Source organism: Streptomyces sp. NPDC051219, assembly GCF_040682335.1.
Classification (GTDB): Bacteria; Actinomycetota; Actinomycetes; order Streptomycetales; family Streptomycetaceae; genus Streptomyces.
In genome coordinates, this window is sequence record NZ_JBFBAS010000017.1 from 115,344 (window position 1) to 161,965 (window position 46,622).

At 69.9% G+C, this 46,622-nt stretch carries 44 protein-coding genes, 5 tRNA genes and 1 pseudogene (1 of these 50 only partly in view); 15 read left to right on the plus strand and 35 right to left on the minus strand.

All coding sequences use genetic code 11. The annotated features are described in order from the left end of the window. On the minus strand, positions 1 to 599 hold the 5' end (the start) of the coding sequence (locus tag AB0M62_RS20680) for an ammonium transporter (protein ID WP_366075706.1). It extends 769 nt beyond the left edge of the window; the window shows 599 of its 1,368 coding nt (coding positions 1-599); it begins with the start codon at positions 597 to 599; its stop codon lies off the left edge, out of view. Between the two features lie 342 nt (positions 600 to 941). After that, the gene (locus tag AB0M62_RS20685) at positions 942 to 2,417 is read right to left on the minus strand and encodes a hypothetical protein (protein ID WP_366075707.1); all 1,476 of its coding nucleotides are present in this window, start codon (positions 2,415 to 2,417) and stop codon (positions 942 to 944) included. A 423-nt stretch (positions 2,418 to 2,840) separates the two neighbouring features. Between AB0M62_RS20685 and AB0M62_RS20690 the strand changes: the two genes are divergently transcribed. Continuing rightward, the gene (locus AB0M62_RS20690; protein ID WP_366075708.1) at positions 2,841 to 3,494 is read left to right on the plus strand and encodes a bifunctional DNA primase/polymerase; all 654 of its coding nucleotides are present in this window, start codon (positions 2,841 to 2,843) and stop codon (positions 3,492 to 3,494) included. 106 nt (positions 3,495 to 3,600) lie between these two features. Here AB0M62_RS20690 and ftsY read toward each other — a convergent pair whose 3' ends face one another. Then, positions 3,601 to 4,824 carry a signal recognition particle-docking protein FtsY gene (ftsY, locus tag AB0M62_RS20695; protein WP_366075709.1) on the minus strand — a complete coding sequence of 408 codons (1,224 nt, stop codon included), beginning with the start codon at positions 4,822 to 4,824 and terminating at the stop codon, positions 3,601 to 3,603. Between the two features lie 139 nt (positions 4,825 to 4,963). On the opposite strand from ftsY, the gene AB0M62_RS20700 reads away from it, so the two are divergent. Both AB0M62_RS20700 and AB0M62_RS20705 read left to right on the plus strand, forming a co-directional pair. Further along, complete coding sequence (locus AB0M62_RS20700) at positions 4,964 to 6,409, plus strand: cytosine permease (protein WP_366075710.1); 1,446 nt, start codon at positions 4,964 to 4,966, stop codon at positions 6,407 to 6,409. Between the two features lie 75 nt (positions 6,410 to 6,484). After that, on the plus strand, positions 6,485 to 7,471 hold the full coding sequence (locus AB0M62_RS20705; protein WP_366075711.1) for an LLM class flavin-dependent oxidoreductase: 987 nt from the start codon (positions 6,485 to 6,487) through the stop codon (positions 7,469 to 7,471). A gap of 41 nt (positions 7,472 to 7,512) precedes the next feature. Here AB0M62_RS20705 and AB0M62_RS20710 read toward each other — a convergent pair whose 3' ends face one another. The 4 genes from AB0M62_RS20710 to AB0M62_RS20725 form a co-directional block, all read right to left on the minus strand. Further along, entirely contained in the window at positions 7,513 to 8,931 is a 1,419-nt protein-coding gene (locus tag AB0M62_RS20710) for a sugar porter family MFS transporter (protein ID WP_366075712.1), read from the minus strand. Positions 8,932 to 9,134: 203 nt separating this feature from the next. Further along, positions 9,135 to 12,719 (minus strand): chromosome segregation protein SMC, encoded by a 3,585-nt coding sequence (smc, locus tag AB0M62_RS20715; RefSeq protein WP_366075713.1) that lies wholly within the window; start codon positions 12,717 to 12,719, stop codon positions 9,135 to 9,137. A gap of 218 nt (positions 12,720 to 12,937) precedes the next feature. Continuing rightward, positions 12,938 to 13,150, minus strand: a complete 213-nt coding sequence (locus AB0M62_RS20720; protein ID WP_366075714.1) for a hypothetical protein — start codon at positions 13,148 to 13,150, stop codon at positions 12,938 to 12,940. Between the two features lie 372 nt (positions 13,151 to 13,522). Beyond that, a complete protein-coding gene (locus AB0M62_RS20725; RefSeq protein WP_366075715.1) occupies positions 13,523 to 13,804 on the minus strand; it encodes an acylphosphatase in 282 nt (93 codons plus the stop codon). A 132-nt stretch (positions 13,805 to 13,936) separates the two neighbouring features. On the opposite strand from AB0M62_RS20725, the gene AB0M62_RS20730 reads away from it, so the two are divergent. Then, positions 13,937 to 14,824, plus strand: a complete 888-nt coding sequence (locus tag AB0M62_RS20730; protein ID WP_366075716.1) for a CAP domain-containing protein — start codon at positions 13,937 to 13,939, stop codon at positions 14,822 to 14,824. Between the two features lie 554 nt (positions 14,825 to 15,378). On the opposite strand, the gene mutM is transcribed toward AB0M62_RS20730, so the two are convergent. The 9 genes from mutM to AB0M62_RS20775 all read right to left on the minus strand — a co-directional run bounded on the left by mutM (position 15,379) and on the right by AB0M62_RS20775 (position 24,453). Continuing rightward, positions 15,379 to 16,239: a bifunctional DNA-formamidopyrimidine glycosylase/DNA-(apurinic or apyrimidinic site) lyase gene (gene mutM / locus AB0M62_RS20735; protein WP_366075717.1), complete on the minus strand. Its 861-nt coding sequence runs from the start codon at positions 16,237 to 16,239 to the stop codon at positions 15,379 to 15,381. Positions 16,240 to 16,380: 141 nt separating this feature from the next. Then, positions 16,381 to 17,208, minus strand: coding sequence for a ribonuclease III (rnc, locus tag AB0M62_RS20740; RefSeq protein WP_366075718.1), 828 nt, complete (start codon positions 17,206 to 17,208; stop codon positions 16,381 to 16,383). A gap of 19 nt (positions 17,209 to 17,227) precedes the next feature. Further along, positions 17,228 to 17,401, minus strand: coding sequence for a 50S ribosomal protein L32 (rpmF, locus tag AB0M62_RS20745; RefSeq protein ID WP_026165248.1), 174 nt, complete (start codon positions 17,399 to 17,401; stop codon positions 17,228 to 17,230). A 2-nt stretch (positions 17,402 to 17,403) separates the two neighbouring features. Beyond that, on the minus strand, positions 17,404 to 18,042 hold the full coding sequence (locus AB0M62_RS20750) for a DUF177 domain-containing protein (protein WP_366075755.1): 639 nt from the start codon (positions 18,040 to 18,042) through the stop codon (positions 17,404 to 17,406). A gap of 153 nt (positions 18,043 to 18,195) precedes the next feature. Continuing rightward, a complete protein-coding gene (locus AB0M62_RS20755) occupies positions 18,196 to 19,245 on the minus strand; it encodes an ATP synthase F0 subunit B (RefSeq protein WP_366075719.1) in 1,050 nt (349 codons plus the stop codon). Between the two features lie 96 nt (positions 19,246 to 19,341). Then, positions 19,342 to 19,821 (minus strand): pantetheine-phosphate adenylyltransferase, encoded by a 480-nt coding sequence (gene coaD, locus AB0M62_RS20760; protein ID WP_366075756.1) that lies wholly within the window; start codon positions 19,819 to 19,821, stop codon positions 19,342 to 19,344. A 26-nt stretch (positions 19,822 to 19,847) separates the two neighbouring features. Further along, positions 19,848 to 20,432 carry a 16S rRNA (guanine(966)-N(2))-methyltransferase RsmD gene (gene rsmD / locus AB0M62_RS20765; protein ID WP_366075720.1) on the minus strand — a complete coding sequence of 195 codons (585 nt, stop codon included), beginning with the start codon at positions 20,430 to 20,432 and terminating at the stop codon, positions 19,848 to 19,850. Positions 20,433 to 20,593: 161 nt separating this feature from the next. Continuing rightward, positions 20,594 to 22,783, minus strand: coding sequence for an ATP-dependent DNA helicase RecG (recG, locus tag AB0M62_RS20770; RefSeq protein WP_366075721.1), 2,190 nt, complete (start codon positions 22,781 to 22,783; stop codon positions 20,594 to 20,596). 62 nt (positions 22,784 to 22,845) lie between these two features. Continuing rightward, complete coding sequence (locus tag AB0M62_RS20775; RefSeq protein ID WP_366075722.1) at positions 22,846 to 24,453, minus strand: DAK2 domain-containing protein; 1,608 nt, start codon at positions 24,451 to 24,453, stop codon at positions 22,846 to 22,848. 235 nt (positions 24,454 to 24,688) lie between these two features. Between AB0M62_RS20775 and rpmB the strand changes: the two genes are divergently transcribed. Then, positions 24,689 to 24,874: a 50S ribosomal protein L28 gene (gene rpmB / locus AB0M62_RS20780; RefSeq protein ID WP_003951095.1), complete on the plus strand. Its 186-nt coding sequence runs from the start codon at positions 24,689 to 24,691 to the stop codon at positions 24,872 to 24,874. An 83-nt stretch (positions 24,875 to 24,957) separates the two neighbouring features. On the opposite strand, the gene thiD is transcribed toward rpmB, so the two are convergent. Further along, positions 24,958 to 25,752 carry a bifunctional hydroxymethylpyrimidine kinase/phosphomethylpyrimidine kinase gene (gene thiD / locus AB0M62_RS20785; protein ID WP_366075723.1) on the minus strand — a complete coding sequence of 265 codons (795 nt, stop codon included), beginning with the start codon at positions 25,750 to 25,752 and terminating at the stop codon, positions 24,958 to 24,960. 9 nt (positions 25,753 to 25,761) lie between these two features. Beyond that, complete coding sequence (locus tag AB0M62_RS20790; RefSeq protein ID WP_366075725.1) at positions 25,762 to 26,733, minus strand: thiamine-phosphate kinase; 972 nt, start codon at positions 26,731 to 26,733, stop codon at positions 25,762 to 25,764. Between the two features lie 203 nt (positions 26,734 to 26,936). Between AB0M62_RS20790 and AB0M62_RS20795 the strand changes: the two genes are divergently transcribed. Both AB0M62_RS20795 and AB0M62_RS20800 read left to right on the plus strand, forming a co-directional pair. Further along, on the plus strand, positions 26,937 to 27,170 hold the full coding sequence (locus tag AB0M62_RS20795; RefSeq protein WP_254369568.1) for an Lrp/AsnC ligand binding domain-containing protein: 234 nt from the start codon (positions 26,937 to 26,939) through the stop codon (positions 27,168 to 27,170). A 20-nt stretch (positions 27,171 to 27,190) separates the two neighbouring features. Continuing rightward, complete coding sequence (locus tag AB0M62_RS20800; protein WP_366075726.1) at positions 27,191 to 27,679, plus strand: DUF3515 domain-containing protein; 489 nt, start codon at positions 27,191 to 27,193, stop codon at positions 27,677 to 27,679. A 184-nt stretch (positions 27,680 to 27,863) separates the two neighbouring features. On the opposite strand, the gene AB0M62_RS20805 is transcribed toward AB0M62_RS20800, so the two are convergent. Genes AB0M62_RS20805 through AB0M62_RS20815 form a run of 3 tightly spaced genes read right to left on the minus strand, consistent with a single transcriptional unit; the run spans position 27,864 to position 30,815 of the window. Further along, positions 27,864 to 29,018: a D-alanine--D-alanine ligase family protein gene (locus AB0M62_RS20805; RefSeq protein WP_366075727.1), complete on the minus strand. Its 1,155-nt coding sequence runs from the start codon at positions 29,016 to 29,018 to the stop codon at positions 27,864 to 27,866. A gap of 34 nt (positions 29,019 to 29,052) precedes the next feature. Then, complete coding sequence (locus AB0M62_RS20810; protein ID WP_366075728.1) at positions 29,053 to 30,063, minus strand: NAD(P)H-dependent glycerol-3-phosphate dehydrogenase; 1,011 nt, start codon at positions 30,061 to 30,063, stop codon at positions 29,053 to 29,055. Beyond that, entirely contained in the window at positions 30,063 to 30,815 is a 753-nt protein-coding gene (locus tag AB0M62_RS20815) for a lysophospholipid acyltransferase family protein (RefSeq protein ID WP_366075729.1), read from the minus strand. The genes AB0M62_RS20810 and AB0M62_RS20815 overlap by 1 nt, the downstream gene beginning before the upstream one ends. A gap of 146 nt (positions 30,816 to 30,961) precedes the next feature. Between AB0M62_RS20815 and cofC the strand changes: the two genes are divergently transcribed. Together cofC and AB0M62_RS20825 are read left to right on the plus strand one after the other, a co-directional pair. Further along, positions 30,962 to 31,669, plus strand: a complete 708-nt coding sequence (gene cofC / locus AB0M62_RS20820; protein ID WP_366075730.1) for a 2-phospho-L-lactate guanylyltransferase — start codon at positions 30,962 to 30,964, stop codon at positions 31,667 to 31,669. Positions 31,670 to 31,698: 29 nt separating this feature from the next. Further along, complete coding sequence (locus AB0M62_RS20825) at positions 31,699 to 31,902, plus strand: hypothetical protein (RefSeq protein ID WP_366075731.1); 204 nt, start codon at positions 31,699 to 31,701, stop codon at positions 31,900 to 31,902. A 72-nt stretch (positions 31,903 to 31,974) separates the two neighbouring features. Here AB0M62_RS20825 and AB0M62_RS20830 read toward each other — a convergent pair whose 3' ends face one another. The 4 genes from AB0M62_RS20830 to leuC form a co-directional block, all read right to left on the minus strand. Continuing rightward, positions 31,975 to 32,607 carry an HU family DNA-binding protein gene (locus AB0M62_RS20830; protein ID WP_366075733.1) on the minus strand — a complete coding sequence of 211 codons (633 nt, stop codon included), beginning with the start codon at positions 32,605 to 32,607 and terminating at the stop codon, positions 31,975 to 31,977. Between the two features lie 143 nt (positions 32,608 to 32,750). Further along, positions 32,751 to 32,978, minus strand: coding sequence for a hypothetical protein (locus tag AB0M62_RS20835; protein ID WP_366075735.1), 228 nt, complete (start codon positions 32,976 to 32,978; stop codon positions 32,751 to 32,753). Between the two features lie 115 nt (positions 32,979 to 33,093). Beyond that, positions 33,094 to 33,687 carry a 3-isopropylmalate dehydratase small subunit gene (gene leuD, locus AB0M62_RS20840; protein WP_366075737.1) on the minus strand — a complete coding sequence of 198 codons (594 nt, stop codon included), beginning with the start codon at positions 33,685 to 33,687 and terminating at the stop codon, positions 33,094 to 33,096. Positions 33,688 to 33,690: 3 nt separating this feature from the next. Further along, the gene (gene leuC, locus AB0M62_RS20845; protein WP_366075739.1) at positions 33,691 to 35,124 is read right to left on the minus strand and encodes a 3-isopropylmalate dehydratase large subunit; all 1,434 of its coding nucleotides are present in this window, start codon (positions 35,122 to 35,124) and stop codon (positions 33,691 to 33,693) included. A gap of 182 nt (positions 35,125 to 35,306) precedes the next feature. Here leuC and ndgR point away from each other — a divergent pair, with 182 nt between their 5' ends. Next, positions 35,307 to 36,023 carry an IclR family transcriptional regulator NdgR gene (ndgR, locus tag AB0M62_RS20850; protein ID WP_037837458.1) on the plus strand — a complete coding sequence of 239 codons (717 nt, stop codon included), beginning with the start codon at positions 35,307 to 35,309 and terminating at the stop codon, positions 36,021 to 36,023. 108 nt (positions 36,024 to 36,131) lie between these two features. Here ndgR and AB0M62_RS20855 read toward each other — a convergent pair whose 3' ends face one another. Then, positions 36,132 to 36,614, minus strand: coding sequence for a DUF4188 domain-containing protein (locus AB0M62_RS20855; protein ID WP_366075740.1), 483 nt, complete (start codon positions 36,612 to 36,614; stop codon positions 36,132 to 36,134). Positions 36,615 to 36,696: 82 nt separating this feature from the next. Between AB0M62_RS20855 and AB0M62_RS20860 the strand changes: the two genes are divergently transcribed. Continuing rightward, entirely contained in the window at positions 36,697 to 37,344 is a 648-nt protein-coding gene (locus tag AB0M62_RS20860) for a MerR family transcriptional regulator (protein ID WP_366075741.1), read from the plus strand. Positions 37,345 to 37,387: 43 nt separating this feature from the next. On the opposite strand, the gene AB0M62_RS20865 is transcribed toward AB0M62_RS20860, so the two are convergent. The 9 genes from AB0M62_RS20865 to AB0M62_RS20905 form a co-directional block, all read right to left on the minus strand. Continuing rightward, positions 37,388 to 37,460, minus strand: a tRNA-Glu gene (locus AB0M62_RS20865). Between the two features lie 34 nt (positions 37,461 to 37,494). Further along, a tRNA-Gln gene (locus AB0M62_RS20870) sits at positions 37,495 to 37,566 on the minus strand. A gap of 16 nt (positions 37,567 to 37,582) precedes the next feature. Continuing rightward, positions 37,583 to 37,655, minus strand: a tRNA-Glu gene (locus tag AB0M62_RS20875). A gap of 62 nt (positions 37,656 to 37,717) precedes the next feature. Then, positions 37,718 to 37,790 (minus strand) — tRNA-Glu (locus AB0M62_RS20880). A 31-nt stretch (positions 37,791 to 37,821) separates the two neighbouring features. Further along, a tRNA-Gln gene (locus tag AB0M62_RS20885) sits at positions 37,822 to 37,893 on the minus strand. A gap of 87 nt (positions 37,894 to 37,980) precedes the next feature. Continuing rightward, positions 37,981 to 38,709: an HAD family hydrolase gene (locus AB0M62_RS20890; RefSeq protein ID WP_366075742.1), complete on the minus strand. Its 729-nt coding sequence runs from the start codon at positions 38,707 to 38,709 to the stop codon at positions 37,981 to 37,983. A gap of 217 nt (positions 38,710 to 38,926) precedes the next feature. After that, the gene (gene gltX, locus AB0M62_RS20895) at positions 38,927 to 40,405 is read right to left on the minus strand and encodes a glutamate--tRNA ligase (protein ID WP_366075743.1); all 1,479 of its coding nucleotides are present in this window, start codon (positions 40,403 to 40,405) and stop codon (positions 38,927 to 38,929) included. Then, positions 40,398 to 41,174, minus strand: coding sequence for a fumarylacetoacetate hydrolase family protein (locus AB0M62_RS20900; RefSeq protein WP_366075744.1), 777 nt, complete (start codon positions 41,172 to 41,174; stop codon positions 40,398 to 40,400). Before AB0M62_RS20900 ends, gltX begins: the two co-directional genes overlap by 8 nt. A 93-nt stretch (positions 41,175 to 41,267) precedes the next feature. Then, the gene (locus tag AB0M62_RS20905; protein ID WP_366075745.1) at positions 41,268 to 41,444 is read right to left on the minus strand and encodes a hypothetical protein; all 177 of its coding nucleotides are present in this window, start codon (positions 41,442 to 41,444) and stop codon (positions 41,268 to 41,270) included. 570 nt (positions 41,445 to 42,014) lie between these two features. On the opposite strand from AB0M62_RS20905, the gene AB0M62_RS20910 reads away from it, so the two are divergent. From AB0M62_RS20910 to AB0M62_RS20925, 4 genes and pseudogenes are all read left to right on the plus strand, one after another. Then, positions 42,015 to 45,599: a nitrate- and nitrite sensing domain-containing protein gene (locus AB0M62_RS20910; protein ID WP_366075746.1), complete on the plus strand. Its 3,585-nt coding sequence runs from the start codon at positions 42,015 to 42,017 to the stop codon at positions 45,597 to 45,599. Positions 45,600 to 45,608: 9 nt separating this feature from the next. Next, a complete protein-coding gene (locus tag AB0M62_RS20915; RefSeq protein WP_366075757.1) occupies positions 45,609 to 46,022 on the plus strand; it encodes a roadblock/LC7 domain-containing protein in 414 nt (137 codons plus the stop codon). 133 nt (positions 46,023 to 46,155) lie between these two features. Further along, positions 46,156 to 46,560 (plus strand): DUF742 domain-containing protein, encoded by a 405-nt coding sequence (locus tag AB0M62_RS20920; RefSeq protein ID WP_366075747.1) that lies wholly within the window; start codon positions 46,156 to 46,158, stop codon positions 46,558 to 46,560. Next, positions 46,541 to 46,622, plus strand: a pseudogene (locus AB0M62_RS20925) (ATP-binding protein); the annotation flags it as partial. The gene AB0M62_RS20920 and the pseudogene AB0M62_RS20925, both read left to right, overlap by 20 nt.

Here is a 46,622-nt window from a genome sequence, read left to right on the forward strand (position 1 = left end):
ACACGCTTGCCGATGACCAGGATCACGCCGAGGGCCGCGGCACCGGCGTTGATGTGGACGGCCGTACCACCGGCGAAGTCGATCACACCCATTTCGAAGAGCCAGCCGCCCGCGCCCCACACCCAGTGGGCGACGGGGAAGTACACGACGGTGACCCAGAGCGTGATGAACAGCGCCCAGGCGGTGAACTTCACGCGGTCGGCCAGGGCGCCGCTGATCAGTGCCGGCGTGATGATGGCGAACATCAGCTGGAACACGGCGAACACGTAGATGGGGATGGTGTAGCCGTCCCAGAGCTGTGTGAGGCCGATACCGCTGAGTCCGACGAAGTCGGAGGACCAGCCGATGAGGCCGGACGAGTCGGTGCCGAAGGCGAGGCTGAACCCGTACAGCACCCACAGGATCGTGACGATCCCGAGGCTGATGAAGCTCATCATGAGCATGTTGAGGCTGCTCTTGACGCGGACCATGCCTCCGTAGAAGAAGGCAAGGCCCGGCGTCATCAGCATGACCAGGGCGGAGCAGATGAGCATGAACCCGGTGTTGGCGGCAGACAGCTCGGGGGCGTCTGCGGCAAGCGTCGTGATGCCTGGAGGCATCGGCGTCTCCTCGTCGTCGGTACGGCCGCGTGCGGGCGGAGCGTGAAGACTTGCGGCTGAAGGGGCGGACCGGTTATGCGCCATGAGGTTGCAGCAGCGCGGTTTCGGTCGATGCCGCACGATGTTTCGCGCCAGTGACGAAGAGGTCGGGCGTGTTACGCCCCTATGAACTGCCGGGTCGCGGGGCGTCGCTTTCGTTATCGTGCCGCAACCGGCATCGGGGGCCGCCCGCCCAAGACGAGACCGGCCGCGGCAGCACCCGGTTGACCTGGCGTGAGGGAGCCGGTCGGGCTTTACGGGGTTACTGTCGCGGCCGGCGCACGAGGGGCCCGGCGACGGGCCTCAGACCGCCTCCGCGGATTCGGGCAGCTGGGCGGCGAGGTGATCGGTCAGCCGGACCACCTCGGCCACGTCCCCGAAGTCCCTGGCGGCCACGTCCACGGTCTTGCGCAGCCTGGTGTTGACCCGCTCGGACCGGACCCGCTTGGCCACGCCGAGGGCCCGTTCCGCCAGGACCGTGCACTGTTCGGGCTCGCGCTGCATGAGGTGCACGGTGGCCATGCCGATCAGGTTGAGCGCGTAGGAACGCTGGTGCACGTCGTCCTTGCCGAACAGCTCGACGGCGCGCTGCATCACCGGTTCGGCGAGGGATGCGTAGGTGGGGCTGCGCCCCGCCACATAGGCCAGGTCACGGTAGGAGTGGGCGTTCTCGCCGTTCAGCTCGGCCTCGGAGAAGAAGCGGATCCAGTCCGGCTCGGGCTCGCCGTCGAGGGCCGAGTCGCTGAAGGTGTCCTCGGCCATCCGGACGGCCCGCTTGCACCGGCTGGGCTGGCCCATGTTGGCGTACGCCCGGGCCTCCATCGCATACAGCATCGCCTGGGTGCGCGGGGTGGCGCAGTCGCGGCTGCCGTACTGCGCGAGATGGATGAGTTCGAGCGCGTCCTCGGGGCGTCCGAGGTGAATCATCTGGCGGCTCATGTTGGAGAGGATGAACGAGCCGAGGGGCTTGTCCTCCGCCTCCTTCGCGGCGTGCAGGGCGAGGACGAAGTACTTCTGGGCGGTGGGCTGGAGGCCTACGTCGTAACTCATCCAGCCGGCCAGTTCGGCGAGTTCGGCGGCGACTTTGAAGAGCCGCTTGGCGGTGTCCGCCGGCTGAGGTTCCTGGAGCAGGTCGGTCACCTCGTGAAGCTGGCCGACAACCGCCTTGCGTCGCAGGCCGCCGCCGCACTGGGCGTCCCACTGCCGGAACATCACCGTGGTGGACTCCAGCAGGTCCAGTTCCGGCTTGGACAGCCGGGAGGGGCGGCGCGCGGCGGCCGCGGTCTCCGGCAGGCCGAGGCCGGTGGCGGGGACGGGCACCAGCCAGCGCTGCATCGGTTCGATGAGGGAGGGGCCGGCGGCCAGGGCGAGCGACGTGCCGAGGAAACCGCGCCGCGCGAGCATCAGGTCACTGCGGGAGTACTCGCTGAGCAGCTGGACGGTCTCCGGACCCGCCCAGGGCAGGTCGACGCCGGACACCGAGGGTGACTGGTGTGCGGTACGCAGGCCGAGGTCCTCGATGGCGACGACGGTCCCGAATCGCTCGGAGAAGAGCTCGGAGAGGATGCGCGGGATCGGCTCGCGGGGCTGCTCGCCGTCGAGCCAGCGGCGTACGCGTGAGGTGTCCGTGCTGATGTGGTGGGCGCCCATCTGGCGGGCCCGGCGGTTCACTTGGCGCGCCAGTTCACCCTTCGACCAGCCACTGCGTACGAACCACGAAGCCAGCTGCTCGTTGGGGCGCTTCTCAGCGTTCGTACCGCTTCCGCCGTTGCCGCCCACTGGACGCCCCCATCCCGCTCTGCCACTTTGTGCGAACCCGTATCAGAATGCCGCGAGTTGCGGCCGCCTGTCCCGTGGAACCACCCACTCGAACAGGAAACCGAGTTGCCTCCGGCATACCCATGCCCGCACACAACTCAGGGTTTTGTGCACTGAAAGTAATCCTACGATCACGCCTTCGGCCATGGCGATTCCAGAAACGCCACCATTCGCCACCCCTTCGAATGAACTCGCGTGCGGCTGGTCGCGATTCACTTGACACAGGACGGTCAGGAGTTGGCGGAACGGTGTACGCCAGGGCGCCCGCCTCGCGCTCGCACTCCCCCCTCGTACCGCTGCACGCCGGCACCGGCGGACGCGACGGTGCGTCACCTGGGGACTCCTGGTCGTAACCACCGGCGCGTTCTACCCGTTGGAGGGGGCATGGGCTTCACGATCGGCGGCATCCGGGAGATGCGGTCCGGCTCACGTCGCCGCGGCCGCACGACAGAGTGCACAGCGGTGGCCGAGTACACCGGACTGTGGGGCTGGGACGCGGTCCCCGGCGCGCGAGCGGCCGCCGGGGTCTGCTCCTGCGGCGACGCGCGGTGCGGGTCGCCCGGCGCCCACCCGCTGGCGTTCGCCGGCGAGGTGCACGCGGGGGCCACCCTCGACGAAGTCTCCAAGGCATGGGGCGAGTTCCCCGGTGCCTCGGTCCTGCTGCCTGTCGGGCGGTCCTTCGACGTCCTCGACGTGGCGGAAGCAGCCGGGCGTCGCGCGCTCGTCCGGCTCGAGCGGATGGGGCTGCCCCTCGGCCCGGTCACGGTCACTCCGGACGGCCGCGCCCAATTCTTCGTCGCCCCCGGCGCCGCCGAGGAACTTCCCCAGCTGCTCTACCGCATGGGCTGGGACGACGCCGACCTCGACCTGCGAGGGCTCGGCCGCGGCACCCATGTGACCGCCCCGCCGTCCGACCACGGCGGCCTGGGGCCGGTCGGCTGGCTGCGCCCGCCGGCCCTGGAGACGGCCGGCCGGCCTCCGCAGGCCCGGCTGCTGCTCGGCACCCTGGCGTACATCTGCCACCGCTCGGCGGCGTGAGGGCGGACGGTTCCGGACGCGGATGGGCCCCACCGCATGTGCCACGCGGTGGGGCCCATCTCCGTACGAATCGATTCCGCGTACGAACGAGTCGGCGTACGAGACGCTAGTCGCCGATCAGCGCGTCCACGAACGCCTCCGGCTCGAACGGCGCCAGGTCGTCCGCGCCCTCCCCCAGGCCCACCAGTTTCACCGGTACGCCGAGCTCGCGCTGGACCGCGATCACGATGCCGCCCTTGGCCGTACCGTCGAGCTTGGTCAGCACGATGCCGGTGATGTCCACGACCTCTGCGAAGACCCGCGCCTGCACCAGGCCGTTCTGGCCCGTCGTGGCGTCCAGCACGAGCAGCACTTCGTCCAGCGGTCCGTGCTTCTCGACGACGCGCTTGACCTTGCCCAGCTCGTCCATCAGTCCGGTCTTGGTGTGCAGCCGGCCGGCGGTGTCGATGAGGACGACGTCGGCGCCCTCCGCGATGCCCTCCTTGACCGCGTCGAAGGCGACCGACGCCGGGTCGCCGCCCTCGGGTCCGCGGATCGTCCGCGCGCCGACCCGGTCGCCCCAGGTCTGCAGCTGATCGGTGGCCGCGGCCCGGAACGTGTCGGCGGCGCCGAGCACCACACTGCGCCCGTCGGCCACCAGGACGCGGGCGAGCTTGCCGGTGGTGGTGGTCTTGCCGGTGCCGTTGACCCCGACGACCATGACGACACCGGGGGTGTCCAGGCCGCTCTCGGTCTTCACCGCGCGGTCGGCATCGGTGCCGATGAGCTTGAGCAGCTCCTCGCGGAGCAGGAGGCGCAGGTCCTCCGGAGTACGTGTGCCGAGCACCTTGACCCGCTCGCGCAGCCGCCCGACCAGCTCCTGGGTGGGAGCGACACCGACGTCTGCCGTGAGCAGGGTGTCCTCGATCTCCTCCCAGGTCTCCTCGTCGAGGTGCTCGCGGGAGAGCAGCGTGAGAAGGCCCTTGCCCAGCGTGTTCTGAGAGCGGGAGAGCCGGGCGCGCAGCCGAACGAGACGGCCGGCGGTGGGCTCGGGCACCTCGATCGCGGGCGCGGGCGGCGCCGCGACCACCGGATCTTCGACGGCGGCGGGTTCGGCGACGGCCGTCGAGGCGTCGGGGAGATCCACCTCCTCGATCGTCCGGCGTGGCTCTTCGACCGTCGGTGCGGCGTCCTCACCGACCTGAGGTTCGGCGGGCGGGGCAGTGATGGTCGGCGTACTCGACGGTGCCGCGGGCGGCAGCTGCTTCTTCTTGCGGCTGCTGACCACGAGCCCGCTGATCGCGCCGACCGCGACCAGGGCGATGACTACAGCAAGGATGAGGATTTCCATAACGGATCCAGTATCGGCCACGACCGTGCCGGACCAAGCGACCTGGAGCTTCCCACAAACACGAATGCCGCAATTTGTGTCTTCCGGGACACATATCGGAAGATGTGGTTTCCCCTCCCCCCTCCCTCACGGAGTATGCATGCCTGCCGAGCCCGACGGCGCGATAGAGACCCGCGGCCTGGAGCCCGTCCCCGACGACGAGCGCACGGGCCGCGTCCGTGAACTCTTCCCCACCTGGGTAGCTGCCAACATCAGCGTGCTGCTGCTCACCATGGGCGCCGGTCTGGTGGTGTTCAACGGGCTCAACATCTGGCAGATCCTCGTCGTGGCCCTCACCGCACCCGTCGTCTCGTACGGGATCGTCGGCCTGATCTCGATCGCGGGCAAGCGCGGCGGCTCACCCGGTATGGCCCTCTCCCGCGCGGTCTTCGGCCAGCGGGGCAACCTGTTCCCCGGCTCGCTGATCTGGGTCGCGCGCTGGGGCTGGGAGACGATCAACGCCGTCACCGGTGCGTACGCGCTGCTGACCGTGCTGGATCTGCTGTTCGGTATCAGGAGCAACACGGGACTCATCGTCGTGACCCTGCTGCTCTTCGTCGGCTGCACCTTCCTCGTCTCGGGGCTCGGCATCAACGCGCTGCGGGTGTGCAGCAAGTGGTCGACCTACCTCTTCGGCGGCTTCAGCGTGCTGGTGCTGGCCTACCTGATCGCGGGCACCGACTGGTCGGCCGTCTTCGGCAAGCCGGCCGGTTCGACCGCGATGATGATCGCCGGCATCGGCACGATCGCCGCGGGCGGCATCAGCTGGGTCCCCTCGGGCCCGGACTTCACCCGCTACCTGCCGCGCAAGGCGTCGTCGAAGGGGATGGTCGGAGCCACGGTGGGCGGAGCGGGCGTGGTCGTCCTGCCGATGGTGCTGATGGGCGCGGTCATGGCCGTCGGCACGCCCGACCTGGCCTCGGCCTCCGACCCCGTCTCGTTCATCGGCGAGCTTCTCCCGACCTGGCTCGCCGTTCCGTACCTGCTGATCGCCCTGGTCGGCATGCTGCTGATCAACTCGATGTCGATGTACTCGGCCGGGTTCACCGCGCAGACGCTGGGCATCAGGGTCCCGCGCGCCTGGGCGGTCAGCGTGAACGCCGTCATCAGCCTGGTCTTCGGCTTCCTGCTGATGGTGGTGGCCACGAGCTTCTTCGGCTCGTTCATCTCCTTCCTGACGCTGCTCGCGGTGGCTTTCTCGGCATGGATCGGCGTCTTCGGCGTGGACATGCTGCGCCGCCGCACGTACGACGGCGCGGCCCTGATGGACACGACCCGCACCAGCGCGTACTGGTACCGGGGCGGCTTCGCCTGGCAGGCCATGGCGGCGTGGGCCCTCGCGCTGTCCGTGGGCCTGCTCTTCACCAAGGTCGACTGGTTCGCCGGCCCGCTGTCCGCCGGATGGATCGGCGAGAACGGCCTGGGCTGGGCGGTCACCGTGCTCGTCGCGGCTCTGCTGTACGCGGTGCTGCCGCGGACGGCCGCCGTGGAGCCCGCCCCCGCCGTCGCGGCGGAGCCGGAGCGTGCCGAAACCCTGTCTATCTGACGCTACGTCAGCTAGCGTCGTTCTTCGCCAGCCTGCCTGCCTGCGTGCCGCGCCCGGCGAAGGGGGACGTTCCTCATGGCCATCACCGTCGTCCGGTTCAACCTCGTGGACCCCGACGCCACCCCCGAATCGCTTTCGGCCCGCTACCGGGCCGCCCTGGAGATGGCCGCGTACGCCGATGACCGGGGCATCGCCACCCTCCAGACGGAGGAGCACCACGGCGTGGCCAATGGCTGGCTGCCCTCTCCCTTCGTGTTCGCGGGCTCGGTCTTCGGCGCCACCCGCCGGATCGCCGTCACCGTCTCCGCGATCATCGGGCCGCTTTACGACCCGCTGAGGCTGGCCGAGGACATCGCCGTACTCGACCTGGTCAGCGGCGGCCGGCTGGTCACGGTCGCGGGCATCGGCTACCGGCCCGAGGAGTACGAGCAGCACGGGGTCGAGTGGAGCCGGCGCGGCAGGCTCCAGGACGAGGTGCTGGAGACGCTGCTGCAGGCGTGGACCGGGGAGTCGTTCCCGTACCGCGGCCGTACGGTACGCGTCACCCCCCGCCCGTACACCCGGCCGCACCCACTGCTGCTGGTCGGCGGCAGTTCACAGGCCGCGGCCCGCCGCGCCGCCCGTCTCGGTCTGCCGTTCTTCCCCAGCGCGCACCTGCCCGAGCTGGAGGGGTACTACCGCGCGCGGCTGGCGGAGTACGACACCGAGGGCTGGATCATGATGCCCGCCCCCGAGACCCCGCTGCTCCACATCGCCGAGGACCCCGACCGGGCCTGGGCCGTATACGGGGAGCACTACCTGCACGAGGCCCGCACGTACTCCTCCTGGCAGTCGAAGGACATCCGCTCGGCGGTGCGCTCGGCCGCCACCACCGTGGAGGAGCTGCGCGCCGAGGGGGTCTACCGGATCCTGACGCCGGACGAGTGCGTCGCGTTCGCGGAGTCGCGCGGCGACGCGGGCAGCCTGGTGCTGCACCCGCTGTGCGGCGGCATGCCGCTGGACGAAGGCTGGCGCAGCCTGCATCTGCTGTGCGAACGGGTACTGCCCCGGCTCAAGGACTGAGCCGGGGCAGTTTCCGTGGCCGAGGAGACGGGCAGCGGGGATTAGCCCATCTCCTCCAACGCCTTGCCCTTGGTCTCCTTGACGTACTTGAGCACGAAGGGGATCGAGAGCACGGCGAAGATCGTGTAGATGATGTATGTACCCGACAGGCTCCAGTCGGACAGGCTCGGGAAGCTCGCGGTGATGGCCCAGTTGGCGATCCACTGCGCGGCGGCGGCGACGCCGAGCGCGGCGGCGCGGATCCGGTTCGGGAACATCTCGCCGAGGAGGACCCAGACCACGACACCCCACGACAGTGCGAAGAACAGCACGAAGACATGGGCCGCGGCCAGCGCGACGACGCCTTGGGTAGGGGGCAGTTTGCCGTCGACGAGGTCCGCGGAGAAGGCCCACGCCTCCAGCGCGAGGGCGATGGCCATACCGGCGGAGCCAATGAGCGCGAGCGGCTTGCGGCCGATCCGGTCTACGAAGATCATCGCGATCACGGTGCCGACGATGTTGATGATCGACGTGGTGAACGACCAGAAGAACGAGTCACTCGGGTTGATCCCCACCGACTGCCAGAGCGTCGCCGAGTAGTAGAAGGCGACGTTGATGCCGACGAGCTGCTGGAAGACCGACAGTCCGATGCCGACCCAGACGATCGGCAAAAAGTAGAAGCGGCCGCCGAGCAGATCCTTGAACACCGGCTTGTGCTCACGGTGCATGGCGTGCTCGATCTCGGCGACGCGGGCGTCGAGATCGACCCCCTTGCCCTCGACGTCGGCCAGGATTTTCTTCGCCCGCTCGATCTTGCCCACGGAGATCAGGAAGCGGGGGGACTCCGGAATGGCGAAGGAGAGCAGCCCGTACAGCGTGGCCGGGATCACCATCACGCCGAGCATGACCTGCCAGGCCTCGATGCCGAGGACCTCGTTGCGGTCGCCGCCGGCCCAGTTGAGGATGCCCCAGTTGACGAGCTGGGAGACGGCGATGCCGACGACGATGGCGGCCTGCTGGAAGGAGCCGAGCCGGCCGCGGTACGCGGGCGGGGAGACCTCGGCGATGTACGCCGGGCCGATCACGGAGGCCATACCGATCGCGATACCGCCGAGCACGCGCCAGAACGCGAGGTCCCAGAGGGTGAATGGCAACGCGGAGCCGATGGCGCTTGCCGCGAAGAGTACGGCGGCGATCTGCATCACGCGGATTCGGCCGATCCGGTCGGCGAGGCGGCCGGCAGTGGCGGCGCCGATGGCGCAGCCGATCAGCGCGATCGCGATGACCTGGCCGAGGGTGCCCGAGCCGATCCCGTACTTCTCACCGATGCCGCCCACCGCACCGTTGATGACGGCACTGTCGTAGCCGAACAGGAAGCCGCCCATGGCGGCCGCGGCGGTGATGAAGACGACATGGCCCAAGTGTTCAGGCCGAGGGGAACTGCCTCCGGAAGGCGACGCCTGAGCGGTGCTGGTCAACATGGTCTCCTCGTGCCCGCCTGGGGCGCGGACATGTGGGGGGCGAACGCTTCTAGTGGCTCACGAGTTCTCGTCAGCCACTACTTGAAGGCAAAACTGGCGCTGCCGAGACTATGCCTTCAAGCTTCGAAGACAATACCCGGCCAACTTGAGCGTTCAGGCAGTTTGCCGCGCGATTCCTTCAAGGCTTGAAGATTTCGTGGAGGTCAGCGCAGGCGCTGGCTGATGACCTTGGACACCCCGTCGCCCTGCATGGAGACGCCGTACAGCGCGTCCGCGACCTCCATCGTCCGCTTCTGGTGGGTGATGACGATCAGCTGGGAGCTCTCCTGAAGCTCCTCCATGATCCGGATCAGCCGCTGCAGGTTCGTGTCGTCGAGCGCGGCCTCGACCTCGTCCATGACATAGAACGGGCTGGGCCTGGCTTTGAAGATGGACACCAGGAGGGCCACGGCGGTCAGCGACCGCTCGCCGCCGGACAGCAGCGAGAGCCGCTTGACCTTCTTGCCGGGCGGGCGCGCCTCGACATCGACACCCGTGGCCAGCATGTTCTCGGGATCCGTGAGGATCAGCCGGCCCTCACCCCCCGGGAAGAGCCGTGAGAAGACGCCCTCGAACTCCCGCGCGGTGTCCCGGTACGCCTCGGTGAAGACCTGCTCGACACGCTCGTCGACCTCCTTGACCACCTGCAGCAGATCGGCCCGGGTCTTCTTCAGGTCTTCAAGCTGCTCGGTGAGGAACTTGTGCCGTTCCTCCAGCGCCGCGAACTCCTCGAGCGCCAGCGGATTCACCTTGCCGAGCTGCTGGTACGCCCGTTCGGCCGCCTTCAGCCGCTTCTCCTGCTGCGCCCGGACGAAGCGAACAGGCTGGTTCCGCGGATGCGCGGGGTCCTCCGGCAGCTCCTCCCCTTCCGCGGGCGGCGAAGGCGGCACCAGTTGGTCGGGCCCGTACTCGGCAACCAGGCCGGCCGGCTCCACCCCCAGTTCCTCCAGAGCCTTCGCCTCGAGCTGCTCGATACGCAGCCGCTTCTCGGCGCCCAGCACCTCGCCACGGTGTACCGAGTCCGTGAGCTTGTCGAGCTCGCCCTTCAGTTCGCGTCCCTGGTTCCGCTCGGCCGTCAGGTCCTGTTCGCGGGCGGCCTTGGCGCTCTCCGCCGCCGTCCGCTCCTCCCCGGCGCGTACGAGCGACACCTCCACGTGCGCCAGTAGCTGGCGGGCACCGGAGGCGACCGCGGACGCCACCTCTGCCTCGTGCCGCAGCCGGGCGCGCCGCTGTTCCGCGCGCGCTCGCGCCTCGCGCTCCGCGCGCGCCCCACGGTCGAGGGCGTCGGCCCGGCCCGCCAGCCCCTTCACGCGCTCCTCGTGCGTACGGACCTGGAGCCGGGCCTCCATCTCGGTCTGCCGGGCGTTGGCGCCGTCCGCGGCCAGCCGGTCGCGCACGGAGGTGTCGGGTTCCTCCTCCACGGGCATCTCCTCGGCGACCAGGAGCCTCTCGGCCAGCTCCTCCGCCTCCGCGGTCGCCCGCTCCAGCGCCTCCTGCGCCTTGGCCGCCGCCGCGGTGCTCCTCTCGGCCTCGCCCGCCGCGCCGCGCGCCTGGCCCGCGAGCCGCCCCAGCTGCTGGGCGACTCCGGACTTCGCCTGCTCGGCGGCCCGGCGCCGCTCGCCCAGCTCCTCGACCAGCGCCGCACAGCCCGCCCGCCGTTCCCCCGCCCGGTGCTGCTCCTGCGCCAGCTCCTCGCACCGTACGGCCAGCTCGGAGAGCTCGGCCGCCGCCTCGTCGACGGACGCCTGCACCTCCAGGAGGCTCGGCGCCCCCGCCGACCCGCCCTGCGCGAAGTGCGCGCCGAGTACATCGCCCTCGGCGGTGACGGCGGTGAGCGCGGGCTGCGCGGCGACGAGATCCTCCGCGTCCTCCAGCGTCCCGACGACCACGACGTCCCGCAGCAACCGCCGCAGTGCGGACATGAGCTCGGCGGGCGCCTGCACGAGATCGGCGGCGAAAGGCGGTGGGGAGCCGGCCCCGTTCAGCGCGCCGGGGCTCGCGGCCCGGCCGGGGACGGCCTCGGGGACCGGGGATCCGCTCAGCAGCATCGCCGCGCGGCCGGCGTCCTGTTTGCGGAGCAGGCGGATAGCCTCGGCCGCCGTCGACGGGCCGGATACGGCGATCGCATCCGCCGCCGCGCCCAGCGCCGCGGCCACCGGGACCTCGAAGCCCGGAGTCACGGTGAGCAGTTCGGCGGCCGGGCCGAGCAGACCGGTCAACCGGTCCTGCGCCTCCAGCAGGGCGCCGGTGCCGTCCCTGCGGCGCAGCCCCATGGCCAGCGCGTCGTGGCGGGCGGAGGTGGCGGCCCGGCGCCTCTCGGCGGCCGTGGCCGCCTCGCGCGCGGAGCCGAGGTCCGACTCCGCCTCCGCCAGCGCCCGCTTGGCGGCGTCGTACTGCTCGGCCAGCGCCGAGTCGTCGGCGTCCAGCCCGTCCACTTCGGCCTGGAGCTGCTCGTACTCCTCCTGCGCTGCTACCGCGCGCTCCCGCGCCGAGTCCCGCGCCTCGGCGAGCCGGTCGATCTCGGCCTGGGCCGAGCCGGCCCGGCTGCGGGCGGCGTTGACCTGCCCGTGCAACCGGGCGAGCCCTTCGCGCCTGTCGGCGATGGACCGGGCCACATCCTTGAGCCGCCGCTCCTCCCGAGTCAGTTCGCGCTCCAGTTCGGAGCGGTGCGTGACCGTGTCCTCCAGTGCCCGCTGGGCCGCCTCCAGAGCAGCCTCCAGCTCCGCCTCCTGCTCGCGGATGCGCGCGGCCTCGCGTTCCATGTCCTCGGGGTCGCGGCCGCGACGCTCGTCGGGCGGGGCGGCGGTCGCGCTTTTGACCCGGGCGTCGGCAAGGCCGATCGTGCCGCGCACCCGTTCGGCGAGCTGCGACAGCTCGTACCAGGTCTGCTGGGCCCGTTGCAGCCGCGGCGCCAGTCGGCGTACCTCGTCCTCCAGCGCGGCCTCCCGCTGGAGCGCCGTCCGCAGTTCGGCCTCGGCAGCCTCCTTGCGTGCCTTGAGTGCGGCCTCGTCGGCGACCTCGGCGTTCAGCGCGTCGCGCAGCGTGACGAGGTCGTCGGCGAGCAGCCGCAGCCGGGCGTCGCGCAGATCGGCCTGGATGACGGCGGCGCGCCGCGCGACCGCGGCCTGCCGGCCCAGCGGCTTGAGCTGCCGCCGCAGCTCGTCGGTCAGGTCCTGTACGCGGGCCAGGTTGGCCTGCATCGCGTCGAGCTTCCGCAGCGCCTTCTCCTTGCGCTTGCGGTGCTTGAGGACGCCGGCGGCCTCTTCGATGAAAGCCCGCCGTCCCATCGGATCGGCGTGCAGTACGGAGTCGAGCTGGCCCTGCCCCACGATGACGTGCATTTCGCGGCCGATACCGGAGTCGGACAGCAACTCCTGGATGTCCAGCAGCCGGCAGGTGTCGCCATTGATCTGATATTCGCTGCCGCCGTTGCGGAACATGATCCGCGTAATGGTGACCTCGGCGTACTCGATGGGGAGCGCACCGTCGGAATTGTCGATGGTGAGGGACACCTCGGCCCGGCCGAGCGGGGGCCGCCCGGTGGTGCCGGCGAAGATCACGTCCTCCATCTTGCCGCCGCGCAGCGACTTGGCCCCCTGTTCACCCATCACCCACGACAGCGCGTCCACGACGTTGGACTTGCCGGAGCCGTTGGGACCGACGACGCAGGTGATGCCGGGCTCGAAGCGCAGCGTCGTCGCGGAGGCGAAGGATTTGAACCCGCGGAGGGTCATGGCCTTGAGGTGCACGCCGCCGGACTCTACCTTTCACGTTCGGTTTCGCCCATGAAGGTGCAGGGCACATTCGACGGTAAAGGGAAGCAGGCGCAAGGCCGGAGCTCGGTGAATCCGGAAAGAGCCGGGTGGATCCGGAAAGAAAGAAGGGACGCCGAAGCGTCCCTTGCACATCTTGCATGTTGTAGGAGTCAGCGGCTGAATGGGCAAGCCCGACCGGCCAGGGGCCGGGGTCAGGTGAGCGCAGGCTCCGACTGGGGTACGTCGATGTCGATGCTGTCCAGCAGCGAGTCTCCGTGCTGAGCGGCGGCGGTCAACGCGTCGTTCTCGGACTGGATCCGCATAAGCTCGGACTCCAGGTCCTGGACGCGCTGCTGAAGCCGTCGCATCTCGGCGAGGAGTCGCGGGTCGGAGCCGCCGACGTAACCGAGAAGCGCCTTTGCCATGATGGATGGTCCTCCACACTGAGTGACCGACCGAAGCGGTGTGGGTCGTGAGGGAAATCGCACCCGCGGTGCTCGGCAGCGCTTGTCATCACTGCGGTTCTACTGCCAAACAGCTAAGGTGCGCGGGGCTTCCAGCGTCTCACCAAAAAGTTTGACGGTCAACACGATCACGCCCCGTATCGGCGGGCGACCCGGGGGCCAGGGGCCGCGTAGACAGCGGCGCCGGCTCTCCGTCGGGGCCCTCGGGGCGTGGAGATCATCCTTACTCCGGCAGCCTTCCATGAGATGCCGTTCTTTGGCAACCACCTGCTGATTTCCGTCCTGAGCGCGGGTCCGGGGACACCACCCCGGCACCCACCGCAGCGGCTCGGGTCAGCGGACGGAGAAGCCGTCGTAGCCACCGCGCGGGACGTCCCAGATCTCCGTGACTCCGTCGACCCTGCCGGGTGTGTCGGCCGAGCGCAGCCAGTCGAGCAAACGGTGGCAATTCTCACGTCGGCCCTCGGCCACCACCTGCACCCGGCCGTCGTCGAGATTGACGGCGAAGCCGCTGAGGCCACCGATCTCCAAAGCGTTTGCCCTGGTGAACCAGCGGAAGCCCACTCCTTGTACACGGCCGCGTACCCAAGCGGTGAGCCGCACGTCTTCGTTCATGCGTGCACGCTAGCCGGAGGAATGCTCAGGGAGCACTTCGCGAATCACCCTCATGGCGTACAGTCCCGGCTCAATGAGTCTCACCCGTATGGCTGAGTCACGTTGACACCGATCGCAAGGAAGGCACGCCAGATGGGACGTCATCGACGCTCCGCCGCCGGGCCCGGCGCCGACGATTACGCGGCCCCCACGGCAGGCAGGCATCGCGGTGCGGTACGCCGCAAGAAGGCCACCCCCATGCGGACCGGGCTGCTCGGCGCCTCCGCGGCCGTGGCGCTGGGCGCCGTGGCGGTCACCTCCGGGCTGCTGCCGGTGGGCGACAACTACACCCTCGGCGGCAGCAGCGACTCCGGCGGTGTGCGCGCCGGGAGCCCGAGCGACCTCGCCTCGCAGCAGGGCGGGTTCCAGGACCTCCCCTCAGAGCGCCCCACGACCTCCACCGGGTCCGGTCGGACTCCTTCGGCGTCGGAGACGCCCAGGCCGAAGCCGACTCCGACCCCGAGCAAGACCTCCGCCACGCCGACGGAGAAGAAGCCGTCGGCCGAGGCGCCCTCCCAGAAGCCCAAGCCGAAGCCGACCCCCGAACAGAGGGCCTCGAAGACGCCCAGCAAGGCTGCCCCGCCCGTCAGAGTTCCCTCGGGCACAAGCGCCGCGGAGGCCGCGGTCCTCACCCTGGTCAACCAGGAGCGGGCCCAGGCGGGCTGCCGTCCGGTGAAGGCGGACGCGGAGCTCGCCGACCTGGCCGGCGACTTCAGCGAGGACATGGCCCAGCGCAGCTTCTTCGACCACACGGACCCGGACGGGGCGACCCCCTGGGACCGCGCGGCGAAGGCCGGCGTCACCGGTCTGGGCGGCGAGAACATCGCGCGCGGCCAGGCCGACGCCGAGGCCGTGATGGAAGCCTGGATGAACAGCCCCGGCCACAGGGCGAACATACTCAACTGCGACTACAAGACCCTTGGTGTCGGTGCACACTTCGCGCCGGGCGGCCCCTGGTGGACGCAGGACTTCGGCTTCTGAGACAGCCGCAGGTCACAGACTTACCGGCCCTTCCGGGCCGCCTCAGGGCCGTCGTCGGCAGCGTCTTCGTTCTTGAAGACGCGATGGACGACGGCCCTCGTGCGTGCCTCACTCGCAGGCCCGGGTGTGCGTCGTTGCGCAACGTGAAGCCCGCGTCATGCCCGGGTCATGATGGCGGACACGGGGGATCGTCCAGGCGGCCGCACCGCGGACCGGGGAGCCCATGAGGGCTGGTCTGCTGAGGCCTTGGTCCACTCAGCCGTGGACCTTTCGCTTCACCTCTTCGCCCGCCTTGTTGTAGGTGATCCACTCACCGGACTTCTTGCCGAGGTTGTACGTCCCCTCGTCCAGCATGTTGCCGACTCGCTTCGGAAGCTGGAAAGCCCAAGCCCTGATTGAGCCTCAGACTCCTCCCGTCGCAGACGCGATCAGCGGCGCCTCCGGGGCCGGAAGGGGTGCCCGGATGCGGCCGGACGAGCGAGGCGGGGCGTCCCCAATGTCAGCCGGCGGTGGCCACGCGGCCCGTGGCCGGCCGTCCTGGAGGCACGCGAGAGCTACGACGAGGCGCGCGGCGGGCGCTGACAGCGCGGGCAGAAGTAGCTGGACCGGTTCATCCACGGCCGGCGGCGCATGGCTGTGCCGCAGCGGCGGCACGGCTCGTCCTCGCGCCCGTACGCGTCGAGCGAGCGGTCGAAGTAGCCCGACTCGCCGTTCACGTTGACGTACAGACTGTCGAAGCTGGTGCCTCCGACGGCGAGAGCCTCGTTCATCACATCCCGCACATGGCCGAGGAGTTCGGCGCTGCGGGGCCGGGTGAGCGACGCGGTCGGGCGCTCGTAGTGCAGCCTGGCGCGCCAGAGCGCTTCGTCCGCGTAGATGTTGCCGACCCCGCTGATCAGCGACTGGTCGAGCAGTGCCCGCTTGATGGTCGTACGGCGCAGCCGCAGAGCGGTGTGGTACGCCGCCTCCTCGAAGGCGGGGTCGAGCGGATCGCGGGCGATGTGCGCGATGACATCCGGGAGGCCGTCAGGGGTGTTCTCGTGGAGGGACAGCCCGCCGAAGGTCCGCTGGTCGACGAAGCGCAGTTCGGTACCCAGGGCATCGGCGAAACGGATCCGGATGCGGAGGTGCTTCTCGTCCGCCGCGTCCTGCGGCTGGACAAGGAGCTGTCCGCTCATGCCGAGGTGACCGAGGACGGAGAAGTCCCGGTCCTCCAACGGCAGCCACAGGTACTTGCCACGCCGGCGCGCGACGCCGAAGCGGTGGCTCTGGAGGCGGTCCACGAAGTCCTCGGCGCCCGCGAGGTGCCGGCGCACGGCGCGCGGGTGCAGTACCTGCACGTCGGCAACGGTGCGCCCGGCGACCCAGCGCTCGAGACCGCGCCGCACCACTTCGACCTCGGGCAGCTCGGGCACGTGCGGTCTCCTGGGGAGGGAATGGCTGAGGGTTACGAGGGCGGGCGCCGGCAGCGTACCGGCCCGGGAGAGGAACCGCCCGCGGGAACGGAACAGCTCCGCCCGCTCCCAAGGGGCGGGCGGAGCCGGTGAAACCGGGCGTCAGGCCGTGGCCGCGTCCGGAGCGGGGGACGAGATGCCCTCCTCCTCCGGGGTTGCCTCGGCGGCAACCTCCGCGGCCCTGGCCTCGGCGGCCAGCCGCTCGTCCGCGGCCGCGCGGATGGCGCGCCACGCGGACTCCGCCGCCTGCTGTTCCGCTTCCTTCTTGCTGCGGCCGGTGCCGGTGCCGTACGAGACACCACCGACGCGGGCAGCAGCAGTGAAGGTCTTCTCGTGGTCCGGGCCCGTCTCGGTGACCAGGTACTCGGGGACCCCGAGGCCCTCGCTCGCGGTGAGTTCCTGGAGGCTGGTCTTCCAGTCCAGGCCTGCACCGAGGTTCGAGGACTTCTCGATCAGCGGGTCGAAGAGCCGGTGCACCAGCTCCGAGGCCGCGTCGAGGCCCTGGTCGAGATAGACCGCGCCGATCACCGCTTCAAGGGTGTCGGCGAGGATGGATGCCTTGTCCCGGCCGCCCGTACCCTCTTCACCCCGGCCGAGCCGGATGAAGGAACCCAGGTCCAGGCCTCGGCCGACCCCCGCCAGCGCACGCGAATTGACCACCGCGGCCCGCAACTTGGCCAGCTGGCCTTCGGGCAGGTCGGGGTGGGTGCGGTACAGCGTGTCCGTGACCACCAGACCGAGCACGGAGTCCCCGAGGAACTCCAGACGCTCGTTGGTCGGCAGACCGCCGTTCTCGTACGCGTACGAACGGTGCGTCAGCGCACGCACCAGAAGGGCGGACTCGAGCTGATACCCGAGCCGCCCTTCCAGAAGCGTGTGGGACGAGGCTGCGTTGATCGTGTCTGTCTGCTTGTCGGCCAGTTCAGACATAGCGCCTCTCACCTGCCGCTCAGACCTCGAGGACCTGGCGCTTGTTGTAGGTGCCGCAGCTGGGGCACGCGATGTGCTGCTGCTTCGGCTCCTGGCAACGCTCGCACGAAACCAGGGTGGGGACCGCAGCCTTCCACTGCGACCGGCGGTGGCGCGTGTTGCTGCGCGACATCTTCCGCTTCGGAACAGCCACGGCTACTTCTCCTGCTTCTCGTCGACGCCCGACTCGGCGCCGCTCATGTTGTCCTTCTCGCCGTCCTGGATGGTCCCGGCGAGTCCCTGCAGTGCCGCCCAACGGATGTCGACGGCGTCGTGGTGGTGGTCCGGATTGTCGTTCAGCCCCACTCCGCATTGGGAGCACAGGCCGAGACAGTCCTCCCGGCACACCGGCTGCAGCGGCAGTGCGAGCACCACCGCGTCACGCAGCACAGGTTCGAGGTCGAACAAGCCGTCCTCGATGAAGAGCCTGTCCTCGTCGTCCTCGGCGTCGGCGACGGGTGCCGCTTTGACACGGCCCCGGTCGTCGGCGTCAGGGTACGAGAACATCTCCTGGAAGTCCGCTTCGAGCTCTTGCTCCAGCGGCTCCAGACACCTTACGCACTCCCCCTTGGCCGACGCACGGACGGTGCCTGTGACAAGCACCCCTTCCATGACCGACTCCAGGCGGAGGTCGAGCTCCATCGGAGCGTCTTCCGGCACTCCGATGACCCCGTCGAGACCGAAGTCCCTGGGGGCCGCGATCTCGCGGGACAGCCGCTGCAGAGCACCAGGACGCCGACCCAGCTCGTGTGTGTCGAACACAAGAGGGTTGCGGTGGTCGAGGTGGGTGTTCAGGACTGTTCCCGCTTTCCGATCGCTGTGGGGGTGGCCGCCACGCGATGAATGACCAGGCGGGCAGCCGAGATCGCGGACGTACTCGCGACCGAAGAGCCAGGATACTGGACGCTTCGCTCAGGGCCCAATCCGGAGCCCGGCGCCCCGGCCGCCCTAGCGTCCCTGCTCGTACTCGCGCAGCTGATCGAGGTTGATCATGCTCGTGTCGAAGAAGCTGGTCTCGTCGAGCGCGGCCTGCTGCTGCGGCTGCTGCTGCGCGTAGCCCTGGTCGTAGCCCTGCTGCTGATAGGCGGCGTAGGCGTCCTGCTGGGGCTGCTGGTACGCGTACGGATCCTGCTGCGCGTACGCCGGCTGCTGCTGGTAGCCGTACGGGTCCTGCTGCGGCTGCTCGGGCTGCTGGTACGGGTAGGGGTCCTGCTGCTGCGCGTACGCGGGCTGCTGCTGGACCGGGATCACCGGCTGCGGTTCCGCCAGGTCCGCGAGGAAGTCCGCGTCGCTGCCGTGCTGCTGCGGCCCGGAGCCGTCCTGGGCGGCCATGTGGGCACCGAGGTCGTCACTGGCCACCCGGCCGTGCAGTTTCTGGCGACCCCGGCCGACCGCGTCGAGGGTCTTGGACAGGACGGCCTCGAAGGCGCCCAGCTTGGTGTCGACGTACTCGTCGGCCCGCTGCCGCAGCGTCTCGGGGTCCTGGCTGCGCTCCGGGGCATCCTCGTAGTCCGGGTCGGAGTAGTCGGGGTAGCCCTGCCCGTCCGGGCCGGGCGCGCGGCCGAGGAGCTTCTCGCGGCCGCGGTCCACCGAGCCGATCGTCTTGGTGAGGACGACCTCGAAGTTCGCCAGCTTGCTGTCGACGTAGTCGTCGGCCTCGGCGCGGATCTCCTCGGCCTCCCGGCGGGCGTCGGCGAGGATCCGGTCGGCCTCGTCCCGCGACTGCCGCGCGACCTCGGTGTCGGAAATCAGCGAACCGCGCTGGGCGTGTGCCGACTCGATGATCCGCTCGGCCTCCTGGCGGGCCTGCTCGACCAGCTGCTCCCGACCGCCGATCAGTTCCTGGGCCTGCGCGAGGGAGCCGGGCAGGGCCTGCCGTACCTCTTCCAGCATGGCGAGCAGCTCGGCACGGTTGACCACGCACGAGGCCGACATGGGCATGGACCGGGCGCTGCCGACCGCCTCGACGATCTCGTCGAGCTTCTTCTGCACGTCCACCTGTGCTCGCCACTCTCTACCTGGATCGGAGACGGACGGGACGACTGTACGGCCAGTCGGCACCCGTCCGACACCGGGTGACGGGCAGTCAGCACGTCACTTCCGGCCGAGCCGCTCGATGAGGGCCCGGTGGACGGCGGGCGGCAGCAGGTGGGCGACGTCGCCGCCCCAGGCCGCGACCTCCTTGACCAGGCTGGAGGAGAGGAAGCTGTAGGTCGGGTTGGTCGGGACGAACAGGGTCTCGACGCCCGAGAGCCCGTTGTTCATCTGGGCCATCTGCAGCTCGTAGTCGAAGTCGCTGACCGCCCGCAGGCCCTTGACGATGGCCGGGATGTCGCGCTGCTTGCAGAAGTCGACGAGGAGGCCGTGGAAGGCTTCGACCTCGACGTTGCCATAGTCGGCGGTAACCTCGCGGATCAGCTCGATCCGCTCCTCGATGGTGAAGAGGCCCTGCTTCGACTGATTGATCATCACGGCCACGTGTACGACGTCGTACAGCCTGGAGGCGCGGGCGATGATGTCGAGGTGTCCATTGGTGATGGGGTCGAATGACCCCGGACAGACGGCGCGGCGCAACTGAAGTCCCTCGCTCTCCGGTCCGGTCATCGTGCGTCTTCGCACGTAGAGGCGGCGCGACCGTACCAAAGCGTGCCCTCGCCATAACGACGGGCCCGCAGTGGCTCGAAGCCGTCCGGCCACTGGAATTCGCCGCCCCTTGTGCTGCGCTCCACGGTGACGAGCGCATCGTCCGTGAGCCAGCCCTGGGAGCGGAGTGTGAGGAGGATCTCGCCAAGATCGTCGCCCACGACGGTGTACGGCGGATCGAGAAAGACCACGTCGTACGGGGTGCTGGGGGCCGAACCCGAGACGATCTGCTCCGCTTTGCCTGATCTGACCTCGGCGCCGGGCAGGCCGACCGCGCGGATGTTCTCCCGGATGGTGCGGGCCGCCCGGCCGTCCGCCTCGACGAGCAGCGCGTGCGCGGCGCCGCGGGACAGCGCCTCCAGGCCGACGGCACCCGATCCGCCGTAGAGATCGAGCACCCGCGCGCCCTGCAGTGAGCCGAGCAGGGACTCCCAGGTCGAGAACAGCCCCTCACGCGCCCGGTCGGATGTGGGGCGGGTGCCGTTGCCCGGCGGGACGGCGAGGCGGCGCCCACCGGCCGCGCCGGCAATCACGCGGGTCATCTGAGTCTGAGTCCTTCGGGGGAGGGCGGATGAGCTGATGGACGGCTGGACGGGACGGCTGAGCAAGCGGCTGGGCGGACCTGTCGGCGGACTGCTCAGGGCCTGCTCGGCGGACTGCTTAAACGATAGGCCGTCGGCCCCGCGGCCACTCCCCCGCCGTCTCAGCCCTTTTCCAGGAACTGCTCGCGCTCGGTGTCCACCAGCGCGTTCAGGGCAGTGCGCAGCTCCGGGTGATTCTCCAGGCCGGGGTCGGCCGAGACGGTCGCGACCGCCTCCTCACGGGCCTCCGCGATGATCTCCTCGTCATCGATGACCGCAAGCATCCGGAGCGAGGACCGCACGCCCGACTGCGCCTGGCCCAGCACATCGCCCTCGCGGCGCTGCTCCAGGTCGATCCGGGACAGCTCGAACCCGTCGAGCGTGGCGGCCACGGCGTTCAGCCGAGCCCTGGCCGGGCTCCCCTCCGGCATCTCGCTCACCAGCAGACAGAGGCCGGGGGCGGAGCCCCGGCCCACCCGGCCGCGCAGCTGGTGCAGCTGGGAGACGCCGAACCGGTCCGCATCCATGATCACCATGGCGGTGGCGTTGGGGACGTTCACGCCGACCTCGATGACGGTTGTGGCCACCAGCACATCCACCTCGCCGGCCGCGAACCGGCGCATCACGCCGTCCTTGTCGTCCGGCTGCATCCTGCCGTGCAGGACCTCGACGCGCAGTCCCTTCAGGGGCCCCGAGGCGATCTGCTCGGCGATCTCCAGCACCGCGAGCGGCGGGCGCTTCTCGGCCTCGTCCTCCGGCGAGGCGGACTTCTTCCCCGTCTCGTCCTCGCCGTCCCCGATACGCGGGCAGACGACGTACGCCTGGTGGCCCTTCTCCACCTCTTCACGCACGCGCTCCCAGGTGCGCGCGAGGAAGTGCGGCTTGTCCCTGGCCGGTACGACATGGCTGGCGATGGGCGACCGGCCGGCCGGCAGCTGGTCCAGCACCGAGGTCTCCAGATCTCCGAAGACGGTCATCGCGACCGTGCGCGGGATCGGCGTCGCCGTCATCACCAGCAGGTGGGGCGGCTGCTTCCCCTTCGAGCGCAGGGCGTCGCGCTGCTCGACGCCGAACCGGTGCTGTTCGTCGACCACGACCAGGCCCAGGTCGTGGAACTGCACCTTGTCCTCGATGAGGGCGTGCGTTCCGATGACGATCCCGGCCTCGCCGGTGACCAGGTCGAGCAACGCCTGCCGGCGAGCGGCCGCTCCCATCGACCCGGTGAGCAGCACCACCTTGGTGCCCTGCTCGGAGCCGCCGAGCATGCCACCCTCGGCCAGTTCGCCCATCATCTCGGTCACCGACCGGTGGTGCTGCTGGGCCAGCACCTCGGTGGGCGCGAGCATCGCCGCCTGGCCGCCCGCGTCCACGACCGTGAGCATCGCGCGCAGCGCGACAAGGGTCTTGCCCGAGCCGACTTCGCCCTGGAGCAGCCGGTGCATGGGGTGCTCGGTGGCGAGGTCCGTGAAGATCTCGGCGGTCACCTTCCGCTGGCCCTCTGTGAGCGTGAAGGGCAGCTCGGCGTCGAAGGCGTCGAGCAGTCCGCCGGCCACCGGCTTCCTGGCCACCGCGGGCAGTTGGGTGTCCGCGTACCGACGCCGGGCGAGAACGACCTGGAGGACGAACGCCTCGTCCCACTTGAGTCGGCCCCTGGCGCCGGCGATGTCGGCCTTCGTCCGCGGCCGGTGGACCGCCTGCAGTGCTTCCTGGAGGGTGGCGAGCCCGCGGCCTTCCCGCAGCGAGGGCGGGAGCGGGTCGACGGCTTCCTGGGCACGGGGCAGGACCGCGTCCACCGCCTTGGAGATCTTCCACGACTCGAGCTGCTTGCAGGCGGGATAGATCGGGATCAGCTGGTTGGCGAACGCGTCCACCGCGTCCTCGGCGCTCGCGGCACCCAGCGGCTCGTACGCGGGATGGGCGAGCTGGAGCTTGCGGTTGAACATGGTCACCTTGCCGGCGAACATGGCGCGGCTGCCGGGCAGCAGTTCCTTGTGGGGCTTGTGGATCCCCTTGCCGAAGAAGACCAGTTGCAGCCGGCCGCTGCCGTCGGTGATCGTCACCTCGAGCCGCTGGCCTCGGCCCTGGTTGAACTTCAGTACGCGGGCGTCCGCGACCTGGGCGACCACCGTGACGTGCTCGTCCAGCGGCAGCTCGGAGAGCGGGGTGAGCTCGCCCCGCTCGGCGTACCGCCGGGGGTAGTGGTGCAGCAGGTCACCGACCGTGTGCAGGCCGAGGTGCTCGGCCATCACCTTGGCGGTGGCGGGGCCGAGCGTCTTCTTCAGGGGTTCGTCGAACGCGGACACGCGATCCATTGCACACCATGGCGCTGACATACGGCGCGGATGCAGGGCGGCAGCGGGAAGCTGCGTCGCGGCTACTCGACGCCGATCAGCAGCGGGGCGGCGTGGCAGCCGCCCGGATAGACCACGGTGTCCACCGCGAGATGGCCGTCCCGTACGTACGCCACCAGGTGTTCCGCGACCTGGTCGGGCATGTCCGCGCCGACGACCAGGGTGACCAGTTCACCGCCGGCCGCCAGCATGCGGTCCAGCACCGTTTCCGCCGTCGCGGCGAGGTCGGAGCCGATCACCGCCACGTCGCCGTCGATCAGCCCGAGCACGTCCCCCGCCTGGCAGACGCCGGCCATGGTCCACGACTGCCGCTCGGCCACGGCCAGTTCGGCATAGCGGGTGGCGCCCGCCGCGGCCGTCATCGCCACCACGTCCTCGTCGAAACAGCGGTCCGGTTCGTGGACGGCGAGGGCCGCCAGGCCCTGGACCGCGGAGCGGGTGGGGATGAGCGCGACGCGTACACCCTCGGTGCGGGCCTGTTCGGCGGCCGCCGCCGCGGTGTGGCGCAGGTCGGCGTCGTTCGGCAGCAGTACGACCTCACGGGCGTGCGCGCGCCGGATCGCGTCGACCAGTTCGCCGCTGGCCGGCGGCTCGCCGGGGCGGGCCATAACGGTCGTCGCGCCCGCCTCGGCGCACAGCCCGGCCAGGCCCTCGCCGGGGACGACCGAGACGACTGCGCGCTGCACCTGCTCGGGCGGCGCGGCCGGGCGGTCGCCGAAGTGGGTGATCCGGATGCGGTACGGCCGGCCGGCCTCGACGCCGGCCTCCACGGCGGCACCCGCGTCGTCCACGTGGACGTGTACGTTCCACAGACCTTCGCCGCCGACGACGACGAGGGAGTCGCCCAGGCCGTCGAGCCGCGCACGCAGCCGCGCGACCGCTTCGTCGTCCGCTTCGAGCAGGTAGATCACCTCGAAGGCGGGTCCTTCCTCCACCTGCTCCGTGTCGCCGTCGGCGGCGCAGTCGAGCGCCACGCGGTGCGAGGCCGCCGGTTCCGCGGGAGCGTCCCCGGAGAGGACCTCGACCAGCGCCGCGAGCACCGTGAGCAGCCCGCGGCCGCCGGCGTCGACGACGCCCGCACGCCTGAGCACGGCCAGCTGGCCGGGGGTCGCGTCCAGCGCGACACAGGCCCCGTCGTACGCCGCGCGCGCCACGGCGGCGGCGTCGCCGGAAGCCCCCTCCGCCGCGTCGGCGGCCGCGGCGGCCACCGTGAGGACCGTGCCCTCGACGGGGTGCGCCACCGCACCGTACGCGGATTCGGCGGCCCGGCGCAGGGCCGCCGCCAGCCCGGCGTCCGTCAGCACCTCCGCCATGCCGCGGAACAGCTGCGCGAGGATCGTGCCGGAGTTGCCGCGGGCGCCGATGAGGGCACCGTGCGCCATGGCACGTACGGCGTCGTTCAGCGAGGGCACCGAGCCGTCCGCGACCGCCTCGTGGGCGGCGAACACCGCTTCGACCGCCTGCGCGGCGGACTCGACGGTCATGTACAGATTGGTTCCGGTGTCCCCGTCCGCGACCGGGTAGACGTTGATCGCGTCGATCTCCGAACGGGCCCGGCCCAGCGCCGTCAGCGCCCGTGAACTCCAGCTGCGCACCGCATCGGCGTCGAGGGTGGGCGGCGTGTGCGGCACCTGGCGTCCTCCTATGGGCGGCGGGGGTTGCACCGCAGGGTAACGACGGGGCGGGGGACGGTCCGGGGCGGGGGCCGTGGCAGCCATGGTAGTTTCGTTCTACGGGAGCAGCCGTTGTATGCTGCTCCGGTTGCCCGACGAAAGTCGGGCCATTCCCCCCGGCAAGCCAACGATCTTCAGATCCCGGCGCGCCGGGAATTCACTGTAAGTGCATCTGAAGTCTTTGGAGTGACCCGTGGCTGCCAACTGCGACGTTTGCGGCAAGGGGCCGAGCTTCGGCAACAACATTTCGCACTCGCACCGCCGTACGTCCCGTCGCTGGAATCCCAACATCCAGCGCGTGCGTGCCGTGGTCGGTCGGACGCCGAAGCGGCTCAACGTCTGCACCTCGTGCATCAAGGCCGGCAAGGTCTCGCGCTGACGGTCTCGTCGTAGCGCAGCCCTTCTGGTTGCCTGGAAAGCCGGTCCACCTCGGTGGGCCGGCTTTTTGCCGTGCCCGTCCTCTCAGCGAAGACGCCAGGCGTGGTCCACCGGGCCGATGCCGCCGCCCAGCGCGAACCCGGCGGCGATGGCGCCCGTGACGTACTCCTTGGCCGCCTTGACCGCCTGCGGCACCTCCAGTCCCTTCGCCAGTCCTGAGGCGACCGCACTCGCCAGTGTGCAGCCGGTGCCGTGCGTGTGCCGGTTGTCGTGGCGGGGCGCCCGCAGCCAGTGCTCCTCGCCGCCGTCCGTGAGCAGGTCCACCGCGTCTCCCGCGAGATGGCCGCCCTTGACGAGCGCCCAACGCGGCCCGAATTCCAGTACGGCGTCGGCGGCCCGGCGCATATCGGCCTCCGACTCCACCTGTACGCCGGTGAGCTGGGCGACCTCGTCGAGGTTGGGGGTGGCCACCGTCGCGGCCGGCAGGAGCTCCGACCGTACGGAATCGAGCGCGGACGCCGCCAGCAGGGGATCGCCATGCTTGGAGACGCCCACCGGATCCACGACGACAGGGGCGTCCGTGTCCGCCAGGAGCTCCGCCACGGTCCGCACGAGCCCGGCCGACGAGAGCATCCCGGTCTTGACCGCCTGCACGCCGATGTCGTCGACGACACTGCGGTACTGGGCACGGACCGCTTCGGCGGGCAGCTCCCACGCGCCCTGGACGCCGAGGGAGTTCTGCGCGGTCACCGCGGTGAGCACGCTCATGCCGTGCACGCCGAGCGCCAGCATGGTCTTGAGATCGGCCTGGATGCCCGCACCGCCGCCGGAGTCGGATCCGGCGACGGTGAGGACACGGGGAGGCACAGGTATCGGCATGCCCAGAATCTACTTGGCGTCCTCGATGTCCCCGAAGTGGTCCCAGCCGCCCTTGCTCGTCCAGGGCGCCCCGTCCACCGTCACCTGCGGCAGCGCCGACGGATTGAGGACCTCTCCGATCACCTTCCAGCGGGCCGGCAGCTTCACGTCCGGCGGGAAGGTCGCCACGATCGCGTGGTCCTCTCCCCCGGTGAGCACCCACTGCAATGGGTCGACGCCCACCGCCTGCCCGATGTCGTTCATCTGCGTGGGGATGTCGATGGCGCCGGAGCGCAGGTCGATACGGACCTTGCTGGCCTCGGCGATGTGTCCGAGGTCGGCCACGAGTCCGTCGCTGACGTCGGTCATCGCGGTGGCGCCGAGCCCGGCTGCCGCGGGGCCCGCGTGGTACGGCGGCTCCGGGCGCCGGTGGGCCTCGACGAACGCGCGCGGGGAGCGGAAGCCGCGCGACAGCACCGCGTATCCGGCGGCCGACCAGCCCAGCCAGCCGGTCACGGCGACCACGTCACCCGGCTGGGCCCCGGCGCGGGTGACCGGTTCGTGGTTGCGCAGATCGCCGAGCGCGGTGATCGCGACGGTGATCGTCTCGCCGCGCACGACATCGCCGCCGACCACGGCCGCGCCCGCCACCTGGCACTCGTCCCGGATGCCGTCCATCAGCTCGGCGGGCCAGGTGACCGGGAGTTCGGCGGGAACGACGAGGCCCAGGAGCAGCGCGGTCGGCACCGCGCCCATGGCGGCGATGTCGGCCAGGTTCTGGGCTGCGGCCTTCCGGCCGACGTCGTACGCCGTGGACCAGTCGCGGCGGAAGTGCCGTCCCTCGAGCAGGATGTCCGTACTCGCCACGACCCTGCGGTCCGGTGCGGCCACGACCGCGGCGTCGTCGCCGGGCCCCAGCCGTACCGCCGGGGTGGTGGTGAGCCGGGAGGTGAGCTCTCTGATCAGCCCGAACTCCCCCAACTCCCCCACGGTGCCCTTCATCGGTGTGCCCCTTCTGCCCCAGTGCGCTTGCGGTCGCGAGCCGTCACTGCTGTAGGTACCGTCAACTTGTACGTCAACTTGTGTTCTCCGTACGCCGCACTGCGTGCGTCCCTGATCGCGCAGGTCTCCCCGCTGCCCTCGGCGACGCGATACGGTGGCGTCTCTTCTCCCCACATGATCCTCGTGGCCGCCCTGGAGGTTCCGTGGTACAGGCGTACATCCTTATTCAGACCGAGGTGGGCAAGGCGTCGACTGTCGCCGAGACCATCGGCAAGATCCCGGGGGTGATCCAGGCCGAGGACGTGACCGGTCCCTACGACGTCATCGTGCGCGCGCAGGCCGAGACAGTCGACGCGCTCGGCCGCATGGTGGTCGCCAAGGTCCAGCAAGTGGACGGCATCACCCGCACCCTGACCTGCCCCGTCGTACATCTCTAGTCCCCGTCTACTCTTGGCCGGTGACGACTTCACGCCGCCGGCTTCTGCGCCGCCCCCACCGCTGCCTGCCCGCTGTCGTGCTGCTGCTGGCCGCCGCGGGCTGCTCCTCCACGGACGGCAGCGCAGTGCCGGCGGTTCCCACCCCGGACGCGGAGGCCGCGAAGATCTGCCGTGCGCTGCACAAGGAGCTGCCGCAGACCGTCGCCGGCCTCGAGCGGAACGATTCCGGGACCGGCTCCGAACTGACCGCCGAGTGGGGAGACGCGGCGATCGTACTGCGCTGCGGGATCCCCCGGCCCGAGAAGATGAACGATCCCCGCGCGGAGGGGATCGAGGTGAACGGCGTCAACTGGCTGCTGGAGGAGCGCCAGGGCGACGGTCCCCGGTTCACCACCACGTACCGCAAGGCGTATGTGCAGATCTCGATGGCGAAGCGGTACGCCCATGACGCGACGCCGCTGGCGGCCTTCGCGGGCCCCGTCGCGAAGACGGTGCCCGCGAGCATCTAGGCTTTGTCCGGGCGATCTTGTCGGGCCCGCGACGACAGCTACGGCACCTCGCTGCGTTCTCGGAGTCGCCCAAGTACGTCCGGTACGAGGGCGATGCTCCGCCTTGCGATGCACCACATCTGACGCTGCGGGCCGATCCTCGAAGATCGCCCGGACAGGGCCTGGGCACGTCCGGCCGGCTCCGCTAGCGCAGACCCGTCGGCCGGCGCAGCGCCGCCTGGATCAGCCGGTCCACCAGCTCCGGGTAGCTCACGCCGCTCTCCTGCCACATCCGCGGGTACATGGAGATCGGGGTGAAGCCCGGCATGGTGTTGATCTCGTTGATGACGAACTCGCCGTTGTCCTGCAGGAAGAAGTCCGCGCGGACCAGGCCCTCGCAGGACGCGGCGTCGAAGGCCTCGACCGCGAGCCGCTGCACCTCGGCCGTCTGCTCGTCCGTGAGCGGTGCCGGCACGATGCCGGACGCGGAGTCGATGTACTTGGCCTCGAAGTCGTAGAAGTCGTGACTCGTGACCGGCGGGATCTCGGCGGGCACGCTGGCGCGCGGGCCGTCCTCGAACTCGAGCACGCCGCACTCGATCTCACGGCCGCGCAGCAGCGACTCGACGAGAATCTTCGGGTCGTGGCGCTGCGCCTCCTCGATCGCCTCGTCGAGGCCGGACAGGTCGTCGACCTTCGTGATGCCCATCGACGACCCGCCGCGGGCGGGCTTGATGAAGAGCGGCCAGCCGTGCTCGCCCGCGAAGTCGACGATCTTCTTGCGGGCCGCGGCGGGGTCGGCCTGCCACTCCCGGGGACGGATCACCTCGTACGGGCCGACCGGCAGCCCGAAGGAGAGGAAGACCCGCTTCATGTACTCCTTGTCCTGGCCGACGGCCGAGGCGAGCACACCCGAGCCGACGTACGGGACGCCGGAGAGTTCCAGCAGCCCCTGCAAGGTGCCGTCCTCACCGTACGGGCCGTGCAGCATGGGGAAGACGACGTCGACCTCGCCCAGCACCTTGGGCACAGAGCCCGGCTCGTTGTAGACGACCTCGCGGTTGGCCGGGTCCACGGAGAGCACGACGCCGCCCTCGGCGGACTCGGCGAGCTGCTCGACGTTCGGCAGCCGGCGCTCGGCGATGGCCATCCGATCGGGCTCGTCGGCGGTCAGCGCCCAGCGGCCGTCCGTGGTGATGCCGATGGGCAGCACCTCGTACTTCGTCCGGTCGATGGATCGCAGGACAGCACCGGCCGTGACCACCGAGATGGCGTGTTCGGAGCTACGACCGCCGAACACGACGGCGACGCGCGGCTTGCGCGACTGCTCAGGGCTCTGGGGGGAGTTCTCGCTGCTCATATCGCGATGAGACTACCGGTTGGTTCAGGACAAGTCAGCGGCGCTCGGGCTTGGCGCTGCGTGACATCAGTTCCTTGAGCGCCACGATCGGCGGCTTGCCGTTGTGGACGATGTCCACGACCGTGTCCGTGATGGGCATGTCGACACCGTGGCGGCGGGCCAGATCGGCCACCGACTCACATGATTTGACGCCCTCAGCTGTCTGCTCGGTGACCGCGATGGTCTCCTCGAGCGTCATGCCGCGGCCCAGGTTGGTGCCGAAGGTGTGGTTGCGCGAGAGCGGCGAGGAACACGTGGCGACCAGATCTCCGAGGCCCGCCAGGCCCGAGAAGGTCAGCGGGTCGGCGCCCATCGCGAGTCCGAGGCGGGTGGTTTCGGCCAGGCCTCGGGTGATGAGCGAGCCCTTGGCGTTGTCGCCGAGGCCCATGCCGTCCGCGATGCCGACGGCCAGCCCGATCACGTTCTTGACCGCGCCGCCGAGTTCGCAGCCGACGACATCGGTGTTGGTGTAGGGACGGAAGTACGGGGTGTGGCACACGGCCTGGAGCCGGGTGGCCACCGCCTCGTCGCGGCAGGCGACCACCGCCGCCGCCGGACGGCGCGCGGCGATCTCCTTGGCCAGGTTGGGGCCGGTGATGACCGCGACCCGGTCGGCCGGCGCCTTGGCCACCTCCTCGATGACCTCGCTCATCCGCTTGGCGGTGCCGAGTTCGATGCCCTTCATCAAGGAGACGAGCACGGTCTCGGAGGGCAGCAGCGGTGCCCACTCCGCGAGGTTCGCGCGCAGCGTCTGCGAGGGCACCGCGAGGACGGTGAACTCGGCGCCCCGGGCGGCCTCGGCCGCGTCGGTGGTGGCCCGGATCGCCGGGGGCAGCTCTATGCCCGGCAGGTAGTCGGGGTTGGTACGGCCGTTGTTGATGGCGTCGGTGAGTTCGGGGCGACGGCCCCAGAGGGTCACCTCGCAGCCCGCGTCCGCCAGGACCATGCCGAAGGCCGTGCCCCAGGAGCCCGTTCCGTAGACGGCTGCCTTGACCGGGTGGCTCATTACTTCGCGCCCTCTTCCGCGGCCCTGCGCCGCTGTTCTGCCCGGGCCTTGCGATGGTCGTACGGCTCGGCGGGGGCGGGTACTCCGCGAAGCTCCACCAGCAGGTCGGTGATCGCGGCCATGATGGTTTCGGTTGCTTCCCGCAGTACTTCCGGGGTGGGGTCGAGCCCGTAGAACCTGGAGAGGTCTACCGGTGGGCCGGCGAGCACCTGGAGCGTCTTGCGCGGGAAGAGCCGCAGCTTGTCCTCCTTGGCGTACGGCGGCATCGCCAGGTTCGCGCCCCACTGCGCGACGGGGATGACGGGTGCCTTCGTCATCAGCGCCACACGGGCCGCTCCTGTCTTGCCCGCCATCGGCCACATGCCGGGGTCGCGCGTCAGGGTTCCCTCGGGATAGAACGCGACGCATTCACCGCGTTCGATGGCGTCCACGGCGGCGCGGAACGCGTCCAGGGCGTTGGTCGTCTCCCGGTACACGGGGATCTGGCCGGTCCCGTGAAGGATCTTGCCGACGAAGGGGGCGTCGAAGAGTGCGGCCTTGGCCAGCAGCCGGGGAACGCGTCCGCTGTTGTACTGGAAGTGCCCGTAGGAGAGCGGGTCCAGGTACGAGTTGTGATTGACCGCGGTGATAAATCCCCCGTCGGCCGGAATGTGTTGCATTCCCCGCCAGTCCCGCTTGAACAGAACCACCAGCGGCGGTTTTGCGATGGCCGCCGCCAGGCGGTACCAGAAGCCGATTCTGCGGCGGGACACGCGGACACCTTCCTCTATGACCTGGTGGCGTCTTGAAGCACCCGGTCGGCCGGACAAGTGTCGCCCCACGTCCGTGGTCTGTCGAGGACACCGTACGCCCCGGCTGCCGGGGCCTGGGCTCCGGGATACCGCGATCGCAGGCGACAATGAGAGCCGAGACGTCACGACCGTGCCCGAGGGAAGGACACGTCACGAACACCGGCTGGAGCCTGGTCGTACCGCTGAAGCCCCTCGTCCTGGCCAAGAGCAGACTCGCCGCGGCCGCGGACGACGCTCTGCGGCCGGGACTCGCCCTCGCCTTCGCCCAGGACACCGTCGCCGCGGCACTGGCCTGCTCCGCGGTCCGGGATGTGGTGGTCGTCACGGACGACGTCCTGGCGGCCGCGGAACTGACGGCGCTGGGCGCCCGCATAGAACCGGACGCCCCCGCGGCCGGTCTCAACGCGGCACTGGCGCACGGGGCGCGTTCCGCGCGCGCGGCGCGGGCCGGCGCCGCGATCGCCGTGCTGAACGCCGATCTCCCAGCGCTGCGGCCCGCCGAATTGCTACGGGTGCTCGATGCCGCGGCGGTATTTCCTCGTGCATTTCTGGCGGATGCGGCGGGAATCGGAACAACTCTGCTTTCCGCTGCGCCGCACGTGGAATTGTCGCCGTCGTTCGGCGGCCCGTCCCGGGCGCGCCATTCGGCCTCGGGAGCGGCGGAAATCCGGCTCGACGGCGTCGATTCCGTACGGCAGGACGTGGACACGCTGGAAGATCTGCGGGCCGCCGTGGCCCTGGGCGTGGGCCCGCGCACCACCGCCCGCTCGGCCCGGTTCATGGCGGACTTCGACCCGGCCGGGGGGCCGGCGTGACGGGGGCGGACATCCCCTAGGCTGCGGGCATGCAGGCGACCGCGTACACGTACGACCCCGAAACCCGCAGCGGCAGTGTGCTGCTCGACGACGGCACCCCGGTGCCCTTCGACGCCCCGGCCTTCGACGCCGGCGGCCTGCGGCTGCTGCGTCCCGGCCAGCGCGTACGGATCGAGGTCGACGGCGAAGGCGAGTCGCGCCGGATCACGCTGGTGACGCTGCAGACCTTCTGAACCCGGAAAACACCGCGGGCCGGGCTCCCTGAGGGGAGTCCGGCCCGGTGCGTGAGTGGCCCTGGCCAGCTGCTACTGCCTGGCGGTGGCCTTCTTGGCGGTGGTCTTGCGCGCGGTCGCCTTCTTGGCCGGCGCCTTCTTCGCGGTGGCCTTCTTGGCCGGTGCGGTCTTCTTGGCGGCGGCCTTCTTGGCGGTCGTCTTCGCCGGAGCCGCCTTCTTGGCCGTCGTGGTCTTCTTCGCGGCCGCCGTGGTCTTCTTGGCAGCCGTCTTCTTGGCCGTGGTCTTCGCCGCGGTGGTCTTCTTCGCCGTCGCCTTCTTGGCGGTGGCCTTCTTGGCCGCGGCCTTGGCGGTCGTACGCGTGGGAGCTCCGCCCGAAAGGCTGCCCTTGGGGGCCTTCTTGACGGAGACCTCGCCGCCCCTGGGCAGCTTCTTCGAGCCGCTCACCAGGTCCTTGAAACCCTGTCCCGCGCGGAATCGGGGGACGGAGGTCTTCTTGACCCTTACGCGCTCACCCGTCTGCGGGTTGCGGGCGTAGCGGGCCGGACGGTCGACCTTCTCGAACGAACCGAAGCCGGTGACCGAAACCCGCTCGCCACCGACCACGGCGCGGACGATCGCGTCGAGTACCGCGTCGACAGCGTCTGCGGCCTGCTGACGGCCGCCGACCTTGTCGGCAATCGCTTCTACGAGCTGCGCCTTGTTCACGTCTTCCCCTTCGGAGACATTGCCAGAACGAATGTGTTCAAGCTTTTTCGCACGTTAGGCAGATATATACCGCAAATCAAACACGAAACGGGCTAATCACCCTAGTGCCGCAACGAAGTGGGCCGTTGCGGAGTTCCTTCGCATCAGTCGTCTTCGGGGAATCGACCCTCGTCGAGGTCCTTCATCAACCGGTCAAGACGCCTTGCCGCATCAGCGAGATCGTGTTTGGCCGCGGCCGTGACGACCAGCAGCTTCCGGGTCAGCGCCATCCTTACGCCCTCCGGGACTTGCAGTGTGCGCACCCTTGCGTGTGCTTCTTTCAACCGGTCCGCGACGATCTCGTAGAGCTCGAGTTGACTGTCGCCTTCCATACACAGATTGTGCCATCTGGGGCGAGTTGTCGCCTCACTGGCCCTCAACGACAACTGCGCCCCCTGCCGTGGTGGCAGGGGGCGCAGTGGCGAAGCGGTGTGGGATAAGTGCTGCTCAGGCCTGAATCGTGCGTGGTTTGAAGGCCGGCCGGGAGGCTTCGTAGGCCGCGATGTCCCCTTCGTTCTGAAGGGTGAGGGAGATGTCGTCCAGACCCTCCAGCAGTCGCCAGCGCGCGTTCTCGTCGAGCTCGAACTCAGCGGTGACGGAGTCGGCTCGGACCTCGCGGGCCACCAAGTCCACGGTGATCTCGACCGTCGGGTCCGCCTCGGTCAGCTGCCAGAGCCGCTCGACGGTCTCCTGCGGCAGAACGACGGTCAGCAGACCGTTCTTGAGCGAGTTGCCGCGGAAGATGTCGGCGAAGCGCGAGGAGATGACGGTCTTGAAGCCGTAATTCTGCAGGGCCCAGACCGCGTGCTCGCGTGATGAGCCGGTGCCGAAGTCCGGACCCGCCACCAGGACCGTGGCGCCCTTGCGCTCGGGGCGGTTGAGGATGAACGCGTCGTCCTTGCGCCAGGCCTCGAAAAGCCCGTCCTCGAATCCGTCGCGGGTGACCTTCTTCAGCCAGTGGGCCGGGATGATCTGGTCGGTGTCGACGTTGCTGCGGCGCAGCGGGACGGCCCGCCCGGTGTGCGTGGTGAAAGCTTCCATGGGTTATCGCGCTCCAGCAGGCGTACGGGCGTCGGCGTCGGACAGGTCGGCGGGCGAGGCCAGATGGCCCAGCACCGCGGTGGCGGCGGCGACCTGGGGCGAGACCAGGTGGGTACGGCCGCCCTTGCCCTGCCTGCCCTCGAAGTTGCGGTTGGACGTGGACGCGGAACGCTCGCCAGGGGCCAGTTGGTCGGGGTTCATGCCCAGGCACATCGAGCAGCCCGCGTGCCGCCATTCGGCGCCGGCCTCGGTGAAGACCTTGTTCAGGCCCTCCTCGACGGCCTGCAGGGCGACCCGTACCGAGCCGGGGACGACCAACATCCGCACGCCGTCGGCGACCTTGCGGCCGTCCAGGATCTCGGCGGCGGCACGCAGGTCCTCGATGCGGCCGTTGGTGCACGAACCTACGAAGACGGTGTCCACGTTGATGTCGCGCAGCGCCTGTCCGGCGGTCAACCCCATGTACTCCAGGGCCTTTTCGGCCGCCAGCCGCTCCGAAGCGTCCTCGTACGAGGCCGGATCGGGGACGTTCGCCGACAGCGGCGCGCCCTGACCGGGGTTCGTACCCCAGGTGACGAACGGCGACAGTTCGGAGGCGTTGATGAAGACCTCGGCGTCGAAGACCGCGTCGTCGTCGGTGCGCAGCGTCTGCCAGTACGCGACGGCGGCGTCCCAGTCCGCACCCTCCGGGGCGTGGTCGCGGCCCTGCAGGTAGTCGAAGGTGGTCCGGTCGGGGGCGATCATGCCCGCGCGGGCACCGGCCTCGATCGACATGTTGCAGATGGTCATCCGGGCTTCCATCGACAGCTTCTCGATGGCAGAGCCGCGGTACTCCAGGATGTAGCCCTGGCCGCCGCCGGTACCGATCCTCGCGATGATCGCCAGGATCAGGTCCTTGGCGGTGACGCCGTCCGGCAGCTCGCCCTCGACGGTGATCGCCATGGTCTTCGGGCGGGCCAGGGGCAGCGTCTGGGTAGCCAGGACGTGCTCGACCTGGCTGGTGCCGATGCCGAAGGCCAGGGCACCGAAGGCGCCGTGCGTGGACGTGTGACTGTCACCGCAGACGACGGTGGTGCCGGGCTGGGTCAGTCCGAGCTGCGGTCCCACCACGTGGACGACGCCCTGCTCGACATCGCCCAGCGGGTGGAGGCGTACGCCGAAGTCGGCGCAGTTCTTGCGCAGCGTCTCCAACTGCGCACGGGAGACCGGGTCCGCGATCGGCTTGTCGATGTCGAGGGTGGGGGTGTTGTGATCCTCGGTGGCGATGGTGAGGTCGAGGCGCCGCACCTGGCGGCCGTTCTGCCGCAGGCCGTCGAAGGCCTGGGGGCTGGTGACCTCGTGCAGCAGGTGCAGATCGATGAAGAGGAGGTCGGGCTCGCCTTCGGCGCGCCGGACGACATGGTCGTCCCAGACCTTCTCCGCGAGTGTCCTACCCATCGCTTTCCCTCCGGCCGGCATCTTGTGCCGGCGCAACTAGAGATGTGGTGCGCCCTCGCCCGGTCCCCACGTGCCGGACTTCGGCCGCGAACCCGTTGGTACGCGGGCTCGCAACTCCAGACTGACGGGTTCCGGGAAAAATTGAACTTGCGTTTCACACTGTGAGACGTGAATATCGTTGCATGGACAACTCTAGCGGCGTCGGCGTTCTCGACAAGGCAGCTCTGGTTTTGAGCGCTCTGGAGTCCGGTCCGGCCACCCTCGCCGGGCTGGTCGCGGCGACAGGGCTCGCGCGACCCACGGCACATCGCCTGGCCGTGGCACTGGAACACCACCGGATGGTGGCGAGGGACATGCAGGGCCGCTTCATCCTCGGCCCGCGGCTGGCCGAGCTCGCCGCCGCGGCGGGCGAGGACCGGCTGCTGGCCACGGCGGGGCCGGTACTCACGCATCTGCGTGACGTCACGGGCGAGAGCGCGCAGCTCTATCGCCGGCAAGGTGACATGCGGATCTGCGTGGCGGCGGCGGAACGGCTGTCCGGACTCCGGGACACCGTGCCGGTCGGCTCCACACTGCCGATGAAGGCCGGTTCCGCGGCCCAGATCCTGATGGCCTGGGAGGAGCCGGAGCGGCTGCACCGGGGCCTGCAGGGGGCACGCTTCACGGCGACGGCCCTGTCGGGTGTACGGCGCCGGGGCTGGGCGCAGTCGATCGGCGAGCGCGAGCCGGGCGTGGCCTCGGTCTCCGCTCCCGTACGCGGGCCCTCGAACCGTGTGGTGGCAGCCGTATCGGTCTCCGGGCCGATCGAGCGCCTGACCCGCCACCCGGGCCGGATGCACGCCCAGGCGGTCATCGACGCGGCCGCACGCCTCTCGGAGGCCCTGCGCCGCTCGGGCTGAGCGGATGGCGCCGGACCGGGGGGCCGCACCCCGACAGCCGCCGCGCGGACGCGACCGCGCGGCGGGCCAGGTCGCACGGGCTCCGGCTTTCCCGTGGACTGCCGTGGGCTACGAAGCGAGCCGGTCGGCCGCGCGATCGCCGCGCCTGCCCACCGGAGTGACGCCGGTGGCCTCCCCCAGGCCGAACTCCGGCATGTTGACGTAGACGCTCTCGTACGAGCCCGACGGCACGACATAGGTCTCGTGCCAGAACCCGACATCGCCCTTTCCGTTGCGCATCCGGCGATTGAAGGCGGCCCAGGCGGGGCGGTGCTGCTTGTCCTGCGCCGAGGCGTACGCCAGCAGCTTGTCCTTCGAGTCCCAGTACTGGACGACGTACAGCAGCCGCGGCCCGCCCAGCAGCGCCCGGAAGCCGATCAGCCCGCCACCCTTTTCCTGTGACAGCTCTTTCAGCATCCGCGGCATCGCCGTGAACACCGGCCACCAGGTTCGAAGAGCTCGGAACCTGTTGATCCGCATCCCGATGAGGAAAACGGTCACCTCGCCCTCCGCCGCCGCGGTCATCCGCCCCTCAATTGGCTTGCCGGTCATGACGGTCCCCCTTGCATCGACAGTTGGATAGTGTCGCTATCCATGATTGGATAGTGCCACTCTCCAATGAAGGGCGCAAGCGATGCGACTGGCGGAGCTCAGCGAACGCAGCGGGATCTCCACCGCCACGATCAAGTACTACCTGCGTGAACGGCTGCTCAGGCCGGGCAGACGGGTCAGCGCGACGCAGGCCGAGTACGACGAAAGTCATCTGCGCCGACTCCGGCTGGTACGCGCGCTGATACAGGTCGGCGGGATGCCGGTGGCCACCGCACGGGAGGTGCTGGCGGCCGTCGAGGACGATTCCCTCGACCACCACATGCGGCTGGGCGCCGCTGTCTGGGCGCTCCCGGCCGAGCCCCAGCCGGCCGAGCCGGACGCCGTGGACGACGCCGCACGCCGGGCTGCCGACGCCCTGCTGCGGCGCCTCGGCTGGACATACGGCTGTGAGGTGGGGGCCCTCTCCCCCGCGTACCGAATGCTGGTCGCCGCGATTGCCGGGCTGTCCCGGACCGGGTACCCGTGCGACGTGGAACAACTGCTGCCGTACGCGAAGCTGGCCGGCCAACTCGCGGTCACCGACCTGGACATGGTCGAGCAGTACGAGACGCCGGAGGAGCAGGTGGAGGCGGCGGTGGCCCTGACCGTCCTCTACGAGCCGGTACTGCTCAGCCTGCGCCGGCTCGCCGAGGCCGAGGAGTCCAACAGGCGGTTCGGCAGCGGTGGTTGAAAGCGAGAAGGCCCTCCGCGATGCGGAGGGCCTTCTCGGTGCGTACCCCCGACCGGATTCGAACCGGCGCTACCGCCTTGAGAGGGCGGCGTGCTAGGCCGCTACACAACGGGGGCGTGCTTGATGGCAGATCGAACGATCTCGACTGCGCTGGGCTACCAGGACTCGAACCTAGACTAAATGAACCAGAATCACTCGTGCTGCCAATTACACCATAGCCCATGGTGGTTTAGACCAGTACCCCCGACCGGATTCGAACCGGCGCTACCGCCTTGAGAGGGCGGCGTGCTAGGCCGCTACACAACGGGGGCCCTAGCGATCCTGCATCGCGATCAACGGGTGCGACCCTGGGTGATCACGCGGGAAGGATCTGTACCCCCGACCGGATTCGAACCGGCGCTACTGCCTTGAGAGGGCAGCGTGCTAGGCCGCTACACAACGGGGGCTCGTACAGAAGATGTCCTGCGATGTTCTGCGCTGGGCTACCAGGACTCGAACCTAGACTAACTGAACCAGAATCAGTCGTGCTGCCAATTACACCATAGCCCACCAAAACGCAACCCCCCTGAGGGGGTTTGTTTGGTTTGCGCTTCCCGGTCCGGCCTCTCGGCCTGCTCGGGCGGCGCAGGAAGAACATTACCCGATGGCGGACGGCGCTCCAAAACGGGTATAGCCGTGCAGCAGGGCCGGGAGCTGGTCCAGGGCCGTGATCCGGTGCACTCCGGGAGGGACGGGCTGCGAGGTGCGGGAACGGTCGAGCCAGACACCCGTCAGCCCCGCGTCCCGGGCCCCGCACGCATCGATGTCGATCTTGTCACCGACGTAGGCGATGTCACACGGCGGCAGCCCCAGCGCCTGGCAGGCGGCGAGGAAGGCCCCGGCGGCCGGCTTGCTGACGCCGAGGTCCTCGGCGCAGAGCAGCACCTCGAAGCGGTCGCGCAGTCCCAGGGTGCGCAGCTTGTGGTCCTGATTGGCGGTGCTGGAGTTGGACAGCACGCCGTGCCGGTAACGGGGCGTGAGGATGTCGAGTACGGGCAGCACGTCCGGAAAGATCGCCCAGGCGGCACGGTAGTGGGTGATGTACCGGTCGAACCACTCGTCGGCCTCGGCATCGCTCAGCGACGCCCCGCCGAGAAAGTCCCGGACCCGGTCACGCCGCTGCTGCTGAAAGCTGACGCCTCCGGCGGCGAAGCGGGCCCAGTGGAGCTCGGTGAGCTCCCGCCAGACGGCGAGGGCCTCACCCACGGATTCGTATCCGTCGGCCAAGCCCTCGGCGGTGAGATGGCTCTGCATACCGGTGGTGTCGGCGCCGGCGTAGTCGAAGAGGGTGTCGTCGATGTCCCAGAGGACCGCGCGAATCGGCATGGTGTGAAGTTACTCCGTCGTGCGGCGAGCCCGGGGGAATCGCACGGGGACCGCGGGCACAGAAGATGATCTCCTTAGTCGCCCTGGCAGTCGGGGAAGGACTCGGCGCAGGCCCGGCATGGATGCTGAACGGTTCGCACCCCAGCAGCGGCCACCGACAACGCCGCAGGGGCGGCAGCCTGTGCGGCTGCCGCCCCTGCGGTGTACGGAGGAGCAGTTACGCGGCGGCGAGCTTCTCCAGTGCCGCGTCGATGCGCGACAGCGTGCGCTCGCGGCCCAGCACCTCCAGCGACTCGAACAGCGGCAGTCCGACCGTGCGGCCGGTGACCGCGACGCGCACCGGGGCCTGGGCCTTACCGAGCTTCAGACCGTGCTCCTCGCCGGCCGCGAGGACCGCGTTCTTCAGGGCCTCGGCGTTCCAGTCCGCGTCCCCCAGCTTGGCGCGGGCCGTGCGCAGCAGGGCGTCGGAGCCCTCCTTCATCGCCTTCGCCCAGGACGCCTCGTCCTCGACCGGCTCGTCGAGGAAGAGGAAGTCCACGTTGGCCGTGATGTCGGAGAGGACCGTCAGACGGGTCTGCGCGTGCGGGGCGATCTCCTCGAACGCCGCCCGGTCGAAGGCCTCCGGCCGCCACGGGGCGTGCGGGGCCTTCAGCCACGGGCCGCAGGCCTCGATGAAGTCCTTCACGTCCATCTCACGCAGGTGCGTGGCGTTGATGTACTCGCACTTCTTGAGGTCGAAGCGCGCCGGGTTGGCATTGACGTCGGAGATGTCGAACGTGGCGACCATCTCCTCCATGGAGAAGATGTCGCGGTCCTCGGAGAGGGACCAGCCCAGCAGCGACAGGTAGTTGAGGAGGCCCTCCGGGAGGAAGCCGCGCTCCCGGTAGAGGTTCAGCGACGCCTCCGGGTCACGCTTGGAGAGCTTCTTGTTGCCCTCGCCCATGACGTACGGCAGGTGACCGAACTGCGGGGTGGTGCCGTTGCCGACGCCGATCTCCGCGAGCGCCTTGTAGAGCGCGATCTGCCGTGGGGTGGAGGACAGCAGGTCCTCGCCGCGGAGCACGTGCGTGATCTGCATCAGCGCGTCGTCGACGGGGTTGACGAGCGTGTAGAGCGGGGCGCCGTTGGCACGGACGATGCCGAAGTCCGGGACGTTGTCCTGGGTGAAGGTGAGTTCGCCGCGAACCAGGTCGTTGAAGGTGATCGGCCCGTCGGGCATCCGGAACCGGACGATGGCCGGGCGGCCCTCCGCCTTGTACCGCGCGATGCGCTCGGCGCTGAGATTGCGGCACGTGCCGTCGTACCCGGAGGGCTTGCCGGCGGCGCGGGCCGCGTCGCGGCGGGCTTCCAGCTCGACGGCGGTGCAGTAGCACTCGTACGCGTGGCCGGCGTCCTGGAGCTTGTTCGCGACGTCCGCGTAGATGTCCATGCGCTGCGACTGGCGGTACGGGGCATGCGGGCCGCCCACCTCGGGACCCTCGTCCCAGTCGAGGCCGAGCCAGCGCAGCGAGTCGAGCAGCTGGTTGTACGACTCCTCGGAGTCGCGCGCCGCGTCGGTGTCCTCGATACGGAAGACCAGGGTGCCGCCGTGGTGGCGGGCGAACGCCCAGTTGAAGAGGGCGGTGCGGACCAGACCCACGTGCGGGTTGCCGGTCGGCGAGGGACAGAAACGTACGCGGACGGGTCCGTTAGCCACGCTTGATCACCTTGTTGGTGAGAGTGCCGATGCCTTCGATGGTGACGGCGACCTCGTCGCCGACGTTGAGGGGGCCGACCCCTGCCGGGGTGCCCGTGAGGATGACGTCGCCGGGGAGCAGCGTCATGGCCTCGGTGATGTGGACGATCAGGTCCTCGATGGAGCGGACCATCTCGCTCGTCCGGCCGAGCTGGCGTTGTTCACCGTTGACCGTGCACTGGATGGCGAGGTCGCTCGGGTCGAGGTCGGTCTCCACCCAGGGGCCCAGTGGGCAGGCGCTGTCGAAGCCCTTGGCACGGGCCCACTGCTTCTCGCGCTTCTGGACGTCGCGAGCGGTGACGTCGTTGGCGCAGGTGTAGCCGAGGATGACGTCCTTGACGCGCTCGCGCGGGACCTCGCGGCACATCCGGCCGATGACGACGGCCAGCTCGGCCTCGTGCTGGAGGTCGTCGGAGAAGGACGGATACGCGATGGGGTCGCCGGGGCCGGTCACCGAGGTGGACGGCTTGAAGAAGGCGATCGGAACGTCGGGGACCTCGTTCCCGAGCTCCGCCGCGTGCTCGGCGTAGTTGCGGCCGATGGCCACGACCTTGCTGGGCAGCACGGGCGGCAGCAGCCTGACCTTGCTCAGCGGAACCTTCGTACCGGAGAGCTCGAATTCGCCGAACGGGATGCCCTTGATGATGTCGAGGACGAGATCGTCGGGGGATTGGCCCTCGACCGCGCCGAAGGCGACATTGCCGTCGATGGAGAACCTGGCGATGCGCACGGGATGCTGTCGCCCCTCACTTGCTGGCTGACTGGAGACTGACGCTCCAGGCTAACGCGGGGGCGGGCTGAGGCCGTGCGCCATGCGTGCCGGTCAGGCGGTGGGTGCGTCCATCAGGATGGTGCGGCGCGGGTTGGCGGTCTGGGCGGGGAGGTCGGCGGAGTGCTCCGGCTGCTCCACCACGGTCTGCAGTTCGGCGGCGTCGTCGAGGTGCGCCAGCGTCGTGCGCCGGGGGTTGGCTATGTTGCGGAACATCATCGTCGTCTTCATGTGCCGTACGGACCCTGTCGGTTGCGGGCGTCGCGGAGACGCCGGTTGTCGGATGTGCCATCCCTGTAAAGCGTCAGGCTAAACACCCAGTTACCCGCCGACGGCGCCAACTGACAACGATCTGTATGTGAGTTTGCTCACGAGCTGACCGGCATTACGGGCATAACGGTCGGACAACTCGGCACCAGGAAACGGACATTGCGCCATTGAAGGCAGTATTCCGCTCCTGATCATCGCGACTGGGACACCCCGCCCCCGTAAGCGATTGGCTAACAGAAGTCCGATATCGGCAGAATCATTATGCACGTCTTGTAGCGCAGCCATTACATGGTGTCACCCAGGTCACAGCCTGGTGCTGGGACCTTGTTGGAGATCCGGCACTGTGCTGGAATTCCTCGGACCGCCGCGGGTTTCAGCCGGCGCGCAGGGGCGCAACGCAGCGCCAGAGCGGCGGTAAGAAGGGGAGACGCGCCGGTCACCGACGACCACCATGGGGCCGTTAGTGCCCCACGACTCGACACCGTCCCGCCGTTACGCGGAGGGACGCCTGGTCCAGAGGTTGCGACGCTAGTGCAGGGACGTTTCAAGAGGGATGGCAGCGCTGCGGCGGAGCAGGAGCCGCGCGGCGGGACCGACCGTGGCTCCTCGCCCCAGCACGCCCAGAACCAGGGGCCGGCGACGGTCAAGGACGGAAGCGGAGGCCCGCGCCCGGGTGCCAAGGGCGGTGAACCCCCGGCCGCGCCCAAGGCGAAGGCCAGGGCGAAGTCGCCCAGTGGGCCGGGCTCGCGAATAGCCCTGCAGAACTGGCGCATCAGCACCCGGCTGGTGTCACTGCTGGCACTTCCGGTGGTCGCGGCGACCTCGCTCGGCGGGCTCCGTATCAACGAGTCGATGAACGACATCGACCAGCTGGAGCACATGCAGCTGCTGACCAACATGACCAAGCAGGCGACCGCGCTCGCTGCCGCGCTCCAGGAGGAGCGCGACAAAACCGCGGGTCCCCTGAGCGCGGCTCCCGAGGCGCCGAACGGCACGGTCGACGGCGTCCGCGAGAAGACGGACAAGGCCGTGCAGGCGTTCAGCGGCGCGACCGCCGAGGTCAAGAACACCGAGAACGACGAGACGCTCGAAAGCATCCGCGGCAACGTGGTCCAGATCGCGCGCCAGCTCAGCACTCTCGAGGAAATCCGCAAGGACGCCTACAAGTCCACCTCCCAGCCGACGATCAGCAAGTACAGCCAGCTGATCACCTCGCTGCTCAGCCTCTCGCAGGACATGGCCCAGGCGACCAGCAACCCGGAGATGATCCAGCGGACGCGTGCCCTGGCGGCGTTCTCCTCCGCCAAGGAGTACGCGTCGATCCAGCGCGCGGTCATCGCGGCGGCTCTCCCGCGCAGCGGTATCACCAAGCTCAACGAGAACGACCGGCTCTACGGTCTGGACAACTTCCAGAACGAGGACAAGGCCCGCCAGATCTTCGAAGTCGCCTACCAGGGCAAGGCCGAGGAACTGACGGCCCCGCTGACCGACGGCAACACCGAGATCGCGGGCGCCGACAAGTACGCGAAGCGCGTACTGAGCAATCCCGGCCAGATCGAGAAGGAGACGTCCTACACGTCCTGGCTGGACTGGTACGACGCGGACGACAACAAGATCCAGGCCATGAAGACCATCGAGCTCACCCTGCTCGAGGACATGGAGCAGAAGGCCCGCGAGCTGCGGAACGAGTCCGAGCGCGAAGCCTTCATCAACGGTGCGCTGATCCTGCTCGTCCTCGGTGTCTCGCTCGTCGGCGCCTTCGTCGTGGCCCGCTCCATGATCCGGTCGCTGCGCCGCCTGCAGGACACCGCCACCAGCGTCGCCCAGGAACGCCTGCCCGAGCTGGTCAAGCAGCTCTCCGAGTCGGACCCGCAGGACGTCGACACCTCGGTCGAGTCCGTCGGTGTGCACTCCCGGGACGAGATCGGCCAGGTGGCCGCGGCCTTCGACGACGTGCACCGCGAGGCCGTCCGCCTCGCCGCCGAACAGGCGCTGCTGCGAGGCAACGTCAACGCGATGTTCACCAACCTCTCGCGCCGCAGCCAGGGTCTGATCCAGCGCCAGCTCTCGCTCATCTCCGAGCTGGAGTCGCGCGAGGCCGACCCGGACCAGCTGTCCTCGCTCTTCAAGCTCGACCACCTCGCGACCCGCATGCGCCGTAACGGCGAGAACCTCCTCGTCCTCGCGGGCGAGGAGCCGGGCCGCCGGTGGACCCGCCCCGTCCCGCTGGTCGACGTGCTCCGCGCCGCCGCCTCCGAGGTGGAGCAGTACGAGCGCATCGAACTGGCCGCGGTCCCGGCGACCGAGGTGGCCGGCCGAGTCGTCAACGACCTCGTGCACCTCCTCGCCGAGCTGCTCGAGAACGCGACCTCGTTCTCCTCGCCGCAGACCAAGGTCAAGGTCACCGGTCACGCCCTGCCCGACGGCCGGGTGCTCATCGAGATCCACGACACCGGTATCGGCCTCTCGCCCGAGGACCTAGCGGCGATCAACGAGCGGCTCGCCTCTCCGCCCACCGTTGACGTCTCGGTCTCGCGCCGCATGGGTCTGTTCGTGGTCGGCCGCCTGTCCCTGCGGCACGGCATCCGGATCCAGCTGCGCCCCTCCGACTCCGGTGGAACGACCGCACTCGTCATGCTCCCGGTCGATGTCGCCCAGGGCGGCAAGAAGGCCCCGGCCAAGCCGGGGGCCCCGGGCGGACAGCCGCCGCAGGGGGCCGGTATGGCCGCGCCGCCCGCTGCGGGCGGACGTCTCGCCGGCAACGCCGGTGCTCAGCGTGGCCAGGTTCCGGGCTCCGGTTCGCGCGCCGCACTTCCCGGCAGGGACGGTGCGCCGCGTCAGAACCAGAGCGCGGGACAGGGCGCGGGACAGGGCGGGAACGCCTTCGGTGCCGGTGGCCCGATGGGCGGCCGCGGCAACGCGGGCAGCTCGGGCACCGCACAGGGCCGTCCCGGCGCCGGCCACCAGGGCCAGGCACAGAACCCGGGCCAGGGTCAGAACCAGGGTCAGGGTGCCTTCCAGCAGCTCGGCTTCGAGCGTCCCAAGCCGGGCGGCCGGGCGGCCGCCGGCGGCGACCAGCCGCAGAAGGGCCAGCCGCAGCTGCCGCCGCGCAGCACCCCCAGGGCCGAACTGCCCGGCGGGAACCCGCAGCAGGCGCAGCGCCCGGCGACCACCAGCTGGGGCAACGACCAGACGCCGGACACCCCGCGCGGCCACGACGACCGGCAGGGTCCCGGCGCCACCGCCGAGTTCGCCCGGCCGGACTACAACGCCGCGCCGCCGCAGGGCAACAGCGCCACGGGCCAGTTCGAGCGCCCGGATGTGCGCGGTCCGGTGAACCCGGCGCCGACGGGGCAGTACCCGCGTCCGGACGCCGGCGGTCTCCAGGACCCGGCGTCGACGGCCCAGTTCGAGCGACCCGGCTTCCCGGCCCAGCGACCGGTCAACCCGACCGGTGCGTACGGGCAGCAGAACGGCCAACAGGGCGGCCGCCAGAACGGTCAGCAGAGCGGTCGGCAGGGCACTCCGAACAACCTGCGCCCGGCCGGCGGCCACACCCCGCCCGCGGCTCCGCGGCAGCCCGCAGGCAGGCTGCCGCAGGCCCACCAGCCGGAGGCGCTGCCGCCGGCCGGTCCCGGGGACGGCCGTACGCCGCTGTTCGACACGCTCGAATCCAACTGGTTCCGCGGCACGGAGGGCGAGCAGCCCGGCGCACCGCAGGCACCCGCCGTATCCCAGCAGCCGCAGCAGCCTCCGGCCCACCAGCCGGCGCCTGTTCAGCGGCGGCCGGAGCGCGGTGCCGACAATGCGAGTGGCGCCGCCTGGCGCACCTCGCCGAACGACGAACTCGTACGGCAGGCTGAGCGGGTCAGGCAGCCCGCTGCCGGCGGTGTCACCACCTCCGGTCTGCCGCGTCGGGTCCCGCGTGCGAACCTTGTCGCGGGCACGGCTCAGCAGCAGTCCGGCCAGACCGGTCCGCAGGTTTCGCGTGCGCCCGATGACGTACGCGGCCGGCTGACCAATCTCCGTCGGGGCATTCAGCAGGGTCGTCAGGCCGGTAGCGGCCCGTCGACCGGCAGTCATCACTTCGGCCCCACTCACCAGCAGGAGCGTTAGTTGAGTTCGATGAGCCAGGCGGCACAGAACCTGAACTGGTTGATCACCAACTTTGTGGACAACACCCCCGGGGTGTCCCACACAGTGGTGGTCTCCGCCGACGGACTTCTTCTGGCGATGTCCGAAGGATTTCCACGTGACCGCGCCGATCAGCTCGCGGCGGTGGCCTCCGGCCTCACCTCGCTGACGGCCGGCGCCTCCCGCATCTTCGAAGGCGGCGCGGTGGCTCAGACCGTGGTCGAGATGGAGCGCGGTTTCCTCTTCCTGATGTCCGTTTCGGACGGTTCGTCACTGGCCGTCCTCGCCCACCCCGAGTGCGACATCGGCCTGGTCGGTTACGAGATGGCCCTCCTCGTCGACCGCGCCGGCACCGTTCTCACCCCGGACCTGCGCGCCGAACTCCAGGGGAGCCTGCTCCACTAGGCCGCCACGGAGAACCTGCGCGCCCCACGCACAAGGTTTTTGCCCGAGAACACCACCGTCCGGCCGTTCACGTCCCCCCCACCGGCCTTGTCTGACGGCACGCTGACCACCTGCTGTCCCGCCCGGAGGACTCATGACCCCGCCCCCCGCCTCTCACGATTCGTACGGCGCGCATCACGCGTCGTACGACGGTGAAGGCGACCAGCCGCTGGTTCGTCCGTACGCGATGACCGGCGGCCGGACCCGGCCGCGCTACCAGCTCGCCATCGAGGCCCTGGTGAGTACCACGGCCGACCCGGCGCACCTCGCGGGGTTGCTCCCCGAGCACCAGCGGATCTGCCACCTGTGCCGTGAAGTGAAGTCGGTGGCGGAGATCTCCGCGCTGCTGTCGATGCCGTTGGGTGTGGCCCGCATTCTGGTCGCCGACCTGGCGGAGGCCGGGATGGTGGCCATTCACCAGCCGGGCAATGGAGAGGCCGGCGGCACGCCGGATGTAACGCTGCTGGAAAGGGTGCTCAGTGGACTTCGCAAGCTCTAGCGGCGGAGCGGCCCGCTCCACTACCTCCGCGAAGATCGTGGTGGCAGGGGGCTTCGGCGTGG

What these genes read in the sequence shown, in the direction of transcription:
- AB0M62_RS20690 (WP_366075708.1), top strand. Translation starts at nt 2,841, where the DNA reads ATGGGCTTCACGATCGGCGGCATCCGGGAGATGCGGTCCGGCTCACGT.
- ftsY (WP_366075709.1), bottom strand. Translation starts at nt 4,824, where the DNA reads ATGGAAATCCTCATCCTTGCTGTAGTCATCGCCCTGGTCGCGGTCGGC.
- AB0M62_RS20700 (WP_366075710.1), top strand. Translation starts at nt 4,964, where the DNA reads ATGCCTGCCGAGCCCGACGGCGCGATAGAGACCCGCGGCCTGGAGCCC.
- AB0M62_RS20705 (WP_366075711.1), top strand. Translation starts at nt 6,485, where the DNA reads ATGGCCATCACCGTCGTCCGGTTCAACCTCGTGGACCCCGACGCCACC.
- AB0M62_RS20710 (WP_366075712.1), bottom strand. Translation starts at nt 8,931, where the DNA reads ATGTTGACCAGCACCGCTCAGGCGTCGCCTTCCGGAGGCAGTTCCCCT.
- AB0M62_RS20720 (WP_366075714.1), bottom strand. Translation starts at nt 13,150, where the DNA reads ATGGCAAAGGCGCTTCTCGGTTACGTCGGCGGCTCCGACCCGCGACTC.
- AB0M62_RS20725 (WP_366075715.1), bottom strand. Translation starts at nt 13,804, where the DNA reads ATGAACGAAGACGTGCGGCTCACCGCTTGGGTACGCGGCCGTGTACAA.
- AB0M62_RS20730 (WP_366075716.1), top strand. Translation starts at nt 13,937, where the DNA reads ATGGGACGTCATCGACGCTCCGCCGCCGGGCCCGGCGCCGACGATTAC.
- rnc (WP_366075718.1), bottom strand. Translation starts at nt 17,208, where the DNA reads ATGTCTGAACTGGCCGACAAGCAGACAGACACGATCAACGCAGCCTCG.
- rsmD (WP_366075720.1), bottom strand. Translation starts at nt 20,432, where the DNA reads ATGACCCGCGTGATTGCCGGCGCGGCCGGTGGGCGCCGCCTCGCCGTC.
- recG (WP_366075721.1), bottom strand. Translation starts at nt 22,783, where the DNA reads ATGGATCGCGTGTCCGCGTTCGACGAACCCCTGAAGAAGACGCTCGGC.
- thiD (WP_366075723.1), bottom strand. Translation starts at nt 25,752, where the DNA reads ATGCCGATACCTGTGCCTCCCCGTGTCCTCACCGTCGCCGGATCCGAC.
- AB0M62_RS20790 (WP_366075725.1), bottom strand. Translation starts at nt 26,733, where the DNA reads ATGAAGGGCACCGTGGGGGAGTTGGGGGAGTTCGGGCTGATCAGAGAG.
- AB0M62_RS20805 (WP_366075727.1), bottom strand. Translation starts at nt 29,018, where the DNA reads ATGAGCAGCGAGAACTCCCCCCAGAGCCCTGAGCAGTCGCGCAAGCCG.
- AB0M62_RS20810 (WP_366075728.1), bottom strand. Translation starts at nt 30,063, where the DNA reads ATGAGCCACCCGGTCAAGGCAGCCGTCTACGGAACGGGCTCCTGGGGC.
- cofC (WP_366075730.1), top strand. Translation starts at nt 30,962, where the DNA reads ATGAGAGCCGAGACGTCACGACCGTGCCCGAGGGAAGGACACGTCACG.
- AB0M62_RS20825 (WP_366075731.1), top strand. Translation starts at nt 31,699, where the DNA reads ATGCAGGCGACCGCGTACACGTACGACCCCGAAACCCGCAGCGGCAGT.
- AB0M62_RS20835 (WP_366075735.1), bottom strand. Translation starts at nt 32,978, where the DNA reads ATGGAAGGCGACAGTCAACTCGAGCTCTACGAGATCGTCGCGGACCGG.
- leuD (WP_366075737.1), bottom strand. Translation starts at nt 33,687, where the DNA reads ATGGAAGCTTTCACCACGCACACCGGGCGGGCCGTCCCGCTGCGCCGC.
- leuC (WP_366075739.1), bottom strand. Translation starts at nt 35,124, where the DNA reads ATGGGTAGGACACTCGCGGAGAAGGTCTGGGACGACCATGTCGTCCGG.
- ndgR (WP_037837458.1), top strand. Translation starts at nt 35,307, where the DNA reads ATGGACAACTCTAGCGGCGTCGGCGTTCTCGACAAGGCAGCTCTGGTT.
- AB0M62_RS20855 (WP_366075740.1), bottom strand. Translation starts at nt 36,614, where the DNA reads ATGACCGGCAAGCCAATTGAGGGGCGGATGACCGCGGCGGCGGAGGGC.
- AB0M62_RS20860 (WP_366075741.1), top strand. Translation starts at nt 36,697, where the DNA reads ATGCGACTGGCGGAGCTCAGCGAACGCAGCGGGATCTCCACCGCCACG.
- AB0M62_RS20890 (WP_366075742.1), bottom strand. Translation starts at nt 38,709, where the DNA reads ATGCCGATTCGCGCGGTCCTCTGGGACATCGACGACACCCTCTTCGAC.
- AB0M62_RS20905 (WP_366075745.1), bottom strand. Translation starts at nt 41,444, where the DNA reads ATGAAGACGACGATGATGTTCCGCAACATAGCCAACCCCCGGCGCACG.
- AB0M62_RS20915 (WP_366075757.1), top strand. Translation starts at nt 45,609, where the DNA reads ATGAGCCAGGCGGCACAGAACCTGAACTGGTTGATCACCAACTTTGTG.
- AB0M62_RS20920 (WP_366075747.1), top strand. Translation starts at nt 46,156, where the DNA reads ATGACCCCGCCCCCCGCCTCTCACGATTCGTACGGCGCGCATCACGCG.